Origin of the sequence: Macrococcus sp. 19Msa1099, from assembly GCA_019357535.2 — a bacterium.
GTDB classification, from domain to species: Bacteria; Bacillota; Bacilli; order Staphylococcales; family Staphylococcaceae; genus Macrococcoides; species Macrococcoides psychrotolerans.
Map to the genome: position 1 here is coordinate 1 of CP079956.2, position 57,671 is coordinate 57,671.

Consider the following 57,671-nt stretch of genomic DNA (forward strand, 5'->3'; position numbering starts at 1 on the left):
GAAATAGAGACTAAAGGGGCAAGTATGATACTTGAAGAGATGAGAGATGCTAAAGGAAGCCTTAATAAGAGCAAAGAAGTTAATATAAAGGCGCTAAAAAAGATAAATGACGTAGTAAAGAAATATAACATCCCTGTACCGCTTCTAGAGCAGTTTATTGAAGAATACGAAACTGAGGATGTCATAGGTCAAGAAGCGGCTGACACGCTCTTAAATGAGCTTAAACAGGGGGATAGTATGTATTTATCATCTTTTAGAGGATATAGGCAAGCATGTGAAGAAGACGACGAAGTATATGAGTACTATAGCGATGTTGTAGATGACTTTTTAGATTTCGGTCTTACGAATTACGGGGAAGCCCTCCAGGAAGTACTACCAGAAAGCACAGAGAAGAGGGTTGGTAGACCAGATGGAGAAGCATTGCTAGACGTATTAGTACCAATTAAATCTTCAGGTTTAGAGTACTTTCAATCAAAAAACCGCAACTCTCATGGTTATTATTACAACAGCCAGTACGCTAAAGAGTTAGCATACGTGCGTAGAGCTTTGCTAGAGGATCGAGAGTATATAGGTACTAGAAACGCATTCAATCGCTTAACGTCAGCATTTGAACAACTCTCAGACTATATGTATGAACGATATCATCAACTAGGCGGAACGCCTGTAAATTATCACGGACATGATGACAGAAAGAAATAAGGTTTAAACTAACCCACAATAACACCATATAATAAAATAAGCAACAAAGCAAAAATATTTAAATAAAATTAACTTAATAAGAACAAACGTACAAGCAGTCTGCTTTCAGGCTGCTTTTTTGATGTGTGGAAATATTTTAACGAACAGCTAATAAAATAACAAATAATAACAATTAGTTATTTTATAATAAATATATTTATAGATCTTAAAGTAAAAATAAATATCAATTATTGAAAATTATATAAAAATTAAAACATAAATCTTCAATAATAAATATATGCAGAATGCATAGAAGTAAAATAAAAAACACAGTCTCAAAAATGGAACCAATAAAAGAACCAACACAGGAGGTAGTCCCAAAAATGAGACCATAGGCGCCAAGCCTATGGGCTATTAGCCCATAGGCTTGGCGCCTATGGTCTCATTTTTGGGACTACCTCCTGTGTTGGTTCTTTTATTGGTTCCATTTTTGAGACTGTGTTTTTTATTTTACTTCTATGCATTCTGCATATATTTATTATTGAAGATTTATGTTTTAATTTTTATATAATTTTCAATAATTGATATTTATTTTTACTTTAAGATCTATAAATATATTTATTATAAAATAACTAATTGTTATTATTTGTTATTTTATTAGCTGTTCGTTAAAATATTTCCACACATCAAAAAAGCAGCCTGAAAGCAGACTGCTTGTACGTTTGTTCTTATTAAGTTAATTTTATTTAAATATTTTTGCTTTGTTGCTTATTTTATTATATGGTGTTATTGTGGGTTAGTTTAAACCTTATTTCTTTCTGTCATCATGTCCGTGATAATTTACAGGCGTTCCGCCTAGTTGATGATATCGTTCATACATATAGTCTGAGAGTTGTTCAAATGCTGACGTTAAGCGATTGAATGCGTTTCTAGTACCTATATACTCTCGATCCTCTAGCAAAGCTCTACGCACGTATGCTAACTCTTTAGCGTACTGGCTGTTGTAATAATAACCATGAGAGTTGCGGTTTTTTGATTGAAAGTACTCTAAACCTGAAGATTTAATTGGTACTAATACGTCTAGCAATGCTTCTCCATCTGGTCTACCAACCCTCTTCTCTGTGCTTTCTGGTAGTACTTCCTGGAGGGCTTCCCCGTAATTCGTAAGACCGAAATCTAAAAAGTCATCTACAACATCGCTATAGTACTCATATACTTCGTCGTCTTCTTCACATGCTTGCCTATATCCTCTAAAAGATGATAAATACATACTATCCCCCTGTTTAAGCTCATTTAAGAGCGTGTCAGCCGCTTCTTGACCTATGACATCCTCAGTTTCGTATTCTTCAATAAACTGCTCTAGAAGCGGTACAGGGATGTTATATTTCTTTACTACGTCATTTATCTTTTTTAGCGCCTTTATATTAACTTCTTTGCTCTTATTAAGGCTTCCTTTAGCATCTCTCATCTCTTCAAGTATCATACTTGCCCCTTTAGTCTCTATTTCCGTTTCTGCTATTTCTTTAAGTCTCTCATATACAGCCTGAATATTATACTTAACATTCTCATAGCTCGTAGTCGTATCTTCTCTGCTTCTGAGATCCTTTTCTATATCTGAGGCTATCTTTTTAGTTACATTCCTTAATTTACGATACTCAGATCTGTAAACAGACATATATTCATGTCGTTCTTCTAAACCCTTTAAATAGCTATCAAGTAATGGTTTCGCCTGTTCCATCATCTTCTCTATCTTCTGGAACTTCTCTAGATTTGTCGTTGCCATCAGTCTACCCCCTTTAGAATTATCTCTGTTCTTGGATTATCTAGCACTTGGAACTTTGCAGATTGTATCATCGTTATTCTACTGTCTTTTATCTTTAAACCTTTGAATATGCTATCTAGGATGGATTTTATTAAGTTGTCTAAATCAGGTGCAGTAGTTCGCATAATATTATTAATACGCTTTTGCCCTTTAGGTACTTTCAAATAAAAATATAGTTCCGCTTTTACACCAAGTTTAGCTGACATCACATTATAAAAGTCTTCGTTGTATGCCCCTGCTTCTTCTAACATCTTTTTAACAGCATCCATGTAATCAATATAGCTCTGCTGATAATAAGTGATGGTCTTCTTGTTCTTTGGATCATACCTAAATGAAGGTCGTGGGGTAGGTACTGGTTGTAAGTTTACTGTAAACTTCCATTCTGACATTTAACCCACCTCATTTACCTAAATGGTTTAGTTTACTCTTTAAATTATCGATATCAGTCTTGTTGTTATCATCTGTCGCTTCCTGCTTTACCGCACCATCTGTAATTTCTTTCATCCCCATAGAATTTAGGTGTTTATTTACAGTTTCTCTTTGCTCCGCTATCGCAGCTTCATGTTTTTCTTCCTTAGTCATTTTCTCTTCAGGGGGCAATGTCTGGTACTCATTAAACAGCTCTATTAACGTGTTAAGCTCTGATAAAGTAAAAACTTCTGCTAGTGCATCAAAGTAAGTCCTATCCTCAGCAACTTCTTTTAATTTATCAATATTTCTATAAATTGTTGATTTACCTTTATTTAATTTTTCTTGTATAACTTTTCTACTTTTAATATTAGCTGCACCAATATTGATAAACCATTCAAAGATCATCTCACTTTTCATTTTAGAAATACTTAATTTTTTTTGTGTTTTTGTATTAGCCATATAAATCACTCCTAATAATTATTATTTAAAATATCTCAATAATAGAGCGTATACTCTTGTACATTCTTGTATACGTATACAGTTGTACACTAATGTATACTTGTTGGTTTTAAGCAATATTAAACATTATTTACTTATTATTTTAATAGATGATTAAAATATATTTATTTATATATAATCAATGACTATTATTTAATCTAAACCTTTAAAATTTCATTAAATGCATTTTTAATATAATAGGTTTTCCCACAAATAGAACTGTAATAATTTATGATTTAATTATAACGTATTAGTCCCATATTTGAAACTATAAAAATCGTATTATTTATTGGCTTTATTTGTAAATTATTATTGTGTTTTATATTTTAAATATATTTAATATTTAATTTTATTTAACTTCTTATATATATAAATTAAAAGGCACTGAATTATATCAGTGCCTTTTAATTTATGCTACATTATATTCTTGATGTGTTTCGTTGACTTCTGCTGGATAATCTATAGAGATATGAAAATAAGTATTAGCGCCTAATAATGTCTCTACTATATATTCTTCTCTTCTGACTTCTTCAAACTGTGTTGCCAACTGTTTAACCTTTTCTGTATCAACTTCTCTATCTACGGTAGTTACATGGATTGAACTTCCCATTGAATAACTTTCAGATCTTACTTTTACTTTGCGGTTGCGGTTGCTGTAACCTAAATCCTTTAATTGCTTTCTTAACATTTTTCCTTTTTCTGCTACTGTGTGTGTAATTCATTTTAATTCTCTACTTATCTTTAAGATACTTAAATTATATATAATACATTTATCGTTGCAAAGTATTTTACTTAAATTTATTTAAGTATTTATATTTATTTGTTAATTTTTTGTTTTTTTATATATTCGAAAATTTCAATTGCAAGTTAGCCACTACATCCAAATTAATAGAGATAGTAGCTTAATGGTTCACTTAATAATCCTTCGGATTTTAGTGACTTCAGAAACAGGTATTTAGGTGTTTCATAATCTAGAATTTTTCTGGGATAATTGTTCATCCAGTTTTGGATACGATAAATTATCTCATCAGATACTGATTCCATACTGATTCCTTTAGGGATTATCCGTCTAATGAATTTATGATGGTTTTCTTTAGTACCTCGTTCCCATGATGAATAAGGGTGCGTAAAGTATATTTCAGTGTCAGGTAGTGTCTCCGTAAGGTCACTGAACTCTGATCCGTTATCAGAAGTAATAGACTTGAATATTCGTGAAAATGAATTATCTAATTGATCTTTTAATTGACTTAATGCTAATGTGACAGCATCATTATTTTTACTTTTAATAGGAACGATGATTTCATATCGTGTCTGTCTTTCAACAAGTGTAAGTAACGCTCTTTCGTTTTTAAGTTTAGAACCAATAACAGTATCTATTTCCCAATGACCAAAGACATCTCTAGAATTGATTTCGTGACTTCTATCTTCGATAGATTTTCCTAATACTTTTTTATTTTTTCGACTAGGTCTTCTATTTGTATTTGGTTTTCGTGATATCTTCTCTATAAGGTCGATATTAGAGGTCTTCATAATTCCTCTTTCAATCCAGTTATATAGTGTTGAAACACAAGGAATAATAGAATCACAAAAAATATTATTCTTTTTAGCATAGGCTATTACAACATCGGGAGACCATTTTTTATTCAACATCATCTTATCAGCCCAATCAATAAAAGCATGAGATAACTGATGTTTTGGTGTCCTGCAAGAATTCATACGATTTGTTTCATATTTAAGTTGAGCAACATCAGGGAAATAGCATTCATAATCATAAAAATATTCTTTACTATTAGAAACTATGCGCTTAATTTGTTTAACAGTTCCTCTATTGATCTCATTGTTAATCGTTTGAGGTGCTCTATTCAAAATTTTAGCAATAGCACGATTTGAATAATTTTCACTCTTCAAAATCTGAATTTGATGTCTTTCAAATTCAGTTAAGTGTTTTCCTTTAATATGATTAGTGGTACCATTTAGATGAGTCATTTGCATTCATTCCTTATTGTTTGTTGTGGTAACTACAATATTAACATGGATGCACATGGCTCATTTTTTATTTTTTTAAAGCACACCGTAGGTGGCTAACTTGATTATAGAATTTCCCTTTTTTATATATTTATATGTTTTTATTATTTGTACACTCTTGTATACTAAATAGTTCTATACATCATGTTTAAGACCGCTCTATATACTTCTAGTGTACTATTATTTACTTCTTTATTTTTAACTATATTTTCTAAAAGACTAATTGTTTCTTCCCATGCCTTTGCTTTTCTATATAATTCTTTATTTTGTGTTACCACATTGATCATGCATTCAGCTTTTCTTAAAAGCTGCTCCTTCTTTTCTAGTTTCTCATACTCTTCTGCTCTTGCTTTAAAATGATTAGCAATTTCTAATACTATATCATTACATTCATTCATAAAATCACCTTCTATTATTTTATTTCAAAATATTTAAATAAATATTCTGTATGCCTGTTATCGAAATACTTTTTCAAAAAGGTTTTACGTTCAGATATATCTTCTATATTTAAAGATTTATTAATTATCTCATCATATTCTGTAAATCCGCTTCTACAGTTTTTCATAATTACTTCCAGCTTCTTATTGATAATAATCTGTTTATCAGGATAACTTCTCATTTTCTAATAGATATAGTTCTTGACCTTGTCTTACAATATCATCTAGTAAATACCAAAAATCTTTTCCATTATTATATATTATCTTTCTCAGAGTCACCGCATCCTTTTCTATATTGTATACTTCTATACACTCTTGTATACTCTTGTACACTATTATATTTTATAAAAGACATCTAAAAAATAGATGCCTTTTATACATAGATTTCTATACCATCATTTTTTATCTTTACTACACTCACTTCATTTTCAGCTTCATCAATAAATACTGAGATATAACTTTTTATATTTTCATCAAATACTCCTATAGCGACCGCTTCATCTGGTGCATCAGATTTACAATGTGTTTCTGTAACAAATTCTAACGTACCATTTTCTAGTTCCACTTCTTCTTCAATTTCAAAATTCCAATGATCTGATAGCCTTGCTGAACCGTGCGGCTTTTTACCCCAACCGATACCATTAGAATTATATCAAGATGGGGAGTAGGGGCATTTACTAAAATCTTTACCTTCAAAGTATCTACTATATATATCTTTGAATTCGTCTATGCGTTCTCTACTAATGTAAAGCAGCTCTCTTTTTGGCTTCTTTCTTCTATACTTATCTTCCTCATCTATATATTTAAGTAAATCATAATGAGTTGTTATACTTTTTGTATCAACGATCGTTGCTTCATCTATATTCATTCCAAGTCGTTCAATAGAATAGAAGCTCCCTTGTATATCTATTCTTTCGAGTACATCTTCTCTCTCATCTTCATCTATAATATCTAACTGCTCCATATAATCTTCCATATCCTCATATAAATCTACATAAAGGTTATCATTTTTAATATACTTCACTGCTTCCTGGCGAATAGCTTCGTACTTATTAATCATATTCAGTCACTCCCAATAATTAGATATTAATTTACCTCTAATCTCATTATACTATCATATATGATAGTATTCATAGAATATATATTTTAAATTAATTATTTCTATTATTTGTACACTGTTGTATACATTTGTACACTTTTTTTAGAAAGTTAAAGAAAAAAGGTTTATACATGCCATTCGGCATTTTATGATTAATTATAGATAAGGAGGTGAACAAAGTGAATAGAGAGGAACGGAGAGAGTCAAAGTTAGACAAAAAAGTAGAGCGATGGAAAGAGATTACAGAAATCATCAAAAACATTCTAATAATCCTCACATCGCTCGTAGCACTAATCAAAGTATTGTTCGGGTGGGACTAACCCTCCGAAATCCATTATATAAAAGGAGTGATAATAATGACAGAAAGAAATAAGAATATATTTCAAATAGTATCTAACTTATGCATATCTTTTATTCTAATATTAATTATGTATTTACTACTGACTCATTAATTTTATAACTTACTACTTTATATCCTCTCTATTCACTAATATATGAAAGATACAATCAATACATTAATAAATAGCGATATATCCGCATATCAAATATCTAAAGGTACAGGTGTAGCTGCTTCAGGTATTCAACGCATTCGATCTGGAGAACGTAAAATCGAAAACCTAACTCTCGAAAATGCTGAAAAGCTCTATCAGTATCAACAGCAGTTAGAAACAACAAGTGGTGCAATATTAACAGATGACCAATTGCAATCAATCGAACTGAAAGTAAAAGATATGAAAAATGTCAGATTTAATAACAAACATGATGACAGTATCGAACTAATATTTAATAGTGATATATTTATAGTAACTATTCTATTTTCTAAATCATCTACACAAGTAAAAGCATATGCGTTAATTCATAATAAAAAATTTGGTGAAGAAATTACATCCATCAATAGTATCAAAAAACTTTACGATACATTACATCAATACCTAGCATACTTTAATTCCGATAAAAATATATGTGATACTGTGTCATTTATAAATTCACTTTCAAAGACTACAGTATAAAAAGAAGCATACTTTTAATATTAAATATGCTTCTTTTATTAGTACCACTTCAGATTTACTCTATCATTTGTATACTGTTGTACACCTTTATACACTGTTGTATACTCTTGTACACTAATATAATCATAAAAAATATATGAACTATTATTAGCTCTTTTCTTTTTATAATCTATTCTCTATTAAAAATAAAGGCATGCTCTCAGTATCCAAGAGCATGCCTTTAAATTAATCTCTATATTTTTCTTTTCTCGTATTATAAATCATCACTGCTGAATTCACTAACGTAATTAGAATCAAAGCCTTAAGCAAAAAACTATCTATATCAATTATATTAGAAGCGGCTAAAAATATTATAATTAATAGAATTATATTAATTATATCTTGTAAAAAATATTTTTTTTTCATATGTAAACCTTAGTCCTTCCAAATACCAAATGAGTATGTAAACCACTTATTTACATCCATATATATTTTACTCTTAGGATGTGCATCTGAATAACTACTCAAATCATGTGAAAGTAATTCTGCATATCCTGCTGCTGGTATTCCCACTACTGCCACTCCAGGTACAATTGATGCTAAGGCTGTTTTAAGTGCTGCGCTTTGCCATTGAGATGCTTGATATTTTGCTGCTGTTGCAGTTCTGAATATATGTTTTACACCCCACCAATATTTTCTGACTTCATGTGCTGGTCTTGCTGCACTATATGTAACAACTGATTTTTGTTTTTCAACTCGTTCCTTTGTCGCACTATTAATATTTTCACTATGAATACTGACTTGTTCATTTGAAAATTTAATTTGTTCTCGAATTGCTGAAATGGTTGTTTTATCAGCAACATCATAGATACCCTCATCTAAAACATACTGATTTCCAGAGACTTTAACATATTGATCATACTTCTGTAATTGAGCAGGAGTGACTTGTTTAATATCTTGTTCCGTAGAGACATTCTGAACAGAAGTCGAATTTGCAGAAACTTCTGCAACAAATGGTGTGAATGAACAGAATAACATGGTACTCGCAACTAGAATTGTAGTAACTTTAGCATTCTTTTTCATAAATATCTCCTCTTTCTCTTGTTTATATAATGAAGATTATCTCAATATATAAATTAATATTAATTTTTTTGTAATTATATTGCAATTTTTTACTTATATAATATGGAAATTTGACTTGTTGTATTTTGTACACTCTTGTATACAATTTAATAAAAGACCTCAGCATTTCACCGCTTCAGTCTATAGCTCTTCTATGTAGCTCTTAAGTATTCTATAGTTCTCTTTATTCTCTGTATTCATGAATATTACGATAGATCGTTCGTCTGTCGGTTTTCTTTTTCTACTCACATACCCCTTAATTTCTAAGCTCTTTAGTATCGGGGACAGTCTCTGATGACTCATATGCAACAAACCACAAAGCTCTAATGCAGTAAGTCCATCAGTCTCAATTTCTTCTAGCATATATAAGATACCTAATGCCTCTATAGCAACATCTAGCTCATCTCTTAATGGTTTTCTCATCTTTCTTACCAGGATTTCTGCTTCTGCCAGATCCTTAATGTTCATCATCATCTATCCTTTCTCTATATCCGCTTCATTATCCAGGTAAAGCTGATAAAGAAGCTCCATATTTTTTAAAGTCATATTATCCAGTGTTCTCTTCTCTTTTCTAAGATATGTAATCGTCGTCTGACTGATACCTGTATGCTTTGATATATAGTACCCTGTAAGGTTTGATTTCAGTAATCTCTGTACTGCGTGTCTCATCTCTTTAGACTTATGTGTATTATCCATATCTACTGATAGCAGCTTGTATTACTGGCTATCCTTTGCCCCTCTCTTATTCCTATCATAAAATATACTATAATTTATTATACTATATTTTATGACACTATAACCACAAAAAATAGGGGCTCCAGTTTTCTAGAGTCCCTATACGTTCCGATAGCATATCTTTCCACACATTTACACACATCATATATCACACATATTCAATAGGCTTTACTACTCTTCTTTCTGAGCATATCCTTCTGTCATTGACTGTTTCATTTCAGGCATGATTAACTTCTCTTCAGTTACCTTATATTCACCTGTCTGCTCTAAATGTTTCTGCTCTGTCTTTTTATCCGCTTCCTTTCTACCTGTAATCAACATCTCTTCTCTCTCCTTATATCTGATATTCATCATGCTTCATCCTCTCTTTTAACTGTCTGCATATCCTTACCTTTTAATCTATGCTTAGCTCTCTCTTCCTTGCTGACTGCGTACTGTTCTATCTCTTCTCTTAAGAACAGCTTTGTACTTCCAGTGTCATAGAATACAGGGATATAGCCTTTCAGTACTGCATTTGAGAACGTCCCTTTACTCTGCTTTGTAATCTTCACTGCTTCATCTCTATTGATGAGATTTTCTTTCAGATACTGCTTTAATTCTGACTTATCCATCTCTATTCCCCCTCTCTCTTCTCTGTGTCCTTCTGAGCGAATGATAAACGCTTCATACCTACAGAATGTCCTAAACGTCTTACCTGCTCTGTATCAGCTTTATTTGTCCGTATAATCTGTATCGCTCTTTCTATATCTATTAGACTCATATATGGATCGCCGATAAATTTCTTTCGTACTATTTACCCTGTTTCAACTGGTTATATCTTTCTTTAAGCTGTTTCATCTTCTCTGTGTATTTGTCATTATCCTTATGCTTCAGTAAATATAATTCATACTCAAAATAATCTGTCAGCTTCCCTACTGCTTCATCCTTCTTTCTACCATTAAAGCTCACGTGGTCGCTGTATGAACCATATAGCTTATGTCTTACCTTAAGATTTATAAGCCGCTTCACGCTGCTTCTTCTTTCAATCAGCGCCTTTATAACGTTGCGCTCTACATAAGCCATATTATCAACGAATAACCCTGCTTCTTCTATTTCTCCACTAGCCGCTTCTGGTTTATATTTTACCAGTTTATATAGCCTGTCAAAGTCTGTTGCTTTTGCACGGATATATGTTTCTTTATCCGACGATATAACGAAATTTTTTACAAGCACTGGTTTTACAGGACATTCCGATTTTTCAAAAAGTACAGATGTACTTAAAAATGTATCTCGCTTATTCTCTATATCCTGTACCTTTCTGAATAACCTCAACTTTTCTCTATTCACCTTAAATACAGTTGAGCGCTTTTGAAATACATGCTCTACACCTATAACCTTGCCTACAACAAGTCGATGGCTTCCATCTGTTTCCTGGTAGTAATACGTCCTCCCATGTTCATCAATATACTTTATAAAGTAGAAGCTATTAAAGCTTGACGGTTGTTCTTCATACAGTCTTCTAATCTCAGATATATTCATATCATGCCACTTCTCGAATAACCTTGAAAATCTTTCTTTTTGAAAGGTAGGCGTGTAATCACTGTCAAAAAACCTTCCGTTCAAATGATAGTGCCAACTTATACCGTTACACTTATTTTCAAGCCTTGCATAATCATGTATATCTTTCATAGGTACTATTCGTATCTCTGTATCTTCTCCAACTTCCTCATAACAGTACCTAAACTCTTTTTTGGGATACTTTACCGCTTCAAGCTTTTTACTATCTATCTCTTCCTGTGTCATCCCTTTTTCTATAAGGTATCCATCTATCGAACTGAAACGTTTCAACTGTTCTGTAAGATACATATCAATGCTCCTCTCTGCTTCAGTATGCTAGCCGCTTCTATCCTTTAACGTTCTGTTTCATACCTAGAACGCTTCATTGTTCGTTCTAAGGGTTGCTACAGTCCTTTATACGATATTCCTCAAATCTGAAAGGGTTATCTGTCTTCTATGTTCCTGTATCCTCTTTCATTTGTACACCCTTGTATACTATTATTGGGGGTACTTTTTACAGTATCATCTGGCGGAGGTTGGCGTGTGTTGTCGTCTGTGTAAGTCTTTGAGTGGTTTTCTCAAAGGCTGTAACTAGACGACAACACACGTCAGACGGAGCCGCCGAAAATTTTTAGGGGGGCAAATTCCCCCCCTGTCATTAAACTAACCCTTTACTCTTAAGGCTTGTCGCATCATCATCAGTTACGATTAAGGCATCCAACATCCCGATACCAAGCATATCCCCGATTTTGTCTACTCTTCTTGCCATTTCAACATCCTGTATGCTTTCATCTGCATAGCCACTCGGGTGGTTATGAATGACTATGAAAGCTGTGCAACTGTTCTCTATCAGTGGCTTGAATATCTCTCTTGGGTGTACAAGTGAGGCATCTACCGTACCGACATGCGCCACATAGGCAATCATGACCTCATTCTTAGTGTTGACACCTAGCACTAGCAACTTTTCTCTGTCGCAGTACCCGATTTCTTCTCTTGCGAAGTCGATAACGTTGTCCTTACAGTTAAGCTTTATACGTTCCTGTTTTGTCTTTCTGTAATACGTCTTGTTCTCTGTGATTTTGTAGATGTACTTTTCGTCAAATTTTTTCATGTTCCTTACGCTCCTTTGAATTGTGTGTGTTGTGTGTGTTGAGCCTGGAAGATTAGGCTCTGTATAGTGTTGATATGCTATCCCCCTTTCAACTTACCTTTATTATATGACATTATGTTAATCATGTCAACAGAATGCACTCACTTTTTAGCCGATTTCTACTATTTTTTAGGAGACTTGTCCCGAAGCAAAAAATGCCTGTAATCGTTCATAGGACTGCGAAGCTAAGTCCGCAATGACGATTACGTGCATTTTTTGTTGATGGGTGCAGTCGATTAAAAAATCGTTGAAATCGGCTAAACTTATATCTATTTTCTTTTGAAGCGGTTTTCAGACGTATTCTACTGAAGCAAGACATTTTAAGGGTGCGTATCACTTTTCTACTGAAGCGGGGGAGTGGGACGATGTGATATAAGGACGAAGATTGTTTACTATAGGTTGAATCATAAAATAACACCCGTATCCTATATCTCTACAGCTACGGGTGTTACTCGTTTTACATCGGGATATTCTTATAGAATTTTGACACTTTCATTATAGTATATTTATTATTGCAGTGGATCGCTTTCTTATATCGGTACAGCTTACTAATCTGCTTCTTAGAAACAAGCTGATAGCCCGCCCAAAGAAAAGAATTCAATTAATGCTTGTTGTACATCTTCTGGAAATGTTCTTGCGGATATTGAAACTGCTTTCTTTAGAGCGTTCGTTCTTGATAATCCTAGATTTCTTTGGTGTTGATAAGCCGTAGTAATCATCTTTGTCATCTTTGTCATCCCGCCAACTGCTTTAGCAGCTTTCTTAACTTTCAATATTTTAGTCCATGGAATCGCATTGCTTACCACAGCAACCCCTACAGCACTAATACAAGCTCCCCAGTCTAAGGTTCTCACGGTACTTTTATTAGATGGAGCAGTTGATTTTAATACAAGAGAGCCATTTTGATTCACAAAAACATGATTAGCAAATTCACTAGTTTTATTTTCATTCAACCATTTAACACCTGCATCTATACCTTGATCAGCGATAGATTGAGGCATTTTTTCAATCAAACTTAAAAACGGTGTCACTTCCTTTTCAAAATTACGAGCTTCTTGTTGTACTTGTTCTGTACTTACTGTATTAGCTAACGCAGTTGATTGATCAAAATATTGAGAAATTGGAGTTACTAACAATGCTAATGCTGTTACTTTAATCGTCAATTTACTAATCTTTTTATCCATAATGGCATCTCCTATTATTTGTATTTTATACAAAAAAATGATAACATGCTATGGAAAATGATACAAGATAAGAAGGTGTCTTATGTATAAAAAAGGAAACATTGTTTTTTTTATAATTATTTTAATACTTATAATCGTAACTCTTAATGGATTGTTTAATGATGGTGCTCAATCTCAGATGATAATAAATATTATTAGTCTCATATCCATATTATTACTAGCCATTTTTACTTATTTTTTTAACAACAAAAAAACCAAAAAATAATATCACCAAAATTATTTCTAGGTGCAAAAAGGTAGCTGATATCGGCTTTTACTTGGTATAGGGAACCTGTAGGGATAACTTTTATGATACCGCTTCTAGCAGGTCATATATACCTATATTCTCTCTGTAAGGTATTTGGGATGCTGCTTTACATTTCTATTACGCATGTGTTCCTGGTGCTTTGCATTGACAGAGCTTATTTTGAGCGGTAATGTTCCATACTGCGCCATAACTACTAACAGGAAGTACAGCTTAGCTTCAAATCTATGTATATGACAGATCGCTCATCTTCATGAAGCAATTCAGAAATATAATGAGCTTAAGGAGATTGTAACGTTCTAGTACGCCGCTTCATATATCTTCTTATAATGGATCATCCTTGTTCCTGGAAGCATCTTCTTATGACATGCTGTAATATCATAGAATAGATGCGCTCATTCACCTGTGAGTCTGATGTTACATATCATATGTTAAGTGTTAGATGTTAGGTGTTAAATGCCGCATATTAGATTGTAAATTTATAGGTTGGATCATAAAATAACACCCGTATCCTGTATCTCTACAGCTACGGGTGTTAATCGTTTTATACCGGGGGTGTTTCTGTGCAATTTTGACACTTTCATTATAGCAGATCGCTTCAGGTGATATTGAATTTAGAGAGAATCTCTACCAATCATACTCCTTCGAATAACAATTCAGATGATGAATCCATAGAAAGCTCTTTCCATATTATTTCCTTAAATTCACTAATAATTTTATATTTTCCTCCATCGATGTTATTCATAAAAATATATTTTATAATATTAATCAAATCTAAACTAGAAAAATTACAGGTTCCTGCTACAAAAAAATTTTTATTAAAAATTACGAGTATATCATGGATCTCTAGCACATACTCGTCGAAAAGATAATATCTATTCTGATGATTTTCACTTTTGAAAATAAATGTAGCTACAGGTCCGGGTCCCGCCCATTCTTCAGTAACGAAATATTTCATTCTATCTCCTTTTTCTTCTATTTGCTTTCTTCTTTCTGTACTTGTTTTTAGGATGAAAAACTATTATATTTTTAAAATTCCAGACATAATAAAGTGTCTGGAATTTTCTATCTTTTAAATATTTTTTATATATTTACTCCCGTTAAGTAGATAAACACTTTCATCTTCATAATATGGTATTATAGCAAACTCATTATCTATATATACTTTCAAGTTTTTAAAATATGGCTTACTATTTTCATGGTTCAAAATAAAAATGCCTGAAAAAATATAGTTATAGCTTCTATTCACTAATACAGAAAGTAGCTGCCTGTACAAATCAGTGCTTTCGTTTTCCATAATAATAAATTTCGATTCAACTCTAAAATTTATACTATTTTTATTTAGATATTCTTTCAACTCTTTGGTAGCGTTAAAGATTGCTAAGTTAAAATTAAATAAATTCATAAGATCTTCATTAAATTTAATATCTGTTGACAATATATCATTACCTTTGTATATCACACTTCTAGATAAATCTAATATCTCATTCTCAACACTAAACTGTATATCCTGTTTTTCTATTAATACCATCTCCATTTCTTTATCACTGCTTTTCTAAAAATTTATCATCACTCATTTCTGTGAATATTTCTTTCATCCTCTCTCCAAATACATAAATATATATATCCTCTGGTGGCACAAATATATAGTCTCCACGGTTAAAATCAAACAGTACATAATCTCCGTGAGGATATGGAGGATATTCAAAGCTTTCGTTTCCTTTTTTTAGATCGATATAAAAACTATCTATATCTCTCTCTAATAGATATAACTCCTCAAAGTTATTTACTAATTTATTAGTAATACAATCTAAGTAATCATCTAATTCACGCTCAGCTTCTATTAAATCTTCAGTTTTTAAAGGTAATATTTTATATTTATCATACTCAATAAATAACTCATCCCAATCTTCACAATCTTTTCTCCACATAAACATCGTGAGTCTAACGTATTTTCTTTTAAATTTCTTCCACCGTAATTTTGAAAATTTATATGTTATATCATAATGCTTCATTTATATCCCTCGTCGTTATCTTATTCTGTAGAATGTCTTATAATGATCTGACGTGTAGTATACTTTTCTTTTCCCTCTTTTTCCATGGTGTACTACAAATCTTTCTCTTCCTCTATTTCTGGAATGTCAACAGTTTCTTAGACAATTTTCATGTGCAAATTTTTAAACCCAAAGATGTTAAGTAATATAATGAAGAGTGTGGTCTAAAATTGTTGTACCAATTCAAATAATCAAATAATTCTGTTTTCTAGCTGATTCAAGTCTTCAAATAACTATACCATTTGAAGTTTAGATCCTGGTGTAGGTGTTCTTCTAGTCCTAGCTATAAATAAATGGTAAGTTCGTAAAGCGTTTATAGTTCCCGCAGGGGCTTTAAGAAAGGGGGTAAGAATATGGCTAACGGTTATTATATGTTAAGAGTAAGTCACATCAATAGAGCAACAAGAAATATCGTCGCATGTGCTTCATATCGTTCAGATGATGCGTTATTTAGTGAGAGAACAAACGAAAAAATTAAATTCAGAAATCACTCTGTTCAGCCAGAAAGCTTTATTCTTACTCCTGAAAATACTCCTGATTGGGCAACAGATCGTGAAAGACTTTGGAATGAAGTTGATAAGATTGAAAAGAAGAATACGAAGACAAAATCACCTAGACTTGCGACAGAAGTCTTATTAAGTCTGCCTAACGATCTAGAAAGAAATGTACAAAGAGAGCTGGTAAATAATTTTGTAAATGATGAATTTATTTCAAGAGGAATGATTGCAGATGTTAGTATTCATAGGGATGATATTAACAATCCTCACGCTCATATTTTGCTTACAATTAGACCATTAAATGCTGACGGTACTTGGGGTAATAAGACCGTTACTAGAACAAAATATGATGAAAATGGTACTCCAGTATTAAATAAAAATGGTAATAAAGTGAGAGTACAAGAACGCTTTGCTGAATTAGATTTAAAAAATTTACGTAAAAATTGGGAAGATAAATTAAATCAATTTGCTGAAAGAGAGAATAGTGAAAGACGATATGATTCAAGAAGTTTTATAGCTCAGGGTCGTGAACAAATAGCACACATACATCTTACTAGAGCTGAATATCACCTAGAAGAGAAAGAAAAAAGAAGATGTAAAAAATTAAATATTGAATATAAACCTATTACCTATTATGGCAAACTAAACAAAGATATTGCCGATTATAATAAAGGTTTATTAAATGATGTTTCTATCAATGAAGAACAAAACAAAAAACAGAATGAATTTAATCATATTGTTGAAGAAGCAAATAATGTTGTCAATTTCCATAAAGAAGCTAAGAAAGTTCTAGATAAAAGAATTAAAGGTAATGCTGGATATATTGAAGCTAAAGATACCTTAAATCAATTGAATATTGAAGCTTCACCTTACGGAAGGAAAGTACAAAATCAATTATTAAAGAATGAATTATCTATCAAATATATAAGAAAACTAAACGAAATTTTTGAAAAAGATAATAATAAAATTAAAGACTATGGTTTTAATCCTGAAACATTTAAAGATGAAATTATAGTAAAGGGTGAAGAATTAGAGGAAGAAAGATATAAATTATTAAAAGAAGAAGATATTAGAAACACGAATTACTATGCTGGTAAACATATATATGAATCATACAATGCGTTAAATGATTTTATAGTAAAAAATATGTATCCTAACAATGAAATTGATCTAACAAATGATGAAAAAGCATTTGTAGTATATGAAGCACATAAAGGTAACTTTATGGATTATAGTCAGATAGAATATGAATTTAAACAGTCAGATTATATACCTAGAACTTTAACGAATAAAGATGTATATATGTTAGCTAGTAAGGATATGTTCTTTGCGAAAAGAGAACAAAAATCTGATATAAATAATAAAAATGATTCCATGATGTTTAATGTAAATGAGTTATTCATTGAACAAAAAATGTTGGAACTTAATAAACATCAATACTTTATTGATGATGAACTATCTCAATTATTACCTAAAAATCATAAACATTTAGTAGATGATCTGACTAATTACAGTAAAACGCAATTAATTGGAAAATTAGAAAGATATAATAATGTTCCAGTAGATGAAATCATAGAAAAACATATAGCTGATGAAAAAAATGAAAATAAAGGTAAAAAAGAATTTATTCAAAGTAATAAATTATTAGCATTATCAAATCATTTATTATATACGATGACACAGCTATTCCAGTCACAAGAACAAGAACAACAAAATCAAACTAATAAGAAGAAAAAGAAAGAAGAAAAGAGAATGTGGAGTAGATAAAATTCATAATAAATTTACAAAGACAATATATAACTATTTTAAAGGAGTAGGTTTATGCGTAAACTTGAAATAGCACCATACAACCCCGCTTGGACAAACATGTTTAAAAATGAAGCTCAAGCACTCACGGAAGTACTTTCAGCTGAAATCATTGGTATAAATCATATAGGCAGTACTTCGGTTCCTAATTTATATGCTAAACCTATTATAGACATACTAATAACCGTTAAAGATATTAGTAAATTAGATAATTATAATAATATGTTAGCGGAAATGGGATATGAGGCGATGGGCGAAAACGGAATTTCTGGGCGTCGATATTTTCAAAAAGGCAGGGATGATAGAACTCATCATTTACATGTATATGAAATAGGAAATCAACATGTTCATCGCCATTTAGCTTTTAAAGATTACTTAATCAATCATCCAAATGAAGTTGAGGATTATGGACAATTAAAACTAAAGCTGACTAATGATAACAATACAACTATTGATGAATATATTAGAGGAAAAAATGACTTTGTCCAAGCACTAGAAGAACGAGCACTGAATTGGCATAAGAATAATAATTGAATAAAATTAAAGTAAGAAAATGTCTAGGCTTTAATTTATTTCGTTTGTCAAAATAAGCTAGACAATTCCTCATCTTCGATGAAACTCATAAATACTTCCAATGGTGTTTTATAGCCCAGCGATTTTCTGGGACGATGATTAATATTTTGAGCAACACTAATGATATGATCATCAGTGACTGAATTAAAGTCTAATTCTTTATCTAATCCACTGCGTCTAAGTATCCCGTTAGAATGTTCATTCAATCCACGTTGCGACGGAGTGCCGGGGTCAGCAAAGAATATCAAGATATCGTGTCGGTTACAGATTGTTTTCCAGTTGGAGAACTCCTTACCACAATCGAAAGTAACCGATTTAAATATATGAGCAGGTAAAGCTGAAAACATAGAGTGAAGCGCATCTTCAATATCATCTGCCTTGCGACCTTGAGGTCGTATAGTGATAATCATCTTAGAGATTCTTTCTACTAAGGTTATGACAGCACTCCCATGATTACGGCCAATGATAGTGTCACCTTCAAGATGACCAAATTCTTGAAAGAAGAAAGGAAACTCTTCTATTCTTTCAGAAATGTGTCTTTTGAAAGCCTGTCTACCTCTTTTTTCACAATGACCATTTGGCTTCCTTCTACCTTTCATAGGTAAAGATTGTACCGAAAAGACGTTTTCCTTAAACATTCTATAAAGAGTTTTTACAGAACAATCAATCGGGTGTTCACCTCTGCCAATAATGGTGTCAGGTGTCCAGCCATCGGCTACTTTTTCTCGAATATAAGCTGACTGATTTTCTGGAAGTACTATTCTATGTCTGCCACAATTTGATTTTCTTTGCTTAAACTCCTGGTAATATTCCAGTGCAGTTATACCTGTCTTAAGTGCATTTATTACGTTATAAATTGTCTGTCTTGATCGTTTCAATCTCTTTGCGATTTCTTTTACCGAAAGATTTTGATGATAATATGATTCTATGAACGTGAGTTCATCCGTGTTAAGATGTTTATAGGCCATTCTGTACTAACTCCTTATGTTTTCTTTGGTCGGAAATACATATTGAGTTTAGCACAGAAGACTTTTTTAGTTGTCTAGCTTAATTTTACAATCGACGGAAATAAAAAATACAACAGGCGACCTGCACCTCAAAAAATAGACAAATTAGAAACAGGGTTAAAAAATTGAGTATGTTAGTAAAAAAACAATATAATTAATATAAAGATTCAACCTTTTACATTCCTTTTTTTCTTTATTTTTAAGAGCTGTCCACAAACTCATAGAATTAATATCAAATAGAATTCCAGCTAATAAGAACCCAAGAGGCACTGTACTTTGTATGCTACTATTTACAATACCAAAAAAGGATCCTTTAATATTTTCAAGAATATTTTTTTGCATATAAATAATTGAGGGAATATTGGTATATCGAACACCAATTCCTAATAATAAAAGAGCTAATATAAATGAAAGAATTATTTATTTTATTATATTAAAATTTGTAAATACATTAAATGTATATTATTATGAAAATATTCTTATACAAAAATTAAAAGGAGGTAGGCTTATTGGGCGATACTATTATGATACTTATACTACTTTTTATATTTTTCTTGATTTTTTTTGATGTATATAAAATCAGAAGAAATAGTGAGATACTAATCGAACAAAATAAAGAATTAATAAAACATTTAAAAAGAGAAAGAGAAAATTAATCTAATAATTACTTTTCAAATAAACCAAAATTAGTTGCATGAAAAACGACTATTTTTCATGCAACTAGATCAACAAAAAAAACCTATAAAGTTTTAAATAAATGATAAGAACTTTATAGGTAATATATTATTAATTTTGTCACTTTATTTAACTACTCTTGCCTCTGTGACATTAAATGTGCCATTATAAATACACGCTACTTTGATTTTTGTAGTATATTGAGCGAAAACTTTTAATGCTGTAAAATGACCCGTACTATTTACAAGGTGTGTTCCTGCATTGTGCTTTTCTACATATGTTTTTTCTGACTTGCTGTAAAATGTTCCTGATAATTGGGGATCAAATGTTACATTTCGAACAACTTTTTTTGTTTTATTATATTGAAATGTTCCTGATACTCTATGTTTAAAATCAAATCCTGGGCCTTTATAGCCCACATATGCTTGGTAATCTTTGGTTCTATATGAACCTGAATTTATGGCTTTAAATGAAATTATTTGATTAGATTGATTTAAAGAAGAATCTTTTTGCTTTTCTTCAACTCCTACATACACTTCACTACCATCTTCAAATTTATATGATTCTAGACTACTAGAAGCACCATTACTTAAATCTTTATTTACGTTTCTAACTAACTCATTCAAAATATTAGGATTTTCATTTAATGTTTCTAAGTTTTTTTTACTTTGAATAGTTAAATATTCACTTTCTTGAGCATTTGCATATGAAACGTTTAGAAAAGAAATAGCTACACCTATTAATATAAGAGTAAAAAAAACAACATTATTTTTTTTCATTTTACACACTCCTAGTTATCGATTAATTTTCCGCTTATAGTAGTTTTAGCAGGGTTAAATGTGCCTTTATTATCAACAGGTTCCAACGCATATGTGATATAAAAATACGAGTTAGGAGAACCTTTAACTTTTATTGTATGATCACCTGCATTATAATAAGCCCAAACAACATTTCGCTTTAATATCCATCCATCTTCAAAAACAGTAACTAAGATTCTCTTTTTATATTTGTTGTTACTAATTTTCCCTACTCTTATCTTCAAAGTAAAATTCCCATCCTTTGAATAATAATTATCAGTAGCTGGATGTCCATAACTTACATTCCCTCCTGTAAGCCTGCTGTAAGCGCTTACTTCACCTTCAAAATTAAATGAGAGCGTCATAATCGTCAATAGCATCACCATAATTACTTTTATTTTCTTAATAGTAACAACTCCTTTAATATTTATTTTATTTAATAATAACCCATTATAAACAAATTTTGTATATTTATTTTTTAAAAACTTTAAATAGCGTTGATCTATATTATTTTCACAAGTTTAGCAGTAATCTACATTTATGAGTTAGATATAAGGGTAAACCCCCTAAATCTGCGAACGTGTTTTTTATGTCATGATGACATTTGTTATATGATGTTACAATCCTTCATCAATATATGGTACTTATCATTAAGTCTATTTTGACAGGCTTTAACCACTCTTATTAATAGTTCTATATATTAATAATAGAATGTAATGCCATCTGTTCAACAATTATTATTTTCTGAACACGGAAATATGAAAGAACATTGGTCTAAGAAGACGTATCTCATTTTGTGTCTAAATATTTGACATTGGTCCAAAGCGATAGATAGTTAAATATTTAATTTAATCTTAAAATAATTTGGAATAAAAAAGAAGAATACTCAATTTAACGTAGATATTCTTCTTTTTTATTCCAAATTATTTTATTACTACCTTTTAAGTTGTAGTTATTATGTTTTATATTGATATTTTTTCCACTCTTATTATCTTTTATTAGTAAGTAACCATTTTTGTTAGGGGATATAGCATTTTTAGTTATAATTAGATCATTTATATTGTATTGCAATAAAATTTCTCCACCAAACTGTTGTTGTTGGTCATTATGGATTAATCTGTTATTTAATAATCTAATTTTTTTTACCCCACCCATTGTTTGGTTGTAACCACCAATTGCTATACCAGTGTAGCCATTGTTTTTAATAATGTTTTTCTTTACTAAAATATTTACAGCATTTTTATTCTTATGTTCGCTAGCTATTTCAATTCCTATATCATTATTAGCAGATATGTTATCAGATATTACTATATTTTCTCCACCGTCAATATATATTCCAGCAGCAGATTGATCACCATTATAAGAAGGATTATGTTTACTTGTATTGTTTTGAACTCTATTATTCGAGATTGTACCATTCCTTGCTTTGTCTAATTTATCATTGGATTCAATACCTTCATAACCAATGATATCTATGCCAATATTGTTGTTATCAAAAATCTGATTGTTTGATACTTTGAAGTTATTAATATTTCCATTTAAAACTAAAGCTTCACTATTACCCAATTTTAAATTATATAGTTTATTTTTTACTATTTGAATGTTAGATATTCCTTTACCATAAGCAGAAATACCATGACTATTGCCTTCTTTATAGTCTGTTTCAATGTCATGAATTATATTATTTTTAATTATTATAGACTTAGAGTGTCCATCTATATTTATAGCAGTTGGTGTTTGTTCTGAATTAGTGGCTTTTAAATTAGATAAATTTAAACCTGATATATTTATATAGTTAGAATTACGAATATTTATTATTTTTTCAGATCTATCAATATTACCAATTAATTTTGTTTTTCCGTACATACCTGTTACTTTTATAGGTAAAAAGGGAAATCCATTTTTATTTATATGTACGGCTTCTTTATATATTCCAGGCTTGATTTTTATTGTTGTTCCAGGTAAAGCCATATTAATAGCTTTATTAATGCTTCTTATAGGTTTATTATTTGTTCCTGGATAATGATTTTTACCTGTATTTGAAACATAAATAACTTTAGAATTTAAATAAGTAAATATAGTGAAAAGAAATACTATGATTATAAGCAGCGTAGTTAATTTTGATTGTTTGCCTTTAAAATGATTCATTACTCTGTCCTCTCTGTCTTTTTTCTCAATTTTAAACTAAAATAGATTTTTTGGAAAACTTTGCAACAGAACCGTATGGCATAACGTCCTCCTTTTAGGGTTATTATATTATTAAAATAAATAAATAGCCCCTATAATCTAGAATTTGGATTATAGGGGCCGTTTTTATTTGATTTCTTAGGGGTTATTATATTATTATAACCCCTTATTTTTATTGTCTTTCGTTTGTCAAAATAAGCTAGACAATTTCTCATCTTCGATGAAACTCATAAATACTTCCAATGGTGTTTTATAGCCCAGCGATTTTCTGGGACGATGATTAATATTTTGAGCAACACTAATGATATGATCATCAGTGACTGAATTAAAGTCTAATTCTTTATCTAATCCACTGCGTCTAAGTATCCCGTTAGAATGTTCATTCAATCCACGTTGCGACGGAGTGCCGGGGTCGGCAAAGAATATCGAGATATCGTGTCGGTTACAGATTGTTTTCCAGTTGGAGAACTCCTTACCACAATCGAAAGTAATCGATTTAAATATATGAGCAGGTAAAGCTGAAAACATAGAGTGAAGCGCATCTTCAATATCATCTGCCTTGCGACCTTGAGGTCGTATAGTGATAATCATCTTAGAGATCCTTTCTACTAAGGTTATGACAGCACTCCCATGATTACGGCCAATGATAGTGTCACCTTCAAGATGACCAAATTCTTGAAAGAAGAAAGGAAACTCTTCTATTCTTTCAGAAATGTGTCTTTTGAAAGCCTGTCTACCTCTTTTTTCACAATGACCATTTGGCTTCCTTCTACCTTTCATAGGTAAAGATTGTACCGAAAAGACGTTTTCCTTAAACATTCTATAAAGAGTTTTTACAGAACAATCAATCGGGTGTTCACCTCTGCCAATAATGGTGTCAGGTGTCCAGCCATCGGCTACTTTTTCTCGAATATAAGCTGACTGATTTTCTGGAAGTACTATTCTATGTCTGCCACAATTTGATTTTCTTTGCTTAAACTCCTGGTAATATTCCAGTGCAGTTATACCTGTCTTAAGTGCATTTATTACGTTATAAATTGTCTGTCTTGATCGTTTCAATCTCTTTGCGATTTCTTTTACCGAAAGATTTTGATGATAATATGATTCTATGAACGTGAGTTCATCCGTGTTAAGATGTTTATAGGCCATTCTGTACTAACTCCTTATGTTTTCTTTGGTCGGAAATACATATTGAGTTTAGCACAGAAGGCTTTTTTAGTTGTCTAGCTTAATTTTACAATCGACGATATATTAAACCTATACAAAAATTGATAAACTTCAGTTTAAGTTTTCTGTTCATATTATCTCTCCTCAAAATCCAGGTTTGTTGGTAATGAAGGCAAATCTTGTGGCTTTGCTAAAGTGTCTGTATTAGGAATAGATAAATCTACTTCTTCTACCTTAAACTGATCGATCCATACTTTGCCTTTACCTAATAACAATACACCAAAATGCATTGATGCCGCACTTTCACTAACATCCAGTACGACAGAATAATAGTTCCATTCATTTGTACCAATAATTGCTCTATCCATCATATTATCAAACTGCAATATATCGTATTTTACATCATCAATCCTAGCCCAGACACCACATTTATCAACCTCTTCTGTCTTAATAAATGCCGAGAATTTCACACGTTTATTAATATAAGACTTTGCAGAGATACTTTGCATCAATGTACCAAAAGTATTCTCATTATAAGTTGCATCATCATTTTTGGATGATAATAGAGCTGACTTTTGTCCACTATGATATACTTTTGCATCCAATCTTGTTTCGTAAAGATTAGGTGCAGTACCGGTTACAGTCCATCCCTTAATATTTTCTGAAGTCATCAATTCTTCCCCCTTATTGTCATTTGCTAATCCACTCATCAATTTTCGATATTTACCAGGTGGTAAGCCGTACACTGATTTAAACCTTCTCGAGAATGCTTCCTGAGATTGAAAGTTCAGTACAAATGCCAGATCGATAATACTAATATCGGTATACAATAAATATTGTGACGCATAAGCAATACGTCTACTTAAAATATAATCATAAAATGTATAACCAGTTGCTCTCTTGAACATTCTCATCAAATGAAACTTTGAATAACCTGTGCGCTTTACATAATCCTCTAACGTATAATTTTCTAGTAAGTTTTCTTCAACAAATTCAATAATCTGATTGATATTATCCTGGCCCAATATGCATCACCTCGTAAATATTGTAACTGTTATGTGCGATTTGTTTTTGATAAATATTGCTGTAATAATATTAAAATCAATTTTAAGTTGGAGGTTTCCTATGCGCAAACTAGAAGTTCTCCCGTATAATTCTGAATGGCCAAATATGTTCCAAAATGAAAAGATATCATTAGCTCAAATTATGAACGATGAACTTATTAGTATCCATCACATCGGAAGTACAGCAATAACTATTCTGAAAAACGTAATTTAACTGAACTTCATATCATATTATTTCTTTTTTAACACACATGTATTAAAATGAGATTATATTATTTAATACACTTGTGTTAAAAAGGAGATTGACGATGCCGAAAATAGTAAATCACGAAGAGAAAAAGCACCTAATATTAGAAATTGCTTATCATAATATTCAGGAGTTAGGTAAACAAGGTACATCTGTTAGAAGTATAGCCAATGCAGCGAAAATGACACCAGGACAAATCAGGTATTACTTTCCAAACCAGTCAGCATTACTTTCAGAAATACTAAATATGCTTACTGAATCAATTGAATCAAATATCAAATCAATATTTTTGGACCGAAACTTACCTCTTGAAAAAAGAATTGTCGATGCAATATTACTAACAATGCCGCTCGATAAGAAAAGGACTGCGGATATGATTGTGTGGTTAGCGGTGCAGAAGGAAAATAGCGCAATTGATGAAAACACAATGAGTGATGAAATCTATATATTAGTACAAACATCATTTGAACTGTTGCAACAAGCCAATAAAATTAATCAGTCAATCGACAAAGAAAAAGCCATCACAAAACTGCATGCTTTAATTGATGGATTAGCGTTACATAAACTTTATCAGCCGAAACAATTATCAAACACTTTAGTAGAACAAATCATAACGGAAGAAATTCAATCATGGATGGAGTGAGTAAAGTGAGTATCATCATAACATTGATCATTGCAGCTGAAATTCTATTTTGGATGTTCATAGTTCTCGGATTAGTAACAAGATATATATTTCATAAAGAAAAACTTAGTATGTCATTATTATCATGTACAATACTAGTTGACCTGTTTTTAATTATCGCTACAACATTCAATCTATACCAAGGTGGAACAGCAGAAATTGCACATGGTATCGCTGCTGTATACATTTCTATTTCAATTGTATTCGGTAAAGACTTTATCAATTGGGCAGATGAAAAATTTAAAGTATTATACTTAAAACAAACACCTCCTCAAAAAATATACGGAAACCAATATGCAAAGCAATACTTAAAGAGCTTTTTTAAACACATCATTGCATTTCTTATCGCATATGGGCTTATCTACCTGATGCAGGTTGTTGCAAACAATCCGTCATCTCTGAATAATTTAATGGGCGTAATAAATATATGGAAGATTGTCCTCATCATTGATTTTATCATCACAATCAGTTATTTTATTTGGCCGAAGAAAGCGAAATTAGATACTTGATAATTATTGAAACGAAATAAATAACCGGATCAAATTTTTAAAGTATTTGATCCGGTTATTAAATTTACATTTTCCGCTACATTATCGCCAATTATATTAAATGACACGTTGAGTACAACTCTAAAATTGTTTATCAGCATGATTTATTTCATCATCATCTTACTTTTCGTATTTATGATTCTGAAATTATTCAATCAAATTAAAAAGCTGAAACAAGAGAGAAATATCCAGGAATGAGACACCAAACCAGTTCATTTATCTTTGCCACTTGAATAAAATGCTTGGGCAAAGACATATCCAAACAATATACCAAATATAACTGAATCAAAAACGAGCGCGAAAGGGATTGAAAACATTATAAAACTACTTAAAAACTGTTTGTCTTTAAATTGATTCATCTTTCGTACTCCTTCTTATTAAACTTTAAAGTTGTTAGTCTATAAATTATATCCAAATTATGTATTTTTCGTTTGTCAAAATAAGCTAGACAATTCCTCATCTTCGATGAAACTCATAAATACTTCCAATGGTGTTTTATAGCCCAGCGATTTTCTAGGACGATGATTAATATTTTGAGCAACACTAATGATATGATCATCAGTGACTGAATTAAAGTCTAATTCTTTATCTAATCCACTGCGTCTAAGTATCCCGTTAGAATGTTCATTCAATCCACGTTGCGATGGAGTGCCGGGGTCAGCAAAGAATATCGAGATATCGTGTCGGTTACAGATGGTTTTCCAGTTGGAGAACTCCTTACCACAATCGAAAGTAATCGATTTAAATATATGAGCAGGTAAAGCTGAAAACATAGAGTGAAGCGCATCTTCAATATCATCTGCCTTGCGACCTTGAGGTCGTATAGTGATAATCATCTTAGAGATCCTTTCTACTAAGGTTATGACAGCACTCCCATGATTACGGCCAATGATAGTGTCACCTTCAAGATGACCAAATTCTTGAAAGAAGAAAGGAAATTCTTATATTCTTTCAGAAATGTGTCTTTTGAAAGCCTGTCTACCTCTTTTTTCACAATGACCATTTGGCTTCCTTTTACCTTTCATAGGTAAAGATTGTACCGAAAAGACGTTTTCCTTAAACATTCTATAAAGAGTTTTTACAGAACAATCAATCGGGTGTTCACCTCTGCCAATAATAGTGTCAGGTGTCCAGCCATCGGCTACTTTTTCTCGAATATAAGCTGACTGATTTTCTGGAAGTACTATTCTATGTCTGCCACAATTTGATTTTCTTTGCTTATACTCCTGGTAATATTCCAGTGCAGTTATACCTGTCTTAAGTGCATTTATTACGTTATAAATTGTCTGTCTTGATCGTTTCAATCTCTTTGCGATTTCTTTTACCGAAAGATCTTGATGATAATATGATTCTATGAACGTGAGTTCATCCGTGTTAAGATGTTTATAGGCCATTCTGTACTAACTCCTTATGTTTTCTTTGGTCGGAAATACATATTGAGTTTAGCACAGAAGGCTTTTTTAGTTGTCTAGCTTAATTTTACAATCGACGTTTTCAAAACTTCATATAAACTTGGACTTGCCATATAATTCCCTCCATTTTTTCTACAACAATCTTTTGTGTGTTGTAAGATTGCGTATTTAATTTTTACAAATAGAAGTGAGTATCAAAGTTAAAGTAATACAAGGACGACTTGTCGGCGTAGCTTTACCCTTGTATTGATTTATTAGTTGAACACAAGCTCGATCTTTAGCTGGTAGTGAAACTTTTGATACTACGATATGCAGTTAAAAATTATGCAATCTTATGACACATGGATTGTTTTTCACAATAAAAAAACCCCTGGTGAAGTGGATTTCTTCACCAGAGGTTCCTTGCATTTAAAGCGTTCGTAAATTCCAAAGTTTATCATAAAAATATAATAAATATGAAGATTTTGTAATTTCTAAATTGCAATTACAAGTTAGCCACCCTGACAAATCTAGTTCATATAGAATCCTAGGGATTCAATCAGTATGTTCTCCTTGATTAGCTCCTTCAAAAACACTTTCATCGCTGACTGTCCCTTTAGTATCTTACGTGGATATCTGTTCATCCATTCCTGGATTTTATGGACGGTATAAGCTGTTACAGTTGAAATGGGGATACCTTTAGGAATATGCCGGCGAATAAATCTGTGCTGATTTTCTTTCGTCCCTCTTTCCCAAGAGGCATAGGGGTGAGTGAAGTAGACTTCAGATAATCCCTTGAGGCATTCAGAAAGATCGCTGAATTCAGGTCCGTTATCTGATGTGACGGACTTGAATATTTTAGGGAAAGCATCTCCTGTTTCCTTTATCAGATGACGTAGTGCATTGACTACATGGCAACTTTGTTTACCGTCAATCTTTAAGATAAGTTCATAGCGACTTTTTCTCTCAACCATGGTGAGGAGAACCTGGTCTTCGGCAGACTTCTGTCCGACAACGGTATCTATCTCCCAATGTCCGAAGGTCGTGCGTGTATCCACTGCATGAGGACGTAGTTCGATAGACTGACCCAGCACTTTTTTATTAATACGAGTAAAGCCTGTCGGCTTCTTATTCTTAAGCTTTAACTTCATCAGAAGATTGATATTACGTGTCTTTATCAGTTTTCTGTCAATCCAGTTATAGAGTGTCTTTATACAGGGTATGAATCTTTCTGGAAAAAGCTTAGCTTTCTTAGCAAGCATAATAACGGAAGCCGGAAACATTTCCTGATGTATCATCAGATGATCGGCCCATTCAACAAAGGGATTATCTGTAATGGGAAGAGGACGACGTCCTGACTTGATACGATTTTCAAAGTATCTATCCTGAGCAAGATCAGGTGAATAGACGCACTTGTAGTAAGTGTAGATTTTATTATTCTGTACCTGCTGGCTCTTTTGTGTGTACATGCCGCGCTTTATCTCATTATTGATGGTCTGTGGCGCTCTACCGAGCTTTCCAGCTATTTGTCTGTTTGAATATCCTTCATTGATCAACGTCTGTATGATGATTCGTTCATCTCTAGAAAGGTGTTTGCCCTTAACGGTTTTCGTGTTACCATTGATATGCGTCATACGAATTCATTCCTTTATTGTCGGTGTGAGAACTACAATATTAACATGAATTCGTCATGGCGTATTTTTTTATAAACAATTAATGTATCTTCCATCTTAGGTGGCTAACTTGATTCTATAACTTACCATATAAAAATATAATTTATGGTTAGTTGTATTGATTTTTCCGTTTTACCTCCTCCAGATATATTTTTTATTTGGTGTAGTTAATATGGCACCTTCATTTCTTTGATAAAACAGCTTCCAAGAACTAAGAAAATAATCGCTTGGTTCCTGGAAGCTGTTTTATTAAAGAGTAGCTAGATATTCTTCAATCATTTCTTTTACTATTCTTTTATTTTGCTTGTCTGCTAAATATGAAGCGAATTCTAAGTCTTTAATGTTATTTCGAATAGAATTACTAATCTTATTGAGAGAATAGTTTTTACTATATATTAATTCAGGTAAAACGACCATATTATTTGAGTTATATGAAATTTGTATTGACTCCACGCATGTTTCATATAATTCATCCCATTGTTCTTCTTCGAATAATATGTTTGAAAGATTTAAATACATTTTTAAAATGTATTCAAAATCTTCTGTGTTTATGGGATTTAGCTCTTTAACTTTTTTGAAGTAGTATTTCGCTTGTGTATAATCATACCTTTGTTTATAGATAATACCTATTGTGTTGTAAATAATTGACTTCAATTTAACTGAAATCTTCATTTCACTACTCTGTAAAATAATTTTTAAATCTTTAAGAATATCTTTATTATATAAATTGTAATCAGTTATTAATTTTGCCCATTCTATATAAATACTATCTTCTAAACTTAGATTCTTTACATCTGTACTTTTAATAATATATTCTAATTGTTTATAGTTCCTACTATTAATCAATCCTTTAATATGGAACATACTATCTTTACGTATATTTATTTTTTCTAATGGAGTTAAATTGAATAAATCATCTAAAGATAAGTCTAACTTTTTTGCTATTTTAACGAGTATCTCAGATGATGGATCAATCTCCCCCTTTTCAATTTTACTAATTTGTCCCTGTGTACAAATACCATTAGAAAGTTGAGTTTGTGTTATATTCATTTCTAAACGTCTACGCTTTATAAATTCGCCGATATTCAACTCTTTCCCCCTCCATCAACTACTAATACCCCTTTTCTCTTAAATACTTTTCAAGTACTTCTGAGGCAATATCAATAATTTTAATATCTTCATCTACTTTCATTCGTTCTAATCTTTTTTTTATATCTTTTCTAACTCGAATAGTTGCTGACTCTTTTGATACACTATAATTCGGAGTATATTTAACTTCAGAAGTATCTATATTATCTAAAAATCCTGACATTACAATCACCTCGTAGTATTTATTGTGCTTAATCTTTCAAACAATTCTAAATAAATATCATTAAACATTTTCATCACCATTTTGTCATGAATGTCTTCATTTTTGATACCTTTAGCACCAAACTTCTTAATTCTTTCTCTTTGGTATACTTGGCTTTGAAATAGTGCAGCGCCAAATGTTTTCTTTGATTTTTCGATTATTTGAGTATCAATTAATCCATTCTTTTTAATTAAAACTGGTATGGCACCAATTAAATCGAACGATAAATTAGATTCTTTTTTTCTGTCTCTTAAAAAATTGACGAAAGCTAAACTACTTTCATAAGCTGACTGTTGAGTTTGAAACACCATAACAATGAAATCACTGGCATATACAGCATTATTAGTAAAATCTGAATTGATAGTGGGAGGTACATCAATCAAGACTAGATTATATTGATCTTTAATGGTATCTAATACTCGTTTTAAAATATAACGTTTTGTCTGTATATTATTTTTAGCGATTTCATCTGATAGATTGGCCAAACTAGGCTCAGCAGGCAATAAGTCCAAGTTCTCACTTAAATGAATTTTACAATTATTTATATCATTAGTTTTTAGCGCATCAATTAAAGACATTTTGTTTTCTGAATGATTAGGAAAAGTTCTTTTCATAATTGCGGATGCATTTCCTTGTGGATCAAAGTCTACAAGAAGTACTTTTTTATCGTAGTGTTCAGAAGCAATATAAGAAAGCATAGTAGAAACAGTAGTTTTTCCAACGCCACCTTTAAAATTTCCTATTGTGATTACTGTCATTTATAACAGCTCCTATTCCAAAATCTATAACGTATAGTGTATATTCTATATATAGAATATACACTATAAAGAAATTAATCACAAGTGATTTGTGATTAATTTCTTTTTAAAATCACATACATTTATTGCGTAATATTCATTTTTTTGTTACGATTTATTCAAGAAATATTATCTTTGTTTTTGCTATATACATAGCAAAAACCGAGTGATTGTGAAGTGCACCCCTAAAGTTGAACCTTAAAATTCAACTTTAGGGGTGTTTATTTTGAATAAAAAGCATGATCTTGATTTTAAATTAAAACGGTAAGTTATAGAATCAAGTTAGCCACCTAAGGTGGAAGATACATTAATTGTTTATAAAAAAATACGCCATGACGAATTCATGTTAATATTGTAGTTCTCACACCGACAATAAAGGAATAAATTCGTATGACGCATATCAATGGTAACACGAAAACCGTTAAGGGCAAACACCTTTCTAGAGATGAACGAATCATCATACAGACGTTGATCAATGAAGGATATTCAAACAGACAAATAGCTGGAAAGCTCGGTAGAGCGCCACAGACCATCAATAATGAGATAAAGCGCGGCATGTACACACAAAAGAGCCAGCAGGTACAGAATAATAAAATCTACACTTACTACAAGTGCGTCTATTCACCTGATCTTGCTCAGGATAGATACTTTGAAAATCGTATCAAGTCAGGACGTCGTCCTCTTCCCATTACAGATAATCCCTTTGTTGAATGGGCCGATCATCTGATGATACATCAGGAAATGTTTCCGGCTTCCGTTATTATGCTTGCTAAGAAAGCTAAGCTTTTTCCAGAAAGATTCATACCCTGTATAAAGACACTCTATAACTGGATTGACAGAAAACTGATAAAGACACGTAATATCAATCTTCTGATGAAGTTAAAGCTTAAGAATAAGAAGCCGACAGGCTTTACTCGTATTAATAAAAAAGTGCTGGGTCAGTCTATCGAACTACGTCCTCATGCAGTGGATACACGCACGACCTTCGGACATTGGGAGATAGATACCGTTGTCGGCCAGAAGTCTGGGGAAGATCAGGTTTTCCTCACGATGGTTGAGAGAAAAAGCCGGTATGAACTTATCTTAAAGATTGACGGTAAACAAAGTTGCCATGTAGTCAATGCACTACGTCATCTGATAAAGGAAACAGGAGATGCTTTCCCTAAAATATTCAAGTCCGTCACATCAGATAACGGACCTGAATTCAGCGATCTTTCTGAATGCCTCAAGGGATTATCTGAAGTCTACTTCACTCACCCCTATGCCTCTTGGGAAAGAGGGACGAAAGAAAATCAGCACAGATTTATTCGCCGGCATATTCCTAAAGGTATCCCCATTTCAACTGTAACAGCTTATACCGTCCATAAAATCCAGGAATGGATGAACAGATATCCACGTAAGATACTAAAGGGACAGTCAGCGATGAAAGTGTTTTTGAAGGAGCTAATCAAGGAGAACATACTGATTGAATCCCTAGGATTCTATATGAACTAGATTTGTCAGGGTGGCTAACTTGTAATTGCAATTTAGATATTTTTCTTTTTTCTAGATTTAAATAGATTTAAATAGATTTAAATAATCTTCATATGATACTTGCGGTAAGTAATAATTATTGTTTATAAAGTATCTTATGTAATGCTTTTTCTTTAAGACTTGATTTACAATACTATCGCTATCAGGAACATACATAAAAATTATAGGTAAGCGTAATCTTTATAAAAAAATAATACTTTCTTCAAATATTATTTTTTTCTCATCATTATTTATATCTTCAATAAATCTAAAATCAAATAAAGTTGATGATCTATTTGTACAAAGAATCATTTTATTAATTTTTTTCTAAGCACATCAAAATTTGTCGGTAGTTCTATAGAAGGATTATAGTCACTTAATAAATAGTTAGGATTGTAATCTTTTGAAACTTGATTTGTACCTAAAATATCAATAATCATTCCTCCAAGTAATTTTTCATCTTTAAACACTGTTAATAACTTCGGACTAATCGCGCTACTTTTACTTATTGTATCTAGCCATATGGAATATGAATAAAAACAATTTAATTCATATTCAGAAATCATAGAATCCCAAGAAATCTTAAAATTGTCATTAATTTCATTGTAATCAAGTATTTTAACTTCCATAAATCTCCTCTCTTTATTATTCTTTTAATTATAATCATTGAAATATTATTCTTTTAATTATAAAATAATGATAGCATTAATTTAATTAAAAATAAATATATCTTGGAGGAAAATATTTTGTTTGAAGATGTAAGTATCGATACTATCAATAAAATGACGTATGTAGATTTTTGTGCTCACCTAAGGCAACCAAATATACCACCAGGAGGACAAGATTCTGTAAAAAAAGTTATAAAAGAAGTACCTTTATTTTCAAATTCAATTGTCTTAGACTCAGGATGCAATACTGGTTATGTAGCTAGAGAGATTGCAAGAAGTACAGGTTCCACTGTTATAGGTATAGATATTAATGAGGAAATGGTGCGTGTGGCTAACTCTAAAAATGGCATAGGCACTTTTCCGGGCACTACAAAATTTATTCAAGGAGATTCAATGAATTTACCATTTCCAGATAATTATTTTGATTTAATTATATGTGGTGTAAATGGCGGTTATAAAATGTAGGAAAATGGCGGAATGAAAATGCTGTTTTTCCTACATTTTTTCTTTTCAAAATTATATAATCATGTCTTAACTCAATCTTCGATTGGAGGTTATTTGATTGAGACATGACATTTATGAAGGAGTGCTATTTTATATTATGAAAGGTATTAAACCAAATTATGCCGAGCTGGGTCGACAGTATAATTGTGATCCAAGAACAGTTAAAAAATATTATGAAGCCGGTAAAGAAAATGAATTAGAAGGACTGAAGAAAAGAAAACAAACTAAGAAAACATCAAAACTAGATCCGTTTAAAGAAATAATTGATGAAAAAATTGAATTAGGATGTACTGCCATGGCAATATTCAAATACATTGAGAAGAAAGGATATAAAGGTCGCTATACAATTTTGCGAGAATACTGTAAAAACAAAAAACTAAACGAGACTAAAAAAGCAACTATACGCGTAGAAACAAATCCCGGTATAGCTGCTCAAGTAGACTGGAAAGAAGATATGATAATGCATGATAAGTTTGGCAGAACTTATCAATTCAATATCTTTCTTTACGTTCTACACTATTCAAAAATGAAGTATATCACATTAACTTGGGATAAAAAACAAGATACGTTATTTGAATGTCTGAAAGATGCTTTTGAATACACCGAAGGTGTTCCAAGAGAAATATGGTTCGATAATATGAGAACCGTAGTTGATAGACCGAGAACACAATATAAAAAAGTCGTCTTCAATAATTTGTTTTATCAATTTAGTAAGGATGCCAACTTTGAACCTATTGCTTGTAGGCCTTATCGTCCTCAAACCAAAGGATCCGTCGAATCATTGGCTAAATTTGTTGAACAACGTTTAAGACCTTATGATTATGAATTTTATGATGCTGTCGAACTTATTGGGCTGGTTAATAATCTATGCCAGGAATTAAATTATGAAGAAATTTCGCAGGCAACAGATCAACGACCTATAGATGTTTTCAATTACGAAGAAAAAGAGCATTTAAATTCTTTTAATGACAGTTTATTAAATACTTACATCGAAGATGAATGTATTAGAATCGTTTCTAAAGAATCGATGGTTAACTTTAGAAAAGGTAAATACTCTGTTCCTACTAAATACATTGGTGAAGAAGTACAGGTGATATTCAATGACTCAACAGATGAATTGCTTATTTATTTTGATGGTGAGTTAATAAGACGACATAATCTATCTGAAAGAAAATTTAATTATTTCGTTGAAGATATGAGTGAGATATTAAAATCAGATGTATTTAAACACAAGGATGATGAAGAGATACTTACATATATAGAAAATTCATTATTACTGTATGACGAAATATAGCGAGGAGGACTTAAGATGAATACGAATCATCAAAAATTGCTCAATAATTTTGAAATATTAAAACTTAAAAAATTCAAAGCTTACTATCCAAATTACATTGAATTACTTTCTAAAAATGAGAAATCTTTAACTGAAATATTAATTGATTTAACCGAAAAAGAGATAGAATATCAATCAGAATTAAAATTTAAACGTGCTGTGAATTCAGCACGTTTCCCTAAAATAAAATATTTACATGATTTTGATTTTATGTTTCAACCAAGTATAAATCAACAAGAAATACTTACTTTAAAATCTATGCATTTCTTAGAAGATAGTATTAATATTTGTTTCCTGGGTAACAGTGGTGTTGGTAAAACACACTTGGCAATCTCATTAGGAATAGAAGCTTGTAAACAAAATATAAAGACCAAATTCTACACCTTCAAAGATTTAATAGACTTACTAACTGACTCAGATTCCAAAGGAATCATCAATAAAACATTAAGACAATTAAGCAGAATAGAATTACTTATCATTGATGAAATTGGTTATACTCCCATCACTAAAGAACAAGCCGATTTATTCTATCAGTTAATGTCACTAAGATATGAAATGAAATCAACAATAATTACAACTAACATTCCATTTTCTAATTGGGGAGAGTCATTTAGTAATACAATTGCATCAGCAGCTATAATAGATAGGTTAATTCACCATTCTAAAGTATTTAAAATTACTGGAGAATCATATCGATTAAAAGATTATAAAAATGAAAAATCCTTAAGCATGCGACAAACTTAAACCGCTAAAAAACGACATTTTCAAACCGCCATAAAACAACATTTTTAAACCGCTATTGACATGTGGTGGTTCTACAGCATTCATGGATAATCTTAGAAAAGCGATAGAGCAATATATTGAGAAAACTAAATTATTTGGCTATATTGCAGAAATTGAATTTACATATCATACTAATCCAACTGATGAGTTGATGAATAAAGTAAAGTTGTAGGAATCGATATAAGACAGGATATGATTTCTTTAAGTAATATAATATCTGAAAAGTTAAACTATAATTCTACATTTGAGTTAATGGACGCAAGGGATTTAAGCTATATATAAAGATGAAGAGTTTTCTATGGTTGTAACGAGTGGCAGTATTGCTTTCATTGAAAATAATATAGAAAATGCTATTTCGGAAATGAGTAGAGTACTTTCGAAAGATGGTTATTTAATAGATACATGTATCAGCTATATAGAATCTCCACCAGAAGAGATAATAAATGAAGCTTCTTCTTCGTTAGAATCAAATATACCTATATTAACTAAAAATGAATATATTAAAATGTATGAAAATAAAGGATTATATTTATTTAATAGTATAAATATAGATAATAAAAGTGACGATGCACAAGATATAGATAAGATAATAAAATATGTTATTGATAGAGAACAACGCTTAAGAGATAGTCAGTCTTTAAAAAGAAATAATATAGAGAATGTAATAAAGAATAAACTTGAAAAACTTCTAAGATCTTTTAAAGAAAATGACAAATATACTTCTTCTGATATCTTAATTTTTAAAAAGGAGAATGAATAAACTTGAAAAATGATTTTTCTAGTGATGAAGTAATTGAATATTACTATGAATCTATAGAAGCTGTAGGATTATGGAAATCTGAAGAGTGTATATTTAATAAATATGTCTGCAAAAATGATAAAATACTTGATATTGGTTGTGGAGCAGGACGCACTACTTTCGGTTTATATGATAAGGGATTCAAAAACATATTTGGAATTGATTTAGAAAATAAAATGATAAAAGCAGCTCTGAAATATAAAAATAACAATAACTATACGGACTTAAAATTTGAGTGTATGGACGCTCTATTATTAGAATTAGAAGAGAAAAATTTTGATGTAGCTTTTTTTTCGTTTAACGGATACATGCAAATACCTTACTTAGATAATAGAATTAAACTATTAAATAATATAAGTAAACATTTAAAAGAAAACGGTATTTTTATATTTACAACATTAGATAGAAACAATCCTGATTTTACAGAGTTTTGGAAAGAAGAAGAAGTAAAATGGCATAATAGAACTGACAATAAGTTAGAGCAATTAGGAGATTTAATCATTGAGGATAGTAATAGGAAATATTATATGCATATACCAGATCAAACTATATTGAATCAAATTATGATTGATAATGGTTTTGAAGTTATTGAAATGACTAAAAGATCCAATATAGCTAAAGAAAAGGAATCAGTATTAGATTTTGGAGATGATTGTTTGTTTTGGATTACAAGGAAAATCAGTAATGAATAAGAGATATTTTATATTTTTATCATCCTTCTTATTTTCTATACTATCTGATTCTTTATATGTAGTTGCTACAATGTCTATTATATATAAGAAGACAAATTCAGTGTTACTATCTTCATTATCTATTGTGGTTGCCATGGTAGGATATAGTTTAGGATGTCTTTTAATTAACAAAGTAATTTCATCATTATTACCTAAAAGTATTTTTACTTATAATAGGTGTATAAGAATATTTTTACTTCTTATTCTTCTATTATCTTCAAGTTATAATATATCAATAATACTATTATTAACAATAGTTTTTCTAATTCCTATTTTTACAGGTATGGATTCAGTGTTAGAATATGCCATTTTACCAAAGTTTGGAGAAGATTATACTAAATTGAATAGTCTTATGTCTTTAACGAGAAATATTGGTGAGATGTCCTCATGGGCTATTGGAGGAATACTCGTAGCACTTTTAGGTGAAAATATAACGTTTATAATTTCAATGTTATTGCTTATATTATCAGTTATTCTAATTCAATATATCTATCTACCAAATATTAAATCTACAAAATCAGCTCAAGATAAAAAAAAGTTAGACAAAAAATCTTTTTCTATCATTTTACACAATAAGATAAATAAAAGAGTATTTGCCATGGATTTTTTTGACTTATTGACTACTGGATTGTGGTCTTCAGCAGTATTACTTGAAATAATAATTATAAAATACAATAGTGATAGAATCACATGGGGAATTTCATATGCTTTGTATTTGCTTGGTGGTATTATTGCAGGAATTATTATTTATAAATGGAGTTATTATTTTGAGAAGATTTCATCCAGTGTATTAATAATTTCATCAATAATCTATATTATTATCATAAGTATACTGATGTCTACAGATTCTATTATAATGTTATTTATATTGCTATTCATTTTGGGTTTCCCAGAACAAGGAAAAGAAGTTACACAAGTCAGTTTATTACAAAATAATAATAATGAAGACGAAATGATAAGGGTATTCTCAACATACAATATATTCCAAACCGTACTTTTCAGTGTATCAACTGTTCTTATTGGTTATTTAGTGGATGAGTTTAGTATTAATTTTGCTTTTATATTTTGTTTGCTATTGAGTAGTATAACCTTATTAGTAGCATTTTCATTTAAATTAGTTAGATAGGACTATTGATATGAGCAATTTTAACAATGAAATTATAGAAATTGTTTCGAAAATAAACCACTTAAGATATGTAGATAAAAACATTGATTCTATTCAATATTATTACAATGAACTATATGAACTAACAAAAAAAAATAAGCATTATATTCTTCAAGATTCAACAAATGAATTGTACAAATATATTAAACATCAAAAATACTCTTCTCTCTCTTTGGATAATTATTTTAAGATATTTAAAGGGATAGATTTCAATATATTTCAAAAAAATATATATGACTTAGATGATGATATCAGAATCAGTAGTTTTGAGGAATATTATAACAACTTAGAGAAATACTCTCGCTACATAGATAATCTCTACTTAAAAATAATTAAAGATAATGTTAGTCATAATCATCATAACAAAAACTTGTCATATATTGACTACAACTTTAAAGATAAAAAAAAGATCCATAATTATATCGAACATTATATAATTCCTTTAATATTTAAATTTTTTATAAAGCAATCCAATAGAATCAACAATTGTGAAATTAAAAAATATAATAGAACTAAATACTTCAATGAAAGATATCCTATTCCTAAATATAAAGGGCTAAATTTAGTCGAAAAAATAAAAGATATTTACAAAGAAAATCTCCAATTTAATTTGCTTGATTTTAAATATTCAATAAATAATTCAATAAACTCAAGCTTTTGTACAATTATAGACAAGAATAAAAATCCTTATATCTCAATTACATTGAATAATAGTTGGTACGATATAAAAACTATTACTCATGAGCTTGGACATGCTTTAAATTTATGTTATCAGAATAAAAATTTGCCCTATCAAAAAATTTTCTTACCCACTAGCATATTAGAAACATTATCAATAAGCTCTGAATTTATAATTTGGAAACATTTAGATGAAATTATTGATGATTCATTTAAATATAAAATTATTCATCTTGGGGAAAATTTAAATCAATTATTAGAGTATATTATATCTGATAAATTTGAAACATTTATCTATATGAATAATGACTCTATCTCCAATCCATCAACTATAAACAGAATATGGAAAAAAAGTTGTTCGTTCTCAATAGATAATAAACGCATCGATTTTTCATCTATTTATGGTGATCAATTAATGTGGAAAGATAATTATTTATTATTTGACAAACCTTTTAGTTCTTTTGATTATGCTATTGCTATTGTAAGATCACTATTTCAAATATCATTAAGTACGTCTGAAGAGAAAGAAAACCTAATTTCGTATAAAAATTCATTAAATAAAGAGCCTGAAAAAAATGGAAAAACATTGCCATCTATACTATCAGAAAAAATGTATCAAGAATTATATATAAAATTATCTGAATTTATTGAATATTACTAGGAGGTTATTGAATTGCATATACAAAAAATACATATAAATAAAATAAATCACACCATGGATAATATTTTAATTGAAGGCTCTATTAAAAAAATAAGAAATTTAAAAAATATATATTTTATAATAGTGTCAGATATATCAGGTGAAATTCAATGTGTTGTAGACAAAAATAAATTTAAGAATTTGAATATAACAGAATCATCCTCGGTACGTATTATAGGAGATGTAATAAATACAAACAACCAAGAGATAGGTCTGGAAATACATGTTAACGAAATAGATATTTTAAGCTTATCTGAATCTACTCCAATAGAGATAGATAAAATAGATATTTTAAATACAGATATCTTTTTTGACAATAGATATCTTACTCACAGAAACCCAAAGACTCAGAAAATTTTTATACTAAAGAGTGCTATAGTATCTTCTTTTCAAGAAAAATTAAAGGAAAAAGGATTTATACAGATTTTTACCCCAAAAATTGTTGGAGAAGGAGCAGAGGGTGGATCTAACATCTTTTCTTTAGATTATTTTGGACAAAATGCTTATTTAGCACAATCACCTCAATTTTATAAACAAATGATGGTATGTAGCGGATATGAGAAGGTTTACGAAGTAGCACCAGTTTTTAGAGCGGAAAAACATAATACAAATAGACATTTAAATGAATATACTTCTTTAGATTTAGAAATGTCCTTTATTTCGAATTTCAGAGATCTTATTGATTTAGAAAAAGAAATAATTGAATATATATTTAGTTATTTAATGAATTATCATAATAAAGACTTGGAATACTTAGGAATACAATTGAAGAAACCAAAATTTTCACAAATCACATTTATAGAGGCTAAGAAAATATTGGTAAATCAATTTAATGTACAAGATAATAATTCTGATATTAGTACTGAAGAAGAAAGACTGATAGGACAATACTTTCAAGAAAAAGAAGATGCTGATTTTGTTTTTATTATCAATTATCCCGCAAGTAAAAGGCCTATGTATACTAAAAAAAGTAAAAATACAAATTATACAGAATCATATGACTTAATCTATAAAGGAGTAGAAATCACATCCGGAGGTCAGAGAATAAATGAATATAAAGAACTAGAAAAATCATTTTCTGAAAAAGGTATATCTATTAATAAATTTCAGAGTTATTCTGAAATTTTTAAATATGGTGCTCCACCGCATGGTGGTTTTGCTATAGGTCTCGAAAGATTTTTAAGTTTAATACTTAATTTAAAAAATATCAAAGAAGCTTCGGCATATCCTAGAGATATGGGGCGTATTAGACCCTAAATTCACACTGAATAATTTTATTATAACGACTTTTTCTTCTAAATGAGTTACTTTTTTACACCGCATCCGTTGATCCTTAGCTGTTCCAACGGTTAGAGAGGAAGATTTTCATGGTATAGGTAGATAAGAGATATTCAATAGGATGAGTGTTTCTACATAAAAGTATTATCTCATCAAATATATCAAACTTTTTTCAAGGAGATTATATTTTTAATAAATTTATGATTATACTGGGAATAACTTCATTTACTTTATGTTGTTTTACGACCGACTCTTTGGCTCAAACATTTGAATCTAATACTATTATCAACAAGGCTGTTGCAGCTCCGCCAGATGGAGGAGGTACTATTACTAAACGTTTTAAATGCTTTCCTATAGCAACACCTCCATATAGGAGGTGTGCATATTCTTAAAAATATTTTCTATGTAAACTAATAATTTAACGGTTGAAAGATTTAAATGACTTTTATTTAAATCTTTCAATTTTTTCAGGTATCGATAAATCGTTGTACGAGAAACATTCCATTTTTCACCAATTGTTATTATAGGGGCACCACTATCAACTAATGTTTTAAATAATTTTAAATCACTGTCAGTCAATTTTTCGGAACGACCACCCAAGCTTCCTCTTGTTTTTGCAGCTACTCTGCCTGCAGCAGATCGTTCCAAGATTAAATTACGTTCAAATTCAGCAAATGCTGCAAAAAGATGAAATAAAAGTTTATGAAAAATTTAAAGTTAGGAGAATCTACATCATGCTAAAATAAATTAATCATATTTGCTTTTCGGTGAGTAACTTCAATGATTCAATGCATTTTTATAAAACATACTACGCGGAGAATTATTAGTAATTGGAAAACAATTGCTTATTTAATTGTTGGTGGCTTATGGATTTAAATGAAGAAATAGATATTCTTAGAAATGAAATTCACTTTTCATACACACATATTGCATTTAGTATTGATGAAAACGAGTTTAGCTATTGATATCAAAGATTAAAAGAAAGTAGTGTGAACATTTTAGAAGGACATAATAGGGATATAAGGGATAAAATATCTATTTACTTTACTGATTCTGATGGTCATAAATTAGAATTGCATACTGGAACTCTTGAAGATAGATTAAATTATTATAAAGAAGCAAAATCACAACCCCTTTGGTTGTGGGGTTTATCATGTAATATAATTAGCAATGCGTTACATATTCCAAAAATAAAAAGCTAACCAATTTAATGATTAACCGAGTATTATCTACTTCTTTTATTCAATTTAAATTCTTTGAAAAATCGGACAGTCCTTCATATCTTATTGGTATAATATAAAATAAATGAGGTGATTACATTTGATTTTCTTTATTTGTGGTGGTGGTAGCTCTGAACGTTTAAAAGAAATAAACAAAGAATTTGCAAGTATTTTAAATAGAAATCCTAAAATATTATACCTTCCTCATGCTATAGACGAGAATCATAGAACAATAGAAAATAGTTTTAACTATTTCAAAGATATGATGAGAACTGTAAATATTGTTGATATTGATATTTGTTATGACATAGGAAACACAAAACATAATAATTACGATGCCCTATATATTGCTGGAGGTGACTTAAAAAAGTTATCAAAAGCAATAGATAAAAATTCAATAGAACATTTTATTAAAAAAAATTCTTTTAAATGTATATATGGACATAGCGCTGGGGCAATAATTTTAGGCTCTGATATTTTAGATGAAAGAAATAAAGAAAAAATTAATACATGGAACTTAATCTATGACCATGAGATTACCTGTCATTATTATGCCAATAAAGAATATATAGCTTTATCAAATAAAAATGGTCGGTTAAAGTTACCAGACAATACTGCTGTAATAATTCAAAATAATACTCCAATAAAATATATTGGTGAAGGTATAATATATAAAGAATCTAGAAATATAAGAAACTAAGAAGTTATTAATTTAGCTTCTTTTTAATTTCTATTAGTTACTATATTCACTTTGCGATGTCTTATATATTGAAGGATAAATACATACTAAATATAGTTTTAATTTAATTAATTAAGACTATTACCTTTAAATTCATTTGGATTTGAAACAGGTGGAGCCACACCAGTATAATACTTTAACATATAATTTTGAACAATGGCTTAAACATCAAAATAATCGTATTTTATACATAGACTTAGATCACCAATGTAGTTTAACTCAAACTTTCGAATGATGAAGTGTGCATGATTAAAATTGATGAGTATTCATCTATTCTTCCAGGATATATGCGTTTAGATGAAGTAGAAAAGAGCATCACGACAAAAAGTAATAAAGATATGCTTTTATATATGTGGCTAGAAGATAACTATCATAAATTGAATCTAGAGGAATTTGATTTTATTATTATAGATATACGCCCTGATTGTTCTACTATAACTAAAAATGCTGTTGTTGTGAGCCATTCAATTTTTAGCCCCATCACTCCTAGTGAACACGGTTTTTCTTCTAGAGATAACTTATTAGAAAGGTTTAATGAGTTTAAAAATGAAATGATTGACTTTAGCTACCTAACTGCTAATCTTTATTTTATTGCTAATATGGTAAAGCATAACACGAAGTCTTCTATAGAATTCAAAAAAGTATTACATAAAATTGATGATATAATAGCTATATTTCCTCATAAAGAATTATTTAATAATAGTACTTTAGAAAAAAGTCTATAACTGATATGGCTCTTGATAAAAAATTTTACAAAAAACATGAAAAGTTCTTTGGTGATTATCATCATACCAATTTATTAATACTTAATTATATTAATGGTGAGGAGGAATAAAATGGCTTTCGAATTCAACAGTGAAAAAACTGAAAAAATAAAAGAATCTTTAAAGAAAAATGATACAAACTCTAGAATAGATGCTACAGACGATGTAAGTTCCTTCTTAAAAAAATATCTGAGCAACCAGTACATGAAATAAAGCAAAGATATAATATTATGTTGGATCCTAGTGTCAAAGAAAAAAAGATAAGATTGCAAAGGAAAAAAACTTTAAATCTACTTCTTCGTTTATAAATGAACTTATAAAAAACCTTTAAAATACACATACACACTACCATGTGTATGTGTATTTATTTTCTTAATAATTCTCCCATTATCTTTTCACTTTGTTCTCTTAAGTTCTCATCAAATACTATTTCTTTTTTCTTTTGAGAAGAACTTTCTTTTTTAAATCTAAACTCTAAATATTTTATACTTTTTCCTTTTTTTATCTTATCTATATTTAAACCCTCAAAAATGGTAGATAAATCTCTCATGATAGGATTTAAAACACGTTTGTTTATATCAGTCATCCTATAAGATTCTGGTATATCTAAACGATCTCTAAAATCATTAATTTCAATTTTTAAATATCCTGTTTTTCTAAATTGTTTAAGCAATCTAAACATATGCTTAGAGTAACTCGATTTTATGCCTGTCAATTCTTGCAGTTCAAACCTTGTAAAATTCCCAGTAAGATTATTAAGAATATGTTCCAGTTCTGGATTTAAAGAAATTTCAATATATTTTTCTTTTGTATCAATTTCATAATATGTAAAAAGGACAAACTTTTTTATCTTATCTTGTGATCTTTCTGTATATGTTAAACCTTGCATTTTATCATATACATGTTCTAAATCATTTATAAATCTCTCTGTTGTGTTTTTAGGATGATAATTACTTAAAGATTTTAAATCTTCAAATTCATATTTTACTTTTTTAGTACCTCTTTCTTTAAGTTTGGTACATATAGCAAAAAATAAATCTATCTCTACAGCCGTAAAATTTCTAAGAGGGACCAGGTTCATTTCATTTTGATATTTTGTAATCCTACTGAATTCTACTTCACTCATGATTATCCTCCTTTATTTATATAATAATATAAATAAAAAGGAGACGCAATATTTTTTTGTCTCCTTATATCCGCAAAAAGTCTCCCTCAAATCCGCAAAAAGTCTCCTTATATCCGCAAAAAGCCTCCCTCAAATCCGAAAAAAGTCTCCCTCAAATCCGAAAAAAGTCTCCCTCAAATCCGCAAAAAGCCTCCCTCAAATCCGCAAAAAGCCTCCCTCAAATCCGCAAAAAGTCTCCCTCAAACCCGAAAAAAGTCTCCTTATATCCGCAAAAAGTCTCCTTATATCCGCAAAAAGCCTCCTTATTAACCTCAAACTTCTTGTCCCTCTAAGGATATAATCATTCTAAAAGGTATTAAAAGTATTTAAAAAAGTATTTAAAAGATTATATAAGTATTTAAAAGACTATATATTATTAATTAATTTTAAAAAATTTGATAATCATAGTTACTCTAAAAAAGCTATGATATACTTTCATAGTCGTCTACCTCTCAGACGATAGTTTGTCATGAGGGGAGGTGTTTAACATGCTAACTATTTTCGTTCAAGTGCTATGCTCCATTGTTAGTGGGTGCATAGTTGCATTATTCTCGCATTGGCTTAGCTTGAATAAGAAGAAATAGACGACACTAGCCCATATAAAAACCCCCGATACTATTTGCGGTAGTATCGGGGGTTTGTGTTTAACACACTCACTATTTTCGTTAATTGAATTTTATCATATTTTATAAGTATTTTAAAGTTTTAGATATGATATTGCTGAAGGTAAAGTCATTGCTAATATGAATATATTTTCAATAATTTATGTACAAAATTTATTTCGATTATCAGAGTGAATAGTAGCAAAGCGTTGCTCGTTTTCTTCAAAAGTCAACCCTAAAAATAAAAAAATTACAAGGTTTAAACGTTGAAAACCCCTTTATAAATGCTATGATTGTTTTAGAAGAAAAACACTTTGAACGCACGTCCTATCAGTAATAAAACTGTGGGAGGCTCAGACGATGATAATAATAAAAAATGTGAATTTATTTTTTGATATAAAAGAAGTTGCATTATTGAGTGTGACAATTGGATCGCTTTCAATTTATTCATTTACAACTGAATTTATCAATAGACACAAAAAAAAGTAAACAACGTCCTAAACTTTGGAGAGGGAAGAACGTTATTTACCAACTGATACTGATTTTTCATAGTGTTTTTTCTTAGAAGTGTTGCAAATCTGCAACGCTTCTTTTTCATGTCTTAACTATAACATAATTTTAAAAAATAGAAATACTATATGCATGTTTTTTCTTAAATGTTTAATTGCAATATTTTCCCATATATATGTATAATTAATTATCAACTTGAAAAGGAATGAAATTAAACATGAAACTTAATATTGATTTTATCAAATATAGTATATATATCATTATAGGTGCTTTTATAGGTCAATTTTTTCTGAGTTATGTTTCAACAGGTTCAATTTGGGAATGGTCTGAAATATCTAATCGTGTTATTCCTTTTTCAATATTTATCATATTTATTTCATACGTGAGTAAAGAATATAGCATCAGAAAACATAATAAGCACAATTAGTTAAAGTAGTCATATTTTTGTGACTACTTTTTTATTTGTCTAAAAGTGTACACTTTTGTCCTGCTTCAAAAACTGCTGAAAAATAAGGGAAAACAGGGGTTATTATTGTCTTGAACATAGTCTATAATTAAATGTGTAAAATATACCAGACTTTTAGACAAAGGGATGATAAATATGAAGATCGGTTATGCTCGTGTATCAACTACTAATAAACAGAATGACAGTTTAGAGAAACAAATTGAAATCTTAATTAAAAATGGTGCTGATCCTGATAATATCTATCAAGAGAAAGTGACTGCTACAAGTACAGCACAAAGAACACAACTTAAAGATATGATTAAACACGCAAGAAAAGGTGATACAATTCTAGTAACTAAAATTGATAGACTAGCTAGAAGTATTTCAGATTTAAACAAGATCGTGTCTGATTTAAACGACAGAGGTGTATCTGTTCAATTTCTCAAAGAACAAATGCTATTCAGTGCTGATGATAACAATTCAATCAATAGATTGTTATTCAATATCTTAGGGTCATTCGCACAATTTGAACGTGATTTAATCGTTGAACGAACTTCAGAAGGTCGTGAACGTGCAAAAAAAGAAGGTAAACACATGGGGCGTAAAGGATCTTCAAGTCCTAGAGATATAAAGAAAGCTATTGATATGTACAACAATAGAGATACAAACAAAATGAGCGTTGCTGATATTCTTAGAGCAACAAGTGTTAAGAAATCTACTTTCTATCATGAATTAAAGAAAGTACAACAAACTAATTGAAATAATGTCTGCTGAAACGCTCTCAGACGAATCGAAAATAAAAAAGTAAGGTAATCATACGCTAACTGTTCTTAAAATCGCTCTTAGAGAACAAATTTTAGAGTTAGTTATAAATAATCAAGAGTTACTGACACTTGAAATATAGAGCGAATAAATGAAATCAGATACATTAAAAAATCTCCCTTACTATTAAAGTAGGGGAGATTTTTTTATTCACATTCCCAATCATAAAATACTTTATTCTATAATCAATACATTAATTTACACTTATTCCCTTTAGACATATTTTGTACCTATTTCTAACACAATTTTGTAAAAACTTCGCCAATTTATTTTCACAATGTTATGCTTCACAAACGCTATGAGAATGGTAACATAAACACATCTTGTGAAAATTAGGAGGAAAGTTATGAAAAAGTACTTTAATAACGTGTTCTGGAGGTGGCATTTTTATGCTGGAATATTCATTCTTCCATTACTTTTAACATTAACGGTATCTGGTATTTTATATTTATTTTATCCGGAAGTTGAAACTCAGCTGAATAAAGATCTGCTGCTTGAACAAACGACTAAAGATAATCAATCTTTAGATAAAGGAATTGAAGATGTGCTACAGGAAAATCCAGGATGGCACGTTATGAAAATCAGTTTATTAAAAGATGACTACAACACACGTCTGACATTAATGGGACCAAATGATGCTTCAAAGATTGTATACTTAGACCACCACAATCAAATTAAAGGAAGCATTGATCCGAATCATTTATTTTCCAATTTTACACGTGACTTTCATTCGAGTCTGCTAACAAAAAATACATTTGTTAATTATCTCGTTGAACTCGCAAGTTGCTGGGCAATATTCATCGTAATTACAGGATTGTTCATGACTATCTACCGAAAATATCTAAAGTCTGGCTCAACAACAATCGCACGTAAAAAATCTGCAAAAGTGCATGCCCTACTCGGTACTGTATTAAGCATACCGCTCATCCTGTTAATATTAACGGGATTACCATGGTCTGGTTTTATGGGCGATAAAGTTTACAATTTCGCTGTGCATAACGATGTATTCGGATATCCAAAAGCCGTTGCAGCTCCTCCTGTTTCTAATAACGAAATCCCTTGGGCGACACGCAACGAACATAATGAATCAAAGCAATCATCAAGCTCAAGATTACCGATTACAAAAATTTACGAAATTGCTCGGGAAGACGGATTCAAAAAGCCATTCAGCATTTCAGTTCCGATGGATGATAAAGGCACATATGTATTATCAAAAGCAGCTGGTACTGGGGTTACAGGGTTAGACGACAGTCCATTTAAAGAAAAAACAGTTCATCTTGATCAATATTCAGGAATGAAACTCGCAGTGTATGATTTTAAAGACTATGGACCACTAGCTAAATTTATCGCAGTCGGCATTCCACTTCATGAAGGAAATTTATTTGGAATGCTAAACAAAATCATTAACTTAATCTTTATGGGAATCCTTCTTGCAGTATGTTATTACGGTATTAAAATTTACTTCATGCGCAAACAAAAAAGACAGTTATCAGCACCAAAAGCACAACCATTCGGACCATATACAGGGTTCTTTGCAGCAATGCTATTATTGCTCGGACTACTCATGCCACTATTTGGATTATCTGTTGTTGTAATATTGATTATAGAATTAATATTATTCATAACTAAGAAGAAATACGCAATATGAAGTACATAGAACCGATCAAGAATGCCTTTCTCTGTACCTTGTCCAACGGACCCGTGGAAGGAATCAACAATAAGATTAAAAACATCAAACGGTCGGGTTACGGTTATCGCAGTTTTATCAATCTGAAAAACCGAATCTTGATCAGCTTTAACTTACTGAACCCGGGCCGGAAACCTAAACCGCTCTTTTACACAAAACGGATGGCCAAGAAACCGTCCAGATTGCTGACCCTTAAATTAGGGAAGCTAACAACTCCGCCTCTGACAGTGTAGAGGTTGTGCAGTTTATGCATCTAAAACGCCAACGGAGTCAATCAATCCATCGGTCACTTAATTATAAAAAAAAGAACCACAGTGATTAACTGTAGTTCTGAATTTGACTCATCAACACTATTTGATAGAGAGCCAAGAATATGGCAGCTGCCATATTCTTGAGCTCGTCCAACTGTTTTTAATTAAGAAAAGAGCGACTAGAGAATTTAATTAGCTTTTACTCTGGCGTGCTCCGTTATAAAGTCGATAATGCCTGCGACGACTTCATCGCGAATCTCGCGGTGGTTGTGAATTTCATGGCGGTAGCCTGAATACAGTTTTGTTTTCACTTGATGGCCCGTTTCCAGCAGCCAATTAGAAACCGCATAGACGCCTTCGCCATATCTTCCGACCGGATCTTCATCACCGGCGATATTGTAGATAGGTATATCAGTAGGGACTTTCTCGGACCACTCCGTCCCCAGGATTTGTTGAATCATTTGAGCAAACTGATAAAGTGATTGAATATTAGGGACGGAGGTGAAGTTGTTGAACGGATCATTGGCGTGGTCCGCCACAATGTCCGGATCTTTACTGATCCAGTCGTTTGGCGTGTTTGGATTTTCAATTCGCTCCGTCATCCATTCAAACATTCGATTTTGATAGTCTGGGTCCACTTGTTCGCCGTTTCCTGCATCGATTTCAGCTTTTAATTCAGAGGCAATATTTTCCATCTCAGGTAAAATTTCTGAAGTCCCGCACAAGATTAAACCGTCCAGCTCTTCGCCATATTTCGTCGCATATAGTCGGGCAATCATAGAGCCCATGCTGTGGCCAAACATGAAATAGGGCAGGTCACCGTAGTCTTCCTTGATTAGTTCGCGCAGTTTTTGTTCATCTTCGGCCATTGTCATATAGCCTTTGTCTCCCCAATTCGACCAGTTGTCGGAATCATAAGCAGTCTTTCCATGTCCGACATGGTCATCGGCGGCCACGACAAAACCGGCCTCATTCAACGTCAAAATCATATGGAGATATCGGCGTGAATGTTCACCATATCCATGAACGATTTGAACGACCCCTATAGGTTCGCGAATGGGAGTATAAATCCATCCCTTTACCGTCTCGATCTCATTAAACGACTTAAATTCAACTTCATGAATTGCCATTTTTACAGCCTCCTTATAAACTGTAGAATGTTGTATAAATCCCCTTTATTATGTATTGCCAAAATACATTATAATCTATAATGTAAGCGCTGTCAAAAGTATTTTGTTGACTTACTCGATTGAAATATTTCTGCTAAAATTACGTCCAAACGTTGATATGATACTGAAAAGAGTGGTCATGTTGAACGAAGAAAGGAATCAATATAAAATGAAAATGATATTTATCTCTCTTTTAACTGTCGCTGTCTTAGCCGGATGTTCTGAAACTGCTGAAGAAACGCCCCGAACAAATTCACCTGATGAGACGACAGCAGTTACCCAATCCACATCGGACACTTCTGACTCACTTTTCGTCACCCTCTTTTTCCATAGTGTACTACAAATCTTTCTCTTCCTCTATTTCTGGAATGTCAACAGTGTCTTAGAAAATTTTCATATGTAAATTTTTAAACTCAAAGATGTTAAGTAATGTAATGAAGAGTGTGGTCTAAAATTGTTGTACCAATTCAAATAATCAAATAATTCTGTTTCTAGCTGATTCAATTCTTCAAATAACTATACCATCTGAATATTTGTATCAAATTTATTATATTTGGAACCAAAAAGAGTACCTAGCAAGTGAACTTCACGAACTGACCGAAGAAGAAAAATAAGTACTGAAAATAATCAGTACTTATTTTTATTTTTCTCAGACTGAAGACAAAGTCTCCTTCGGAGATGAAGTCTTCAGTCTTTTTTATACAATAGTATTAACAATGATTTGGGGTGATTATTTTGTTGAGTAAATCAGAAGATAGAAGAAATCAATTAGAGGTTGTTGCGATTTCAGATTTAGTTCCACAAGATCATTTATTACGAAAAGTAGATAAAGTATTGGATTTAAATTTTATTTATCCTCTTGTTGTTGAAGATACATATTGTCTTGATTTATTTGGCTCATATTTGCGTTTTAAGAGCCGTTTTTAAATTCTAAGTACTTTTTTACTAGAAAAATAATAAAATCGGCTTAAACAGGCTTAAAATTAAAAATAGGCACAAAAAAGCGACTGATCTTTTGAAAAGTTCAGTCGCTAATATTTAATAGCATTAAATGTCAGTTCATATAAATCTTTATCATCCAAATTAGGGAATTCCTCAATATTTACTCGGTACGTAATATTATTTTGCTTTTTAGAGATTTGACTGTAGTAGCTTATATTAATATACATACTGGTTTTATAATCGTTATTTTTAACTGTATCTTGAAATTCTTCAAGTGCTTTTTTACCAATTGGCATTAAATAATATTTATCACTAGGTAAAATATTAATGTGTTTTTCTTGTATAACTTCGTTTTCATTTAAATGGACTTTTATATCTATATTTTTAGCAGTTCCACCACCTAAATTTTGTAGTTTAAAGGCAGTATTTACATAGTCAGAATCAGTTTCAGTTAGATTTCTTAATTTTAAACTTTCGCCTTCTTGTTCCATAAGAATTTGATCGAAAGCCAGGAATGGGATAAAAGAAATTTTAATTTGTCTGATCTGTATCATTACCGAAATTAGATATAAAATTGCCATGATAAATGTTCCAATTGAACCAACTGCTTGTAAAATATTTATCATCCAATTCTCCTTTGAAATAAGTAATCCTTTAATTCTAACATAATACATTAACAGTATTTGAGAACTAATAATAAATAGATCTAGAAAAATAATGATTTTTTAGATCAAAAAACATCAGACGATCTTTTATGCCGAGAAAACTTTTTGAGAAAGAAAAGACCTTTCAAGTACACTTAACGAAGTGGGCCCACCAGGGCGTTTTTTGCCTGGTGGCTCATCTTTAGGGAGTGTATATGAGGGGTCTGCTCCTCTCCAAAAGGAAATTGGAATAAAAAATATCGTGTTTATAGGTATTTTTTAGTATATAATTACAAAAAAAGTGGGTAATTAGTGTGAAAGTTAAAAAAAATTATTTTTATTGTGATGTTATTAGCATTAGTTAATATGGTTTATTCGTTAGGAGCTGTTGATGTTGAAGCAAGTACTGAAAGATATGTAGGAAGCACTTGGAAATATAGAATTGATAATGCTTCTCCGGCCAAAGCTAAACACGTTCATTTTTATAAAAAGAAGAATGGAAGTTGGGATCATCAATTATGTGTGTATAGCAATGGTAGTATTTGTGATGCTAAGAAAAATAAATTGCCAGGGTTTAGTTCATTACCATCAAAAGTAAAAAAAGCAGCTAAAGCAGATAAGTCTACAGGAATGAAAAACTTATGTGCTTGTGGAGGTAGATTTGATGGTGGAGGAGTGGGTAGAAATTTCTTCGCTTATAACTTAGATTCTAAGGACGACGATGAATTATGGAAAATAGCTTAAGTATTTTAACGCGATTATTAAGAAAAGAGAATTTTGAATTTTGGATTGTAGAAAATTCAGATATGCTTAATTATGTTACAAAAATATTTATTTGGAGAGAAAAAAAATATTGAATGTATTAACAGTTACTAGTGCTTCAAAAGAAACATTTTTAACGTTTGAAGATTTAATTGTTCAGATAGAAAGCTTAGTTTCTGATTTAAATACAAAACTAGAAGTAAGAAATTTATATGAATTTTTAGCTTTTAATGAAACTGATTATAATGAATATTGGGATTATGATGAAGACGGAGAGGTTTTTGTTTCGAAAAGAGAACAGATAGAATCAGATCTTATTGAGTTTATAAAAAAAAATCTTACTGATAAGTATTCTTTTGATTATCCTAATCTAGTTGATGAAACTAAAGATTATAGCTGGTAGAAAGTTGTTTTTTCTCTTGATATTATGAAAATAACTAGAATGCTCTTATTTGCCTCATATTTCGATTTTAAATAGGTCTAGCTCTTGGCTGTTTCCGTATTTTGCTGATATTTTATTTACATCCATATCAATAATATTGCCGTATTGATCTTTTGTTGATGCTTCTTCATAAATAAATTTTAACATTGATGCTGCTTTATCAATTTCTTGTTGACTTGGGCTATTTACAACTTGTGCATTGACTGGTAAAGCTACAAAACTGATGATTAAAGCAAAGCAAGTTAGAATTAAGCTAAATTTTTTCATATTTTGCATTCTCTCTAATTTTAATTTTTACATTTTTAGGATACTAAAAAATGGTTATAAAATTAAAATTTTAATAATCAATCGCATATTTGAAACTATGATTTAAGCACCTAAATTTTATAAAAAATTTAGGTGCTTCAGACTGAAGACAAAGTCTCCTTCGGAGATGAAGTCTTCAGTCTTTTTTTATACAATAGTATTAACAATGATTTGGGGTGATTATTTTTTGGATTCTTTGGTCGTTAGGGATATTACATAGTTCAGCAATTTCTTTTGATGTTTTATCAAATACAGAAAAAGTGATTACAAAGTTTATCGTCATAAAAACACCTCTTATTTGGCTCATATTTACGTTTTAAGAAACAAATATAATTATACAGGCATAAACTATATATTTTTAAATTTCGCTCTAAATACCCCATTAAATGCAAAATAAGTATATTGTATTGTTTCAGTTAATTTTTTGAGTTTAGCACTATATTTTTTCGAAAGATAAGCATAAATAAAATAATTAGAGTAATATTTTAAATAATAATTAAATTCAAAATAATGTATTGGAGTGTTTAGATGTATAACGAAGTATTTGTAGTTAGTGATATACATGGAGAATATAAAAAATTTAAAGAAATACTTAAATACTGGGATTCGAATAGACAACAGCTAATATTATTAGGGGATTTGTGTGATAGAGGTTTACAATCTTATGAATGTTTTTATTTAGCAAAGTATTTATGTGATAACTATGGAGCTATATTAATTAAAGGAAATCATGAAGATTTATTTTTAAATTTTTTAAATAAAACTGAAGATTTTAAAGAAAATTATATTATAAATGGGGGATTGAAAACATTAGAAAGTTTTGGTTATTCCGAGAATGATACATTTAAGGATATAGTATTAGATATAAAAAAAAATAATGATAAATTAATAGAGTTTTTAACTTATTTACCAAATTTCTATGAATGGAATGACTATATTTTTGTTCATGCAGGTGTAAATCTCAAAATTAATAATTGGAAAGATACAAGTATTAGAGATTTTATGTGGATTAGAGAAGACTTTCATTTTACGCCAAATAGGTTAAATAAAACTATAGTTTTTGGTCATACTGAAACGAAAATCCTTAATAAAAATAATAAATATGATATATGGATAAATGATAATAAAATAGGTATTGATGGAGGTGCTGTTTATGGAGGTTATTTATATGGTGTGATTTTAGATGTCCATGGTATTCAAGATTATGTATATGTTTGATATTTGTAAATTTTGAGCTTAAACCCCTTGTGAACTACTCGCCACTTAGCTAAACCTAACGGTTCTTAACGCTTGAAGTGGGAGCTTCTTGGGAATAGAGCATACTTGATAGATTATTTCTTTGCTAACAGCGGTGTCTCTTATTTACCAAGCTATCCCCGTAGTTCCTACGGTTCTTATTTGTATCTAAGCTAATTCCTTTATTCGTAGACCTTCGGTCAGAATATTTATACTCGCGTTGATATCCCGGTCATGATGAGTATGACAAATAGGACAAGTCCATTCTCTAATTCCGAGAGATTTCTTGGCATCTTGATGTCCGCACTCCGAACAAACTTGACTAGATGGAAACCATTTATCTATCTTGATAATTTCGCGTCCATACCAGTCAGCCTTATATTGTAGTTTAGTTACAAAACTAGACCAAGATACATCTGAAATACTTTTCGCTAGTTTATGATTGCGCAACATACCCTTTGTATTTAAGTCTTCAATACAGATAATATCGTGATTATTGATAAGCTCTGTACTTAACTTATTCAGAAAATCAGTACGTTGATTCATTACTTTTTCGTGTAATCTTGCAACTTTAAGTTTTTGTTTTTGATAATTTCTAGCTTCAAACAAATTGATACCTTTTTGCTTAGCTAATAGTGCTCGCCTCGACAATTTGCGTTGTTCACGCTTTAGTTTCTGTGCCATTTTTAAAGTGAATTTATTATTATCAATCTTCTGGCCATCTGAAAGAATAGCAAAATCAGTTATACCGAGATCAATCCCAATAGCAGAGTTGATTTTAGGGAGCTCCATTATTTCTTCTTCACACAACAAGGAAATATAGTGTTTCCCACTCGAATGACGTGATATTGTTGCAGATTTGATAATCCCTTTAGGTTGTCTATGAAGCTTAATTCTTATTAATGATTTTAACTTAGGCACTTTGATAAATTTACTATCTATCAAAGCGATTGTTCCATTTTGATTATTCGTAGTGTAGCTTTGGACAGGATGCTTCTTGCTTTTGAATTTTGGAAATCCGACGGATTTATCACGAAAGAAATTTTTATATGCTTTGTCTAAATTTAGTTGTGCATTAGCTAATGCAAGACTGTCCACTTCTTTCAAGAATGGAAATTCTTTTTTATATTTTGCAGGTGTTGGAAAACTTCTTTTTTTAGATGAATCATTTTTAATTTTCTCATAACCATTTATTCTGTCTTCAAGCATTAGGTTATAAACTTTACGAACACAACCAAAAGACTTGGTAAAGAAAAGTTCTTGTTCTTCTGTTGGATATAATCTGAATTTATATGCTTTTAATCGTTC

Annotated in this window: 66 protein-coding genes and 7 pseudogenes (1 of these 73 running past the window's edge); 32 read left to right on the forward strand and 41 right to left on the reverse strand. The window is 30.6% G+C overall.

Going from position 1 to position 57,671, the window contains the following annotated elements; all coding sequences use genetic code 11:
• Positions 1–699 (forward strand): annotated as a pseudogene (locus KYI10_12680) (hypothetical protein).
• A 787-nt stretch (positions 700–1,486) separates the two neighbouring features.
• Here the strand turns inward: KYI10_12680 and KYI10_11265 are convergent.
• The 9 genes from KYI10_11265 to KYI10_11305 all read right to left on the reverse strand — a co-directional run bounded on the left by KYI10_11265 (position 1,487) and on the right by KYI10_11305 (position 6,931).
• A complete protein-coding gene (locus tag KYI10_11265; GenBank protein QYA33979.1) occupies positions 1,487–2,461 on the reverse strand; it encodes a hypothetical protein in 975 nt (324 codons plus the stop codon).
• Positions 2,461–2,889, reverse strand: a complete 429-nt coding sequence (locus KYI10_11270; GenBank protein QYA33980.1) for a RusA family crossover junction endodeoxyribonuclease — start codon at positions 2,887–2,889, stop codon at positions 2,461–2,463. Before KYI10_11270 ends, KYI10_11265 begins: the two co-directional genes overlap by 1 nt.
• Before the next feature lie 10 nt (positions 2,890–2,899).
• Entirely contained in the window at positions 2,900–3,370 is a 471-nt protein-coding gene (locus KYI10_11275; GenBank protein ID QYA33981.1) for a hypothetical protein, read from the reverse strand.
• Positions 3,371–3,818: 448 nt separating this feature from the next.
• Positions 3,819–4,019, reverse strand: coding sequence for a hypothetical protein (locus KYI10_11280; protein QYA33982.1), 201 nt, complete (start codon positions 4,017–4,019; stop codon positions 3,819–3,821).
• A gap of 275 nt (positions 4,020–4,294) precedes the next feature.
• The gene (locus KYI10_11285; GenBank protein ID QYA33983.2) at positions 4,295–5,395 is read right to left on the reverse strand and encodes an IS30 family transposase; all 1,101 of its coding nucleotides are present in this window, start codon (positions 5,393–5,395) and stop codon (positions 4,295–4,297) included.
• A gap of 164 nt (positions 5,396–5,559) precedes the next feature.
• Complete coding sequence (locus tag KYI10_11290; GenBank protein QYA33984.1) at positions 5,560–5,832, reverse strand: hypothetical protein; 273 nt, start codon at positions 5,830–5,832, stop codon at positions 5,560–5,562.
• Positions 5,833–5,846: 14 nt separating this feature from the next.
• Positions 5,847–6,053 carry a hypothetical protein gene (locus KYI10_11295; protein QYA33985.1) on the reverse strand — a complete coding sequence of 69 codons (207 nt, stop codon included), beginning with the start codon at positions 6,051–6,053 and terminating at the stop codon, positions 5,847–5,849.
• A gap of 191 nt (positions 6,054–6,244) precedes the next feature.
• Positions 6,245–6,436: a hypothetical protein gene (locus tag KYI10_11300; protein QYA33986.1), complete on the reverse strand. Its 192-nt coding sequence runs from the start codon at positions 6,434–6,436 to the stop codon at positions 6,245–6,247.
• Between the two features lie 87 nt (positions 6,437–6,523).
• The gene (locus KYI10_11305; GenBank protein ID QYA33987.1) at positions 6,524–6,931 is read right to left on the reverse strand and encodes a hypothetical protein; all 408 of its coding nucleotides are present in this window, start codon (positions 6,929–6,931) and stop codon (positions 6,524–6,526) included.
• Positions 6,932–7,149: 218 nt separating this feature from the next.
• Here KYI10_11305 and KYI10_11310 point away from each other — a divergent pair, with 218 nt between their 5' ends.
• On the forward strand, positions 7,150–7,290 hold the full coding sequence (locus KYI10_11310) for a hypothetical protein (protein QYA33988.1): 141 nt from the start codon (positions 7,150–7,152) through the stop codon (positions 7,288–7,290).
• A 174-nt stretch (positions 7,291–7,464) separates the two neighbouring features.
• Positions 7,465–7,980, forward strand: a complete 516-nt coding sequence (locus tag KYI10_11315; protein QYA34119.1) for a hypothetical protein — start codon at positions 7,465–7,467, stop codon at positions 7,978–7,980.
• A gap of 414 nt (positions 7,981–8,394) precedes the next feature.
• Here KYI10_11315 and KYI10_11320 read toward each other — a convergent pair whose 3' ends face one another.
• The 12 genes from KYI10_11320 to KYI10_11375 all read right to left on the reverse strand — a co-directional run bounded on the left by KYI10_11320 (position 8,395) and on the right by KYI10_11375 (position 16,005).
• Complete coding sequence (locus KYI10_11320) at positions 8,395–9,042, reverse strand: hypothetical protein (GenBank protein ID QYA33989.1); 648 nt, start codon at positions 9,040–9,042, stop codon at positions 8,395–8,397.
• Between the two features lie 180 nt (positions 9,043–9,222).
• Positions 9,223–9,555 (reverse strand): helix-turn-helix domain-containing protein, encoded by a 333-nt coding sequence (locus KYI10_11325; protein ID QYA33990.2) that lies wholly within the window; start codon positions 9,553–9,555, stop codon positions 9,223–9,225.
• The gene (locus KYI10_11330; GenBank protein QYA34112.1) at positions 9,556–9,750 is read right to left on the reverse strand and encodes a DNA-binding protein; all 195 of its coding nucleotides are present in this window, start codon (positions 9,748–9,750) and stop codon (positions 9,556–9,558) included. It abuts the gene before it with no gap.
• 237 nt (positions 9,751–9,987) lie between these two features.
• Entirely contained in the window at positions 9,988–10,170 is a 183-nt protein-coding gene (locus KYI10_11335; GenBank protein QYA33991.1) for a hypothetical protein, read from the reverse strand.
• Positions 10,167–10,427 (reverse strand): hypothetical protein, encoded by a 261-nt coding sequence (locus KYI10_11340; GenBank protein ID QYA33992.1) that lies wholly within the window; start codon positions 10,425–10,427, stop codon positions 10,167–10,169. Before KYI10_11340 ends, KYI10_11335 begins: the two co-directional genes overlap by 4 nt.
• Positions 10,428–10,429: 2 nt before the next feature.
• A complete protein-coding gene (locus tag KYI10_11345) occupies positions 10,430–10,576 on the reverse strand; it encodes a hypothetical protein (GenBank protein QYA33993.1) in 147 nt (48 codons plus the stop codon).
• Between the two features lie 29 nt (positions 10,577–10,605).
• Positions 10,606–11,661 (reverse strand): hypothetical protein, encoded by a 1,056-nt coding sequence (locus tag KYI10_11350; GenBank protein ID QYA33994.1) that lies wholly within the window; start codon positions 11,659–11,661, stop codon positions 10,606–10,608.
• Between the two features lie 349 nt (positions 11,662–12,010).
• On the reverse strand, positions 12,011–12,463 hold the full coding sequence (locus KYI10_11355) for a JAB domain-containing protein (protein QYA33995.1): 453 nt from the start codon (positions 12,461–12,463) through the stop codon (positions 12,011–12,013).
• A 599-nt stretch (positions 12,464–13,062) separates the two neighbouring features.
• Positions 13,063–13,686, reverse strand: coding sequence for a hypothetical protein (locus KYI10_11360; GenBank protein QYA33996.1), 624 nt, complete (start codon positions 13,684–13,686; stop codon positions 13,063–13,065).
• Between the two features lie 938 nt (positions 13,687–14,624).
• Entirely contained in the window at positions 14,625–14,948 is a 324-nt protein-coding gene (locus KYI10_11365; GenBank protein ID QYA33997.1) for a hypothetical protein, read from the reverse strand.
• A gap of 114 nt (positions 14,949–15,062) precedes the next feature.
• The gene (locus KYI10_11370) at positions 15,063–15,527 is read right to left on the reverse strand and encodes a hypothetical protein (GenBank protein QYA33998.2); all 465 of its coding nucleotides are present in this window, start codon (positions 15,525–15,527) and stop codon (positions 15,063–15,065) included.
• A 7-nt stretch (positions 15,528–15,534) separates the two neighbouring features.
• Positions 15,535–16,005 (reverse strand): hypothetical protein, encoded by a 471-nt coding sequence (locus KYI10_11375; protein QYA33999.1) that lies wholly within the window; start codon positions 16,003–16,005, stop codon positions 15,535–15,537.
• A 392-nt stretch (positions 16,006–16,397) separates the two neighbouring features.
• On the opposite strand from KYI10_11375, the gene KYI10_11385 reads away from it, so the two are divergent.
• Together KYI10_11385 and KYI10_11390 are read left to right on the forward strand one after the other, a co-directional pair.
• Positions 16,398–18,308, forward strand: coding sequence for a MobA/MobL family protein (locus KYI10_11385; GenBank protein QYA34000.1), 1,911 nt, complete (start codon positions 16,398–16,400; stop codon positions 18,306–18,308).
• Positions 18,309–18,362: 54 nt separating this feature from the next.
• Complete coding sequence (locus tag KYI10_11390) at positions 18,363–18,881, forward strand: GrpB family protein (GenBank protein QYA34001.1); 519 nt, start codon at positions 18,363–18,365, stop codon at positions 18,879–18,881.
• A 47-nt stretch (positions 18,882–18,928) separates the two neighbouring features.
• On the opposite strand, the gene KYI10_11395 is transcribed toward KYI10_11390, so the two are convergent.
• Positions 18,929–19,888, reverse strand: coding sequence for an IS30 family transposase (locus KYI10_11395; GenBank protein QYA34002.1), 960 nt, complete (start codon positions 19,886–19,888; stop codon positions 18,929–18,931).
• Positions 19,889–20,436: 548 nt separating this feature from the next.
• Here KYI10_11395 and KYI10_11400 point away from each other — a divergent pair.
• Positions 20,437–20,583, forward strand: coding sequence for a hypothetical protein (locus tag KYI10_11400; GenBank protein ID QYA34003.1), 147 nt, complete (start codon positions 20,437–20,439; stop codon positions 20,581–20,583).
• 144 nt (positions 20,584–20,727) lie between these two features.
• Here the strand turns inward: KYI10_11400 and KYI10_11405 are convergent, their stop codons facing one another.
• From KYI10_11405 to KYI10_11425, 5 genes are all read right to left on the reverse strand, one after another.
• Positions 20,728–21,381 carry a hypothetical protein gene (locus KYI10_11405; protein ID QYA34004.1) on the reverse strand — a complete coding sequence of 218 codons (654 nt, stop codon included), beginning with the start codon at positions 21,379–21,381 and terminating at the stop codon, positions 20,728–20,730.
• Positions 21,382–21,392: 11 nt separating this feature from the next.
• Entirely contained in the window at positions 21,393–21,773 is a 381-nt protein-coding gene (locus KYI10_11410) for a hypothetical protein (protein QYA34005.1), read from the reverse strand.
• 517 nt (positions 21,774–22,290) lie between these two features.
• Positions 22,291–23,547, reverse strand: coding sequence for a right-handed parallel beta-helix repeat-containing protein (locus tag KYI10_11415; GenBank protein ID QYA34006.1), 1,257 nt, complete (start codon positions 23,545–23,547; stop codon positions 22,291–22,293).
• A 228-nt stretch (positions 23,548–23,775) separates the two neighbouring features.
• The gene (locus tag KYI10_11420) at positions 23,776–24,735 is read right to left on the reverse strand and encodes an IS30 family transposase (GenBank protein QYA34007.1); all 960 of its coding nucleotides are present in this window, start codon (positions 24,733–24,735) and stop codon (positions 23,776–23,778) included.
• Between the two features lie 152 nt (positions 24,736–24,887).
• Positions 24,888–25,778, reverse strand: coding sequence for an AraC family transcriptional regulator (locus KYI10_11425; protein QYA34113.2), 891 nt, complete (start codon positions 25,776–25,778; stop codon positions 24,888–24,890).
• A 100-nt stretch (positions 25,779–25,878) separates the two neighbouring features.
• On the opposite strand from KYI10_11425, the gene KYI10_11430 reads away from it, so the two are divergent.
• From KYI10_11430 to KYI10_11440, 3 genes are all read left to right on the forward strand, one after another.
• Positions 25,879–26,031, forward strand: coding sequence for a GrpB family protein (locus KYI10_11430; GenBank protein ID QYA34008.1), 153 nt, complete (start codon positions 25,879–25,881; stop codon positions 26,029–26,031).
• Between the two features lie 94 nt (positions 26,032–26,125).
• Positions 26,126–26,707, forward strand: coding sequence for a TetR family transcriptional regulator C-terminal domain-containing protein (locus KYI10_11435; GenBank protein QYA34009.1), 582 nt, complete (start codon positions 26,126–26,128; stop codon positions 26,705–26,707).
• Between the two features lie 5 nt (positions 26,708–26,712).
• Positions 26,713–27,255, forward strand: a complete 543-nt coding sequence (locus KYI10_11440) for a hypothetical protein (GenBank protein QYA34010.2) — start codon at positions 26,713–26,715, stop codon at positions 27,253–27,255.
• A 251-nt stretch (positions 27,256–27,506) separates the two neighbouring features.
• Here the strand turns inward: KYI10_11440 and KYI10_11445 are convergent, their stop codons facing one another.
• From KYI10_11445 to KYI10_11470, 6 genes and pseudogenes are all read right to left on the reverse strand, one after another.
• Positions 27,507–27,653 (reverse strand): hypothetical protein, encoded by a 147-nt coding sequence (locus KYI10_11445; GenBank protein QYA34011.1) that lies wholly within the window; start codon positions 27,651–27,653, stop codon positions 27,507–27,509.
• A 75-nt stretch (positions 27,654–27,728) separates the two neighbouring features.
• Positions 27,729–28,688, reverse strand: a pseudogene (locus KYI10_11450) (IS30 family transposase).
• Between the two features lie 527 nt (positions 28,689–29,215).
• Positions 29,216–30,319 (reverse strand): IS30 family transposase, encoded by a 1,104-nt coding sequence (locus KYI10_11455; protein QYA34013.1) that lies wholly within the window; start codon positions 30,317–30,319, stop codon positions 29,216–29,218.
• A gap of 288 nt (positions 30,320–30,607) precedes the next feature.
• Positions 30,608–31,447 carry a helix-turn-helix domain-containing protein gene (locus tag KYI10_11460; GenBank protein QYA34114.2) on the reverse strand — a complete coding sequence of 280 codons (840 nt, stop codon included), beginning with the start codon at positions 31,445–31,447 and terminating at the stop codon, positions 30,608–30,610.
• 22 nt (positions 31,448–31,469) lie between these two features.
• Entirely contained in the window at positions 31,470–31,670 is a 201-nt protein-coding gene (locus tag KYI10_11465; protein ID QYA34014.1) for a plasmid replication-associated protein, read from the reverse strand.
• 5 nt (positions 31,671–31,675) lie between these two features.
• Complete coding sequence (locus tag KYI10_11470) at positions 31,676–32,467, reverse strand: ParA family protein (GenBank protein QYA34015.1); 792 nt, start codon at positions 32,465–32,467, stop codon at positions 31,676–31,678.
• 429 nt (positions 32,468–32,896) lie between these two features.
• On the opposite strand from KYI10_11470, the gene KYI10_11475 reads away from it, so the two are divergent.
• Positions 32,897–34,000 carry an IS30 family transposase gene (locus KYI10_11475; GenBank protein QYA34016.2) on the forward strand — a complete coding sequence of 368 codons (1,104 nt, stop codon included), beginning with the start codon at positions 32,897–32,899 and terminating at the stop codon, positions 33,998–34,000.
• A 326-nt stretch (positions 34,001–34,326) separates the two neighbouring features.
• Here KYI10_11475 and KYI10_11480 read toward each other — a convergent pair whose 3' ends face one another.
• The gene (locus tag KYI10_11480) at positions 34,327–34,647 is read right to left on the reverse strand and encodes a hypothetical protein (protein QYA34017.1); all 321 of its coding nucleotides are present in this window, start codon (positions 34,645–34,647) and stop codon (positions 34,327–34,329) included.
• Positions 34,648–34,764: 117 nt separating this feature from the next.
• On the opposite strand from KYI10_11480, the gene KYI10_11485 reads away from it, so the two are divergent.
• From KYI10_11485 to aspS, 9 genes are all read left to right on the forward strand, one after another.
• Positions 34,765–35,151 (forward strand): methyltransferase domain-containing protein, encoded by a 387-nt coding sequence (locus KYI10_11485; protein QYA34018.1) that lies wholly within the window; start codon positions 34,765–34,767, stop codon positions 35,149–35,151.
• 97 nt (positions 35,152–35,248) lie between these two features.
• The gene (gene istA / locus KYI10_11490; GenBank protein QYA34019.1) at positions 35,249–36,484 is read left to right on the forward strand and encodes an IS21 family transposase; all 1,236 of its coding nucleotides are present in this window, start codon (positions 35,249–35,251) and stop codon (positions 36,482–36,484) included.
• 15 nt (positions 36,485–36,499) lie between these two features.
• Positions 36,500–37,267: an IS21-like element helper ATPase IstB gene (gene istB, locus KYI10_11495; protein QYA34020.1), complete on the forward strand. Its 768-nt coding sequence runs from the start codon at positions 36,500–36,502 to the stop codon at positions 37,265–37,267.
• 82 nt (positions 37,268–37,349) lie between these two features.
• On the forward strand, positions 37,350–37,478 hold the full coding sequence (locus tag KYI10_12685; GenBank protein ID XBW67575.1) for a hypothetical protein: 129 nt from the start codon (positions 37,350–37,352) through the stop codon (positions 37,476–37,478).
• A gap of 126 nt (positions 37,479–37,604) precedes the next feature.
• A complete protein-coding gene (locus tag KYI10_11500) occupies positions 37,605–38,066 on the forward strand; it encodes a hypothetical protein (GenBank protein QYA34021.1) in 462 nt (153 codons plus the stop codon).
• 2 nt (positions 38,067–38,068) lie between these two features.
• Entirely contained in the window at positions 38,069–38,797 is a 729-nt protein-coding gene (locus KYI10_11505) for a class I SAM-dependent methyltransferase (protein ID QYA34022.1), read from the forward strand.
• Positions 38,790–39,962, forward strand: a complete 1,173-nt coding sequence (locus KYI10_11510) for an MFS transporter (GenBank protein ID QYA34023.2) — start codon at positions 38,790–38,792, stop codon at positions 39,960–39,962. The genes KYI10_11505 and KYI10_11510 overlap by 8 nt, the downstream gene beginning before the upstream one ends.
• Positions 39,963–39,972: 10 nt before the next feature.
• Positions 39,973–41,340 carry a hypothetical protein gene (locus KYI10_11515; protein ID QYA34024.1) on the forward strand — a complete coding sequence of 456 codons (1,368 nt, stop codon included), beginning with the start codon at positions 39,973–39,975 and terminating at the stop codon, positions 41,338–41,340.
• A gap of 12 nt (positions 41,341–41,352) precedes the next feature.
• A complete protein-coding gene (gene aspS, locus KYI10_11520; GenBank protein ID QYA34025.1) occupies positions 41,353–42,636 on the forward strand; it encodes an aspartate--tRNA(Asn) ligase in 1,284 nt (427 codons plus the stop codon).
• A 468-nt stretch (positions 42,637–43,104) separates the two neighbouring features.
• Here aspS and KYI10_11525 read toward each other — a convergent pair.
• A pseudogene (locus tag KYI10_11525) lies at positions 43,105–43,359 on the reverse strand (helix-turn-helix domain-containing protein).
• Positions 43,360–43,445: 86 nt separating this feature from the next.
• On the opposite strand from KYI10_11525, the pseudogene KYI10_11530 reads away from it, so the two are divergent.
• From KYI10_11530 to KYI10_11545, 4 genes and pseudogenes are all read left to right on the forward strand, one after another.
• Positions 43,446–43,859: pseudogene (locus KYI10_11530) on the forward strand (VOC family protein).
• Positions 43,860–43,977: 118 nt separating this feature from the next.
• The gene (locus tag KYI10_11535) at positions 43,978–44,577 is read left to right on the forward strand and encodes a Type 1 glutamine amidotransferase-like domain-containing protein (protein ID QYA34026.1); all 600 of its coding nucleotides are present in this window, start codon (positions 43,978–43,980) and stop codon (positions 44,575–44,577) included.
• 284 nt (positions 44,578–44,861) lie between these two features.
• A complete protein-coding gene (locus tag KYI10_12690; GenBank protein XBW67576.1) occupies positions 44,862–45,341 on the forward strand; it encodes a ParA family protein in 480 nt (159 codons plus the stop codon).
• Between the two features lie 111 nt (positions 45,342–45,452).
• Entirely contained in the window at positions 45,453–45,593 is a 141-nt protein-coding gene (locus KYI10_11545; GenBank protein QYA34027.1) for a hypothetical protein, read from the forward strand.
• Positions 45,594–45,744: 151 nt separating this feature from the next.
• Here KYI10_11545 and KYI10_11550 read toward each other — a convergent pair whose 3' ends face one another.
• Positions 45,745–46,506: a RepB family plasmid replication initiator protein gene (locus KYI10_11550; protein QYA34028.1), complete on the reverse strand. Its 762-nt coding sequence runs from the start codon at positions 46,504–46,506 to the stop codon at positions 45,745–45,747.
• A gap of 527 nt (positions 46,507–47,033) precedes the next feature.
• On the opposite strand from KYI10_11550, the gene KYI10_11555 reads away from it, so the two are divergent.
• The 4 genes and pseudogenes from KYI10_11555 (at position 47,034) to KYI10_11570 (ending at position 50,844) form a co-directional block, all read left to right on the forward strand.
• Positions 47,034–47,129, forward strand: coding sequence for a type I toxin-antitoxin system Fst family toxin (locus KYI10_11555; GenBank protein ID QYA34029.1), 96 nt, complete (start codon positions 47,034–47,036; stop codon positions 47,127–47,129).
• Between the two features lie 1,129 nt (positions 47,130–48,258).
• Entirely contained in the window at positions 48,259–48,861 is a 603-nt protein-coding gene (locus KYI10_11560) for a recombinase family protein (protein QYA34030.1), read from the forward strand.
• A 409-nt stretch (positions 48,862–49,270) separates the two neighbouring features.
• Positions 49,271–50,572 carry a PepSY domain-containing protein gene (locus KYI10_11565; GenBank protein ID QYA34031.1) on the forward strand — a complete coding sequence of 434 codons (1,302 nt, stop codon included), beginning with the start codon at positions 49,271–49,273 and terminating at the stop codon, positions 50,570–50,572.
• A pseudogene (locus KYI10_11570) lies at positions 50,572–50,844 on the forward strand (transposase). The gene KYI10_11565 and the pseudogene KYI10_11570 overlap by 1 nt, the downstream one beginning before the upstream one ends.
• A gap of 206 nt (positions 50,845–51,050) precedes the next feature.
• Here KYI10_11570 and KYI10_11575 read toward each other — a convergent pair.
• Complete coding sequence (locus KYI10_11575) at positions 51,051–51,992, reverse strand: alpha/beta fold hydrolase (protein ID QYA34033.1); 942 nt, start codon at positions 51,990–51,992, stop codon at positions 51,051–51,053.
• A gap of 198 nt (positions 51,993–52,190) precedes the next feature.
• Entirely contained in the window at positions 52,191–52,349 is a 159-nt protein-coding gene (locus KYI10_11580; protein QYA34034.1) for a hypothetical protein, read from the reverse strand.
• A gap of 203 nt (positions 52,350–52,552) precedes the next feature.
• Here KYI10_11580 and KYI10_12695 point away from each other — a divergent pair.
• Positions 52,553–52,645, forward strand: a pseudogene (locus KYI10_12695) (replication protein).
• A gap of 121 nt (positions 52,646–52,766) precedes the next feature.
• Positions 52,767–52,910 (forward strand): annotated as a pseudogene (locus KYI10_11590) (IS5/IS1182 family transposase).
• Positions 52,911–53,062: 152 nt separating this feature from the next.
• On the opposite strand, the gene KYI10_11595 reads toward KYI10_11590, so the two are convergent.
• Positions 53,063–53,599 (reverse strand): hypothetical protein, encoded by a 537-nt coding sequence (locus KYI10_11595; protein QYA34037.1) that lies wholly within the window; start codon positions 53,597–53,599, stop codon positions 53,063–53,065.
• A gap of 363 nt (positions 53,600–53,962) precedes the next feature.
• On the opposite strand from KYI10_11595, the gene KYI10_11600 reads away from it, so the two are divergent.
• Positions 53,963–54,361, forward strand: a complete 399-nt coding sequence (locus tag KYI10_11600; GenBank protein ID QYA34038.1) for a hypothetical protein — start codon at positions 53,963–53,965, stop codon at positions 54,359–54,361.
• Positions 54,362–54,470: 109 nt separating this feature from the next.
• Positions 54,471–54,782, forward strand: a complete 312-nt coding sequence (locus KYI10_11605; protein QYA34039.1) for a hypothetical protein — start codon at positions 54,471–54,473, stop codon at positions 54,780–54,782.
• Positions 54,783–54,836: 54 nt separating this feature from the next.
• Here the strand turns inward: KYI10_11605 and KYI10_11610 are convergent, their stop codons facing one another.
• Positions 54,837–55,088, reverse strand: a complete 252-nt coding sequence (locus KYI10_11610) for a hypothetical protein (GenBank protein QYA34040.1) — start codon at positions 55,086–55,088, stop codon at positions 54,837–54,839.
• Between the two features lie 567 nt (positions 55,089–55,655).
• On the opposite strand from KYI10_11610, the gene KYI10_11615 reads away from it, so the two are divergent.
• Positions 55,656–56,345 carry a metallophosphoesterase gene (locus KYI10_11615; GenBank protein ID QYA34041.1) on the forward strand — a complete coding sequence of 230 codons (690 nt, stop codon included), beginning with the start codon at positions 55,656–55,658 and terminating at the stop codon, positions 56,343–56,345.
• A 186-nt stretch (positions 56,346–56,531) separates the two neighbouring features.
• Here KYI10_11615 and tnpB read toward each other — a convergent pair whose 3' ends face one another.
• Positions 56,532–57,671, reverse strand: partial view of an IS200/IS605 family element RNA-guided endonuclease TnpB gene (tnpB, locus tag KYI10_11620; protein ID QYA34042.1) — the 3' portion only. It continues 3 nt past the right edge of the window; the window shows 1,140 of its 1,143 coding nt (coding positions 4–1,143); the start codon falls outside the window, past its right edge; its stop codon occupies positions 56,532–56,534.

What these genes read in the sequence shown, in the direction of transcription:
- KYI10_11360 (QYA33996.1), bottom strand. Translation starts at nt 13,686, where the DNA reads ATGGATAAAAAGATTAGTAAATTGACGATTAAAGTAACAGCATTAGCA.
- KYI10_11555 (QYA34029.1), top strand. Translation starts at nt 47,034, where the DNA reads ATGCTAACTATTTTCGTTCAAGTGCTATGCTCCATTGTTAGTGGGTGC.
- KYI10_11610 (QYA34040.1), bottom strand. Translation starts at nt 55,088, where the DNA reads ATGAAAAAATTTAGCTTAATTCTAACTTGCTTTGCTTTAATCATCAGT.
- KYI10_11285 (QYA33983.2), bottom strand. Translation starts at nt 5,395, where the DNA reads ATGACTCATCTAAATGGTACCACTAATCATATTAAAGGAAAACACTTA.
- KYI10_11390 (QYA34001.1), top strand. Translation starts at nt 18,363, where the DNA reads ATGCGTAAACTTGAAATAGCACCATACAACCCCGCTTGGACAAACATG.
- KYI10_11320 (QYA33989.1), bottom strand. Translation starts at nt 9,042, where the DNA reads ATGAAAAAGAATGCTAAAGTTACTACAATTCTAGTTGCGAGTACCATG.
- KYI10_11560 (QYA34030.1), top strand. Translation starts at nt 48,259, where the DNA reads ATGAAGATCGGTTATGCTCGTGTATCAACTACTAATAAACAGAATGAC.
- KYI10_11600 (QYA34038.1), top strand. Translation starts at nt 53,963, where the DNA reads ATGTTATTAGCATTAGTTAATATGGTTTATTCGTTAGGAGCTGTTGAT.
- KYI10_11330 (QYA34112.1), bottom strand. Translation starts at nt 9,750, where the DNA reads ATGAGACACGCAGTACAGAGATTACTGAAATCAAACCTTACAGGGTAC.
- KYI10_11615 (QYA34041.1), top strand. Translation starts at nt 55,656, where the DNA reads ATGTATAACGAAGTATTTGTAGTTAGTGATATACATGGAGAATATAAA.
- KYI10_11315 (QYA34119.1), top strand. Translation starts at nt 7,465, where the DNA reads ATGAAAGATACAATCAATACATTAATAAATAGCGATATATCCGCATAT.
- KYI10_11395 (QYA34002.1), bottom strand. Translation starts at nt 19,888, where the DNA reads ATGGCCTATAAACATCTTAACACGGATGAACTCACGTTCATAGAATCA.
- KYI10_11345 (QYA33993.1), bottom strand. Translation starts at nt 10,576, where the DNA reads ATGAGTCTAATAGATATAGAAAGAGCGATACAGATTATACGGACAAAT.
- KYI10_11575 (QYA34033.1), bottom strand. Translation starts at nt 51,992, where the DNA reads ATGGCAATTCATGAAGTTGAATTTAAGTCGTTTAATGAGATCGAGACG.
- KYI10_11595 (QYA34037.1), bottom strand. Translation starts at nt 53,599, where the DNA reads ATGATAAATATTTTACAAGCAGTTGGTTCAATTGGAACATTTATCATG.
- KYI10_11370 (QYA33998.2), bottom strand. Translation starts at nt 15,527, where the DNA reads ATGGAGATGGTATTAATAGAAAAACAGGATATACAGTTTAGTGTTGAG.
- KYI10_11305 (QYA33987.1), bottom strand. Translation starts at nt 6,931, where the DNA reads ATGATTAATAAGTACGAAGCTATTCGCCAGGAAGCAGTGAAGTATATT.
- KYI10_11405 (QYA34004.1), bottom strand. Translation starts at nt 21,381, where the DNA reads ATGAAAAAAAATAATGTTGTTTTTTTTACTCTTATATTAATAGGTGTA.
- KYI10_11545 (QYA34027.1), top strand. Translation starts at nt 45,453, where the DNA reads ATGGCTTTCGAATTCAACAGTGAAAAAACTGAAAAAATAAAAGAATCT.
- istB (QYA34020.1), top strand. Translation starts at nt 36,500, where the DNA reads ATGAATACGAATCATCAAAAATTGCTCAATAATTTTGAAATATTAAAA.
- KYI10_11415 (QYA34006.1), bottom strand. Translation starts at nt 23,547, where the DNA reads ATGAATCATTTTAAAGGCAAACAATCAAAATTAACTACGCTGCTTATA.
- KYI10_11385 (QYA34000.1), top strand. Translation starts at nt 16,398, where the DNA reads ATGGCTAACGGTTATTATATGTTAAGAGTAAGTCACATCAATAGAGCA.
- KYI10_12685 (XBW67575.1), top strand. Translation starts at nt 37,350, where the DNA reads ATGGATAATCTTAGAAAAGCGATAGAGCAATATATTGAGAAAACTAAA.
- KYI10_11510 (QYA34023.2), top strand. Translation starts at nt 38,790, where the DNA reads ATGAATAAGAGATATTTTATATTTTTATCATCCTTCTTATTTTCTATA.
- KYI10_11340 (QYA33992.1), bottom strand. Translation starts at nt 10,427, where the DNA reads ATGGATAAGTCAGAATTAAAGCAGTATCTGAAAGAAAATCTCATCAAT.
- KYI10_11270 (QYA33980.1), bottom strand. Translation starts at nt 2,889, where the DNA reads ATGTCAGAATGGAAGTTTACAGTAAACTTACAACCAGTACCTACCCCA.
- KYI10_11445 (QYA34011.1), bottom strand. Translation starts at nt 27,653, where the DNA reads ATGAATCAATTTAAAGACAAACAGTTTTTAAGTAGTTTTATAATGTTT.
- KYI10_12690 (XBW67576.1), top strand. Translation starts at nt 44,862, where the DNA reads ATGATTAAAATTGATGAGTATTCATCTATTCTTCCAGGATATATGCGT.
- KYI10_11365 (QYA33997.1), bottom strand. Translation starts at nt 14,948, where the DNA reads ATGAAATATTTCGTTACTGAAGAATGGGCGGGACCCGGACCTGTAGCT.
- KYI10_11465 (QYA34014.1), bottom strand. Translation starts at nt 31,670, where the DNA reads ATGTCAGGATTTTTAGATAATATAGATACTTCTGAAGTTAAATATACT.
- KYI10_11275 (QYA33981.1), bottom strand. Translation starts at nt 3,370, where the DNA reads ATGGCTAATACAAAAACACAAAAAAAATTAAGTATTTCTAAAATGAAA.
- KYI10_11375 (QYA33999.1), bottom strand. Translation starts at nt 16,005, where the DNA reads ATGAAGCATTATGATATAACATATAAATTTTCAAAATTACGGTGGAAG.
- KYI10_11430 (QYA34008.1), top strand. Translation starts at nt 25,879, where the DNA reads ATGCGCAAACTAGAAGTTCTCCCGTATAATTCTGAATGGCCAAATATG.
- KYI10_11550 (QYA34028.1), bottom strand. Translation starts at nt 46,506, where the DNA reads ATGAGTGAAGTAGAATTCAGTAGGATTACAAAATATCAAAATGAAATG.
- KYI10_11290 (QYA33984.1), bottom strand. Translation starts at nt 5,832, where the DNA reads ATGAATGAATGTAATGATATAGTATTAGAAATTGCTAATCATTTTAAA.
- KYI10_11500 (QYA34021.1), top strand. Translation starts at nt 37,605, where the DNA reads ATGGTTGTAACGAGTGGCAGTATTGCTTTCATTGAAAATAATATAGAA.
- KYI10_11435 (QYA34009.1), top strand. Translation starts at nt 26,126, where the DNA reads ATGCCGAAAATAGTAAATCACGAAGAGAAAAAGCACCTAATATTAGAA.
- KYI10_11480 (QYA34017.1), bottom strand. Translation starts at nt 34,647, where the DNA reads ATGGAAGTTAAAATACTTGATTACAATGAAATTAATGACAATTTTAAG.
- KYI10_11265 (QYA33979.1), bottom strand. Translation starts at nt 2,461, where the DNA reads ATGGCAACGACAAATCTAGAGAAGTTCCAGAAGATAGAGAAGATGATG.
- KYI10_11280 (QYA33982.1), bottom strand. Translation starts at nt 4,019, where the DNA reads ATGGGAAGTTCAATCCATGTAACTACCGTAGATAGAGAAGTTGATACA.
- KYI10_11350 (QYA33994.1), bottom strand. Translation starts at nt 11,661, where the DNA reads ATGTATCTTACAGAACAGTTGAAACGTTTCAGTTCGATAGATGGATAC.
- KYI10_11515 (QYA34024.1), top strand. Translation starts at nt 39,973, where the DNA reads ATGAGCAATTTTAACAATGAAATTATAGAAATTGTTTCGAAAATAAAC.
- KYI10_11355 (QYA33995.1), bottom strand. Translation starts at nt 12,463, where the DNA reads ATGAAAAAATTTGACGAAAAGTACATCTACAAAATCACAGAGAACAAG.
- KYI10_11335 (QYA33991.1), bottom strand. Translation starts at nt 10,170, where the DNA reads ATGATGAATATCAGATATAAGGAGAGAGAAGAGATGTTGATTACAGGT.
- KYI10_11455 (QYA34013.1), bottom strand. Translation starts at nt 30,319, where the DNA reads ATGACGCATATCAATGGTAACACGAAAACCGTTAAGGGCAAACACCTT.
- KYI10_11420 (QYA34007.1), bottom strand. Translation starts at nt 24,735, where the DNA reads ATGGCCTATAAACATCTTAACACGGATGAACTCACGTTCATAGAATCA.
- KYI10_11470 (QYA34015.1), bottom strand. Translation starts at nt 32,467, where the DNA reads ATGACAGTAATCACAATAGGAAATTTTAAAGGTGGCGTTGGAAAAACT.
- KYI10_11475 (QYA34016.2), top strand. Translation starts at nt 32,897, where the DNA reads ATGACGCATATCAATGGTAACACGAAAACCGTTAAGGGCAAACACCTT.
- KYI10_11325 (QYA33990.2), bottom strand. Translation starts at nt 9,555, where the DNA reads ATGATGATGAACATTAAGGATCTGGCAGAAGCAGAAATCCTGGTAAGA.
- KYI10_11295 (QYA33985.1), bottom strand. Translation starts at nt 6,053, where the DNA reads ATGAGAAGTTATCCTGATAAACAGATTATTATCAATAAGAAGCTGGAA.
- KYI10_11565 (QYA34031.1), top strand. Translation starts at nt 49,271, where the DNA reads ATGAAAAAGTACTTTAATAACGTGTTCTGGAGGTGGCATTTTTATGCT.